Origin of the sequence: Paenibacillus sp. SSG-1, from assembly GCF_002224835.1 — a bacterium.
In the GTDB taxonomy this organism is placed as follows: Bacteria; Bacillota; Bacilli; order Paenibacillales; family Paenibacillaceae; genus Paenibacillus_AQ; species Paenibacillus_AQ favisporus.
The window spans coordinates 7,180,029-7,234,589 of the sequence record NZ_MBRK01000001.1 but is presented as its reverse complement, the minus strand read 5'-3'; the positions used below and the strand labels follow the sequence as shown (position 1 = coordinate 7,234,589).

Genomic DNA, 54,561 nt, shown 5'->3' with positions numbered 1-54,561 from the left:
ATTTCCCCCGCGCTTTTCAACCCTCCGCCAAAGTTTTTAAGTGCAGAAAATACATCCTTGATTTTGTCAGAAGTGGACTTCGGCTCGTCCTTCTTCTCCCCTCCGATTTTCAGCCCTCCGATGGTCTCCGTGAGCTTTTTGACGGCGGCCGAGTTTTCCTGAAGCGCTGTAACGAGAGTGGAAAAATCAATCTTTCCGCCTAGCGCTCCCCCACCTACTGCAACATCTACAGTCGCCGTCGCCCGGATAACCTGCGATTTCACGCGATTGATTTTTTCCAGCAGGCTGTCCAGCCCTTTCGAGGCACTGTCCTTCAGTGCGATTTCGGGAACCATACGGGTTCTCCCGATCTTCAGCACCCGCCCCTGAATCCGTTCAAAATACCGCTCCATCGCCCGCAGTTCCCGGTTCGCCTTGATCACGTTTTTCGGATCAATGACGAGATTCAGCCGGTAATTTAACGTTTCTGCCATGAATTCTTCACCTCCTTAACTTGGATTGATGGCTGCCATCTGTTCGATTTCTTCCTGGGAAAAAGCGAGCAGCAGCAGCCGCTCCCCGCGCGGGAGCCGCCAAAACTCTCCGGGACGAAGGTGATGCCGGGCCCACAGGTGGTACAGCATCGTCGTCATTCCCCCGGAGCCGATCAGTTTTTTAGGTCAGCGATCTCGACCCCGAAACCGGACAACTCCAGCACCTTGTCGCCGACGGCGTCCAGCTCCCCGGCCAGCAGCATGCGGCGCACCGCCTGCTCCCCGCCCGACAGCTTCAATCGGCTTGTAATCCGCGAATCGCCCCAGCCGTTTAGCGTAAGCCCCTTCACTTCCAGCTTGCCGGTAGCTTCGGAGATTAGCAGCGCGTTGAACGTTTCGGTATCGACCTTTTCGTCCACCGCCCCCTTCACCGTCCGGCGGACCGTACACCGCTCACGGATGCTGTCCACCTTGCTCGAGGTCAGGCCGTGCAGTACGATCTGCATATCCAGGCGCTTGATGCGCACAGTCTCCTCCGGCAGCTTCTCCGCCGCCTCAAACAGGCTGTCCAAAATTTGTTCCTCGCTCCAGTTATCCTGCAAGCTCATGCGTCTTCCTCTCCTTCATTTCATGAATGGTTTATGTCCCTAAAGGGATGATGTTGAGAGTTTTACTTCTTGAAAAGAGTACTTACTCAGCCCTTTTGCTTATCCTGTCAGGTCGTACAATAGGTGCGCCAGTTCCGGTTCACGAAAAGAACACCCACAAGCGCAAAAGTGCGGCTATTTTCCGGGAAATCACACCTAAGGCACGATTAAAAGCAAAAGTGCAGCTTCATTTCCGGCCAACCCGCCATTTCGCGAATTCCACCAGAAATCAGTGCACCTTTGCTTCTATCTTCTTCTAAAATGGTGACTTCGGCTGGATGAATTACACTTTTGCAGTTTGGCAGCTATTTCTCCGAGCTCCTTAGTCTGCCGTGATCGGGTCCAGCAGCTCGTACCCTTCAAAGGTAAACGTCGTTTCCTCCTGCACTTCCTCGCCGGCGGTCCAGTTGGCCAGCTGGATTTTGTCCGGCATGCAGCGGATCAGGCGGACGCGCTCGTGTCCGTAGGACTCGGGATCGTCCAGTTTGGAGATGATTTCAAACTTCGTGAAGCCGCGGTTGATCATGTCCGAGGTCACTTTGTAACCGCTCATCGTGCCGGTTCCTTTTTTGCTGCCGCTTTTGTGGACCGTCCAGTCGCTGCCCACCAGCTTGAGCTCGCGTTTCTCGATTTCGACGCTGGCTTCGAGCTTATTAATGTGCGTCTGCCATACACCGTCGATATAGGCCTGTCCGTACGTGCCGAGAATGACTTTTGAAGCATCCAACATAGGGGTTCCTCCTCAGAGTTATTCATAGTTTTTTTCATAGCTTGCATGAGTAAAAAAAGACCGCGGCTCTTCCATCACTGCACGTAGAAGGTGCCGAACAGCTGCTCCATCACGTCCGTCAGCTTCACGTTCCACTGCAGGAACACCTGATCCGGCTCCGGCTGCATCACCGCGGAATCGCCGTAGTAGGCCGGATCGAGGATGACGTCATAGCCATCCGGCTCAATGACGCTGCTCAGCGACAGCTGGCCGAGGTATTCCTTGACCGCGCCGATCAAGGCGAGGCGGCCTTCTTCCGTGTTGTTCACGCGGCCGATGTACGTCTGCTCCGCCGCCCGCTGCAGATCCGCGTTGATCGCGTCCATGACGCGGATGGAGCGGATCTTCTTCCAGGCGCTGCTCTGGCCCTCGGCCGGCGTCGCCAGCGTGTTAATGCCGCGCAGCGCCTTCACCTGACGGCCGTCAAAGAAGAGCAGGAACACGCCGCTCTTCACGGCCTGCTCCTGCTCGGAGCGCGTCCAGCGCCGGGTAACGTCCTCGAACGGCGTGACCGCGTACGTCGCGGACTGGTTCAAGCGCTGGCCCGCGATCAGGCCGGCCACATAGGCGGCCGTCTGCGCGGAGCTGTAGTCCGTCCCCGACAGACGGACGCCGGTGCCCACGTTGATGATGCCCTCGTGGTTCAAGGCCAGGGAGCGGGCCGCAGCCAGATCGGCCGCATCCTTCGACACGTCATCGGCGGCGCTGCCTCCGAAGACGGCCATGACGCCGCGGCCTTCGCCGCGCAGCCGCTTGATCCAGGCGGCAAAGCTCTGCAGCAGCGCCATGTCGGCGGCATAGTCAAGCGCCAGCAGGTCGAAGTCCTGGCCTTCGGCGGCCTCCTGCATGGCGACGTAATCGGCGTTCGTCAGGCCGCCGATGCCGCTCGCGCCGCCGGTCAGCGCCAGTCCGCTGACGTCGGCCGGTACACCGCCGCCATCCACGGCCTCGGCAGTGACCCAGTCATTGCCGCCGTTGATGCTCGCGGCCAAGGAAGCGGCCGTGCCGTCCGCGCCGATGAAGGTGCCGAGCAGCTTGGCGCCTTCATACAGGCGCAGCTCCTTTGCGGCCGGATTGCCGAGCGCAGGCTGCACCGTCACGGTGAAGCCGTTGCCGCGGCTGCCCGGGTGCTTCGCCGTCAGCTTCAAGACGGCGGCCGGCGAAGCATCGCCGCTCTGCAGCGTCACGGCCGCCGCCTGGGCCGTATCGTCCGCCAGGCGGTAGGCCAGCAGCTTCTTCGGACCGCCGAGCAGCGCCAGATAGAGGGCCGGGTAGGCGGTCGCCCCATTTTCGCTATCCGCGGCAAACATCGCAGCAATCGCCTGCTCGCTGCCGATCTCCACGAACTCGCGGACCGGACCCCAATTAGCTTTGACCGGCACGATCACCGTTCCGCGGCTGCCGCCTTGAATGGCCGACGTTGCCGCTGCTTTAAAGTTCATATACAATCCCGGCAGCACCGGTTGATTTGTGCTTTCCCAAGTTCCACCTGCCATAAGTTAGACCACCTTCGCTTTCATGAATTGTTGGATCTTTCCCTGTACCTCGGCGATCGAAAAATGCTGACCGTCCGTGTCATGCATAGCACCTGCCACGACCTCTGCCCGGACCCCGAACAGCTCCTTGGCCTGCGCTTTCAATTCCTTCAGCTCATACCTCGGCATGCCGCTTCCGGCTTCCGGAGTTTTCGAAATTTTCTTTCCGCCCATATCGGGCCACCTCATTTCATGATAGGTTGAACGGCAACGCGGCGGATCAGCGCCGCTTCCTCCGCAGGACGCATCCGCCGCTGCACCAGGGTCAGCTTAAGCTGTCCATCCAGTATGGCGTCGGCCTGCATATTTGCGGAAACTTCCGCTACGGACAGGTAGCGGCGTTCCCCGTCACCAAGCGGCAGCTGGGTTTGCGCCCCCAGCTCCTCCACCAACGCGACCGAGGCATGATGCTCGGTCTCCGGGAACGGCGCCGCCAAATGTCCCACAAATGTTTTGCGGATCTCGTACATCGAAGCCCCCGCCATCTTCGTCTCACAGCCGGCAAGGCGCCACAATATGGCATGCTCGTCCCGGTCCCCGGGCCAGGACGTTTCGTAGACCTGCCACAGGTCAGCCAGCTTACCCCGTGTCCATTCCGCCAGGGCGCTGAGCCATGCATCCGGCGGAGCAGGCGCTTCGGCTCCCGAAGCCTCCGGCAGATACGCACCGAACCTGAGGCACCGGATGATGCCGCCGGAGGCTGGATCAAGCGCGTCCGCTTCCGGAACGCCCAAATAGTGCAGCAGGATCGCTCCCTTATCCGGACCTGCTATTTTTTGGCGCTGCAGCCCCCGAACCAGCTGCTGTGCCCAGGCATCCAGCCGGGATATCCCGGCAGTGCCGCTGTACAGCTTCACGCGCACCACCTGCCTGTAACCCGCCCAAGCCGACTTCCAAATCTCCTCGCCAAGGGTGAGAACAGCGTATGGCCCGTCGTCCCCTCCGGCCGGTGGCTGCACATCGTAGATCCGGCCTTCCAGCTCGGGAATCAAGGCAGCGACTGCCTGTTTAACGGTTTCCCTCATACTACTCGCCGAACCGTTTCTTTTGCGTCACAGCCCCTTCCATTCTTTTGTGTCCGCAGAATTTGTATCAACTCGGCCCCCTCCTTTCTCTCTGATCAAGGCTTACCGGGCAATGAAGCGTCACACGTCCGCAAAAAAACCGGCCCTTCCGGCCGGCTTAACATCCACTGATTGTGTTCGGTATGTCCCTTTGCTTCATTCCCGATGATATAATCTTACACCCCGGATCCGAAAACGCTGACGGCTATTCGGACGGTTATCGGCGGAAAATAGCACGAATATATGTTCGTATTTTTTCATCCTTTTTATTCCAAATAGAAATGGTTAGGATCAGCACTTCTGCGGCCGATTCATCCCCCGAAACTCCCGCTTCCCATTGGATAAAGAAAAAAGCCGAAGACCTCTCCGGTCCCCGGCTTGTCCCGCTTATGAGCAGGCTTTATTTGGAATTGCATGCTTTGGCTTTTTGAAGCTCGGATAACGTCAACAGCCCGCGGTCCGCAAACGCCAGCGCCATTTTATAGAAGGCTCGCGTTCGTATTTTCGTGTACGTGTCCTTACTGACCGGCGGGTCGAGCACGTAATTGTAGACTTTATAGTCGAAAACGTCATCTTCCTTCATATACCGTTCTCGGATCAGCGTCTGTTCCCGTTTGCCCAGCCGTTCCACGATCGACTCGATCATCCGGCAGTATTCCTGGCGGGCCGCAGGCGCGTCCACATTGTAGACGGCGACCTGCGCCGTCTGGTCCGAGGTCACGTTGGTCGGTCCGTGAAACCGTTCTGTATAAGAGGCGGTAACGCTCGCTTCCCTGACTTCAAACGTAATCGTTTTATAGATCCGGTATTTCTCCAAAATCGCTTCAACGGCGGCCTGGGTCTTGCGGCGGTCCAGCTGCGGCAGCATTTGATCCATATTCAAACACGCTCCTTCATGGATGTTCACCTAAAAAAAACTGTGGCTTGTTCGCATTTTTGTTCGTATAATGATGTTAACATACCACTTTTTGGGTATCCCGTAAAACCCGGAAATCCCGCCTTAACCACCATTTCGCTCCGGATTCCTTTTTCTTTCATGCCATTTGGTAATTATAACATCATTTTTCTTTACCTTTTGGCAACCTTGGATTATAGTAACGGATAGAAATAGATCAACGTCATAGAGGGAGTGGCTAAACCGTGGAAAAAGAATTCGGAGCCGTGCTTAAGCGGCTGCGCGAGCAGAAGGGCATGACGATCAACCAGCTTGCCGAAGCATCGGGCATCAGCAATTCGCAAATTTCCCGCATGGAGAACGGGATTCGGGGCGTGCCTAAACCGCCGACCATCCGGAAGCTTGCGGACGCGCTGGAAGTTCCTTACGGCGAACTGATGAGCGCCGCAGGGTTTTGGGATGCAGACGGAGCTGCCAAAGGATTGCGGGAGGAAGCGCCGGCATGGGCGACCTATAAGGACAAGCGGGATTTCAAGAAAATGCTCGAGGAAGACGGAGAGCTGATGTTCGACGGAATTCCGCTGGACGCCGAGGACAAGCAGCGCATCAAGGATGTCCTCACCGGGCTGTTCTGGGAAGCGAAGCAGATGAATAAGCGGAAGAAGAAGGAGCCAGGTTCTCCGGACAGCCCCTCTTCTTCGTGATGGGTGGGACGAACAATCCACAACTTGCAGGTGAATCCTATGGATGAAATGATTCGAAAGCTAATCCGAAAATATAAGACCAGCTGCCCTTTCGAACTTTCCCGGTCCCTTGGCATTCATATCCGCTACCTCGATCTCGGCAAATCCACCAAGGGACTCTATTACCGGAAACTGAGACGGCGGTTCATTGTGATTCACAGCGAGCTGTCCCCCGAGTGGCAGCGGTTTGTCTGCGCGCATGAGCTCGGCCATGACCGGCTCCATAAGGGGATCAACCGTTTTTTTCTGGAGGAGCATTCCTACTTTGCCCCCGGCAAGCTGGAGCGGCAGGCCAACCGGTTTGCCGTCGGCCTTCTGTCCGCTGGGACGGCGATACTGCAGGGCGAAACGGCTGAAACCTACTGCAAGCGTGTCGGCATTCCGCCGGAAATGCACACTTATATTCAACCTTAGGCCAATAAATGATTCATAAGTCTTATTTCACCATTCCGATAGTTTATTAGAATAATAGGGAAGGAAAATTTATCTAATACGATTTAGGAGGTTATGAGATTCATGATCACAAGGAAATGGTTCACCTCCCTTCTGTTCAGCGCGGTGCTGTTGGCTGGTTCGGCCCAGATGGCAGCGGCGGCAGAGGGTACGACCGGGAGCACCCCGGAGCCATCCGCCCCGTCCGGCAAGCATATTACGATTCTGCACACAAATGATATGCACGGCCGTGCGGTAGAAGCATCCCCTGAAATGGGATTTGCCAAGGTCACAGGAATCTTTAACCAATACCGCAGCAAAAATCCGGATACGCTCGTTCTTGATGCAGGCGATGCCGTTCATGGTACGCCATTTGCCACACTCGTTCAAGGCGAGAGCATCGTGAAGGTCATGAATGAAATGGGTTATGACGCCATGGTTCCGGGCAATCACGAATTCAACTACGGCTGGAAGCATCTCGTCGAACTCTCCAAGGAGTTGAAGTTCCCGATGCTGAGCGCGAACGTCATCCAGTCTGACGGCACTACCCTCTTCAAGCCTTACATAATCAAGGAAGTCGACGGCGTCAAGTTCGGCATTATCGGCCTGAGCACGCCGGAGACCGCATATAAGACGAACCCGACCAACGTCACCGGGCTGAAGTTCGCCGATCCATCGGCCGAAGCCAAGAAATGGGTGAACGAAATCCGCGGGCAGGTCGACGTCGTTGTCGTAGTTGGCCATCTCGGTCAGGACAAGTCGAGTGTCGACACCAGCCTTAAGGTCGTTAAGGAAGTGCCCGGCATCGACATTTTCATCGACGGACACAGCCATACGGTTCTGGAAAACGGCCTGATGGCCGACAACAACACGTTGATCGCCAGCGCCGGCGAATACACGAAATATGTCGGCGTCGTCGATCTGTGGGTCGACAACCATAAAGTGGTGAAGAAAGAAGCCACGCTGATCGATGAGAAGGAAGCTGCCGATATCAAGGCCGACCCGAAGGTCGCCGATCTGGTCGCTTCCATCCAGAAGGAGCAGGAACCGATTCTGAAGGAAAAAGTCGGCGAAACGCCTGTGAAGCTGGAGGGTTCCCGTGAGAAAGCGCGCACCGGCGAAACTAACCTCGGTGACCTGCTGGCCGACGCGATGCGCGATGTGAGCCAATCGGATGTGGCCATCACGAACGGCGGAGGCATCCGTGCGTCGATCGAAGCCGGCACCATCACCAAAGGCGACATCGTTACGGTTCTGCCGTTCGGCAACCAAATCGTGCAGTTGAAGGTCAAAGGCTCTGATATTAAAGCGGCTCTCGAGAACGGTGTATCCGATTATCCGCAGTCCAAGGGAGGCTTCTCCCAGGTTTCGGGGGTGACGTTTAAGATTGATACGTCCAAGCCGAAAGGGAGCCGTGTTCACTCCGTGAAGATCGGCGATAAAGCGCTCGATCCGGACGCCACGTATTCGCTCGCGACCAATGACTTTATGGCTGTCGGCGGCGACGAATACACGATGTTCACGAAGTATCCGCAAGCCGGCATGTACGGCGCCCTGGACGAAGCCCTGATCAACTATATCCAGCAGGGCAAGCCGATTCCGGAAGGACCGGCCGGTCGGATTACCGAAGGCCCTGCCCCTGCGGCAACGACAGCGCCGACACCGTCCGAACCTGCGCCAACGCCGGCCAAACCGGAAACGTCGGCGCCTTCGAAGCCGGCAGCGCCAGCCAAGCCGCAGCCTGAGGTCAAACCGGCCCCTGCTCCATCAGCTGCAGAGGTGTATGTCGTGAAGAAAGGCGATACGCTGTACAGCATCTCGCTGAAATACCATACGACCTGGCAGACGCTGCGTGACCTGAATCATATCAAGAACGCCAACCGGATTTATCCCGGTCAGCAAATCAAGCTGCCTGCGTAAACCTTGACGGCAACCTTAAGGAAGCTGCGAAACTCGGGAATGAAGCCCAGCATCCGGCTTCAAAGCATCATCTATCAAAGAACAAAATCCCCTTGCCCAGACAACCGGGCAAGGGGATTTTGTTAATGATCCTATACCATCAGATATTCCAGCTTGAATTACAGCATCTGCTCCTTAATATGCGTCTCCGCAAATTTCGGAGGATTAAACCAGTCGCCGCTCTGTGCCCATGTCGGATCCAGCGGCACCCACTTGTTCTTTTCAGGCAAATACACTTCATTCCAGGCATGCGGTCCATATCCGCCCTGGCCATCATAGCCCTGACCGGTGACCACCTTCACCTGCAAGCCCTGGGACCGGGCCATCACTGCATACAGTCTGGCATAATCGATGCAGACGCCCTTCTTCGTGTTGAACGTATCCTGCGGCGTCTGTTCATGCCAAATGCCCCGCTGCTCGTAATCATCTACCTTGCCGTAATCGTACTGCACCCGGGTGCCGACCCAGTCATACAATTTACGCGCCTTTTCCTCGTCGGTATCCGCGCCCTTGACGATCTCGGCGGCGGCCGCCTCGATATCCGAAGGAATCGCATGGTCGATCACCTCGTATTTGCGCTGCATGATGCCGTTCAGCTCTTTTTCGACAGCTTTCGTGAATACCGGAAGCTTGTCTTTTACCAAGTGACCCGACAACGGCTCGATGACCCGCTGCGCCCCTTCTTTATAGATCGGCGACGCCTCCACATATTGGGTAAACGAGGTGTGCGGATACAGCGATACGTACACGAACAGCAGCGCGACGACGACGATACACCGTCCTGCCCCGATCAAGAGGCCGATGCACGCACCGGCCAGACGGCTCAGCAGCGAAGCGGAGGACTTCCCGCCCGGGTTAAAGAGCGCGCTGCTCCCGCCGAAGATCAGCACCGTTAACCAACGGATCAGGAAACGGATGATGCTGTAGCTCACGATAAAGATGACGGCGAACCGCATCAGCGGAAAATCGGCCATCGCCGTAATGAACGTATAGTAAATCTGCTCCCACATTTTCAAATCCCGGTTCGGAAGCTGGCTGGCATAATCGGCGAGCCATTCTTGAACTCTGGGTGATACCCACAAGGTAAAAGGAACCGCAAGCACCAGCCCCAGCAGAATAAAGACGCTTTCCCTCAGCAGGGACAGCAGCCTTCCCGCAGAGCGGGATGCGCCCCGGCTCCAGCCCTGAAGCAGGGACACCAGCAGGATCAGCAGCAGCAGGATGCTGATGATGTTAAATTCCTTAAGACTTTCTATCCATGATTGCAGCATAAGATGACCCCCTCCACGTTGGTGCATGGATTAAGTCCTTTATTTTCCATTTGAACCGCCCGCCTGGCTCTGGGATTCAGAGATAAACGATTTGACCGTGTCGTTGATCTTCCACTGACCGAGGGGCACGCCGCGGAACGTGACATCCACTTTGTCGCTGCCCGTGGTTCCCTTCATCTCCAGGTTCGGCGTCGTGATCGTAAACGTTCCGTCCCCGTTGTCTGCATATTTGGCATCCTTGGCTTCCTTCATCATGACATCCATAGCTTCGTTCTTCAGCGTATCTACGGTCTCGTCCTTCACCGTCGTTACGACCTGATTGATCTGCTCCAGGGAAATGCCGCTGTATACGACAAGCGCCAGCACGATGATGATGACAAGCGCCCATTTGACCATCGTCTTGACCACATTCAGGACGATAAACAGCACGACAAGGGCAATCACGATCACCAGCCAGTTTTGCTGCAGAAAATCGGACCATACCTGCATATCCATTTCAAAAACACACTCCCATCGACCTGAAGGGCTTAAGCCACCCTATCAAGTGATTTAGAAACTTCCATTCGATTATACATGATCCGGACATCGGCTGTCAGCCAGCCCTTAGACGGGGCTTTCCGTCGTTCCCGGGGCGTAGGTGCCTCCAATATCAAGAAATCCACAATCTGCCCGGCATACAGCAGTCCAGTCTTACGTAACCTGCAAAGCTATCAATTTGCCCGTCCCAAAAAAGAGGGTCTAAGCCGCCAAGTAGAAACGTACATGTAGATTGATGAACGAATGGTTGTCTCATCCGCGGGCCAACCCGTTCCACACCGAACGTACAGATGATGAATCTGCGAAAAAGGAGCTGCTCACGTGAAAACTGCTATTTGGCTGTACATGTTTTTGTTTCTCGCCTTCTTCGATCTTCACGCCCAGTACCCCATACTCACGCCATTCGCGGTCTCCTTGGGAGCAGCGCCGGTCTTTATCGGGTGGATGATGGGCATTTACGCACTCACCCATTTGCCCGGCAATTTGATTGCAGGTACGGTCATCGACAAGCACGGCAGCCGGCGCTATATCATTTTCAGCCTCGTATCGGCCGGCATCGTCCTCCTGCTGCAGGCGCATGTGCAGTACCCTTGGCAGCTGCTGGTCCTGCGGTCGATCAGCGGCTTTGTGCTGGCCTTCTTGTCGCCAGCCTGCCTTGCCCTGCTCGCTTCCCTGTCCAAAAACGAGGTGACCCAGGGCAAATATATGTCCGGTCATGGCGTAGTGCATACCCTGGCCTCGGTCGTGTCGCCGGCTGCGGGTGCCTTTATCGTGGCACATACCGGTTATTCGACAACGTTCCAGGGTCTCGGGTGGCTGCTGATTGCAACCGGCGTCATGGCGGTCTTCAGCGTCCCGAAACCGGTCAAGGCGATGACAGATGCCCATGGCAGTAATGAAGAAGCTGCGCTGTCATCCCCTGCCCCCAGCGTATCCTGGCGCTATTTTATCCTCCCCTTTGTCGTTTCCTGTTCCCAAGGGATCCTGTTCTTCGAGCTGCCATTGCGCGATACCGGGGTGGAAGGCATTAAATCGACCGGCATCCTGTTTTCCGTCCTGAGCATCGGCGCCCTGGTTACGCTGAGCATGCTGTTTATCAACCGCTATTCACCCTACAAAAGGGTCATTGCAGGCGTTCTATTGATGGCTCTTTGCTTCTTTGGCATGGCCGCGTTTCCTCATGTGCCGCTGGTCGTTATCCTGTTTATTCTCGGTTCGGCAAAAGGCATCATCTTCCCTGGACTTGCCTCCATGTTTATTCAGCTCAGCGGCGGCAGCAAGCTGGGGAGGATCTTTTCGCTCCAGTCCATCGCCATGTCCATCGGCTCCTTTATCGGTCCGATCGCCGCCGGCCAGCTGAGAGGATCCGTGTCGCCGTACTACATCGCTTTTGTCCTCCTCATGGCGGGACTTATGATGATCCCCATCAACCGCAAGGGATCTGCGCTTCATCCCCATATGAACGAGAATCCGGTGTAGACATAAGCCTAAAAATCGAGAGATAGGCCCCTGCACAATAATTCCTGCACTCACCCACATAAGATGGATTGTGTTAACCGACCAGGAAGAAAGAGAGGTGATCTCGATGGGTCTGTATTCTCACTGCGGCTGTGGTCCTGTAGTAGCACCGGTGGCCGCACCTGCAACCAAGGTAGCTCCCGTGGCGGCAGCTCCGTGTGTGCCTTACAGTAACGTAGGCGTCGTACTGGTACTGTTTATCCTGCTTGTCATCATTTTGCGTGCATTCTGGTGCTAGAACGGCGATCTTCCCATATTAAACGGTCTGTCTACCCTGCTGGACAGATCGTTTTACTTTTTTTTGCATGGCTTGCCGAAAACAAGCTACACTAGAATTACCCGGACCTAAGCTTCAACATTTCCCGGGGAATTTCGAGACAAACATCCTTCTCTTAGTCCGAGGTGAGCCATCATGCCGATTTATATTATTGTCGAGGGAAAAAACGACCGCAGTAAGGTCCGCCGCCTGCTGGATCCCGAAATTCAAATTGTGTGCACATACGGAACGTTAAACACGACAAGGCTCGAGTCTTTGCGCAAAGAAATTAAGGACAGCGAGGTTTATCTGTTTATGGACAACGACAGCTCCGGCAAGAGGATTCGCGGCGTTCTCCGGGATGCCTTCCCGGATGCAGGCCACATCTACACAAGACGGGGATACCGGGGAGTTGAGGGCACACCGGATGAATATATCATTTCCCAGCTAGAAAAAGCGGGGCTTGAGGAATTTATCGTTTATCCCGATTCCTACACCGTATGGTCCAAAGATTAAAAAAAGGCGCCTACCCATCCGGAGCATGCCGGGGATCTGGCGCCTTCCTGTTTGATTATTCCTTGGCCAACGCCTCAACGTCCTTGGCAAGGGATTCTGCCGTAACCTCATCCGTATTGTTGGCGTTATACAGCTTGCGGACCTGATTGTCCCGGTCGACAAGGGCAATAATGTTCGCATGGGAGAAGTTGTCCTTGTTGTCTCCCATAATGGCGATTTTGAACGACTTTTCGGCCAGATCGCGGATCTGCTGATCTTCGCCTCTCAGGAAGTACCAGCCGTTGTAATCGACATTAAACTTGTCCCCGAACTCTTTGATCTTCTCCCGGGTATCTACCTTCGGATCGAAGGAGATCGAGACGAACTCGGCGTCTTTGCCGAAGGTTCCGTCCTTGACGAGCTGCTTCTGCGTCTGCGACAGCATGAAGGTCGTTACCGGGCATACGTCCGGGCAGCTGGTGTAGAAGAAGTAGAACAATCTGACCTTGCCTTTGGTATCGTCCAGGCTTACCGTTTTGCCATCCACATTTTCAAACGAAAAATCTCCGACCTGGCTGATAACCGGCAGCTTCTCTTTGCCGAATCCCATGGCGTTATATACCAGGTACCCTGCTCCAATCACGATCACCACCAGCAAAATCCATGTCCATTTGTAGCGCTTCAACATCGAATTCGTTCCCCTCTCCCTAATCACGATTCCTGCTGTCCCTTATGCCGGCGGACATCTTGATACCGCCCTGCCTCCCCAGGACTACAGGCAGTAGTTTGTTATGTAACACTGACGCGGCCCATCCGCCCTGACGGCCGGGTGACCCGCTTGAGCCCGGGTGAACAGGCTTTCATTTCTTCCTTTTAAAAGAATCCCATGATTCCATGGGATTCTGGGTAAGAACTTAGTGAGTTGTGTTCAAAATCATTGCGATCAAGCTCAAGGTCAAGTAGTTTATCGAGAAGAAGAACGTTTTCTTAGCCCATGCTTCATCGTCTTTGGCGGTAAATCCCTTCAAGCCATAATACAGCCAGATCAGGGACAGCAAGAGCGAAATGATCATGAAGTAAATGCCCACATAGCCGTATGCATACATTAATACCGGTACCGGAACCAGCAATACCAGGTAAGGAATACATTGAATCTTGGTACGCTTAACGCCTTTGACGACCGGCAGCAGCGGGAATCCCGCCACTCTGTATTCTTCGACACGCCGGATGGCGAGAGCCCAGAAGTGAGGCGGCTGCCACAAGAACAGCATCGCAAACAGCAGAACAGCGCCCATATCGACCGTACCCGTTACGGCAACATAACCGATTACCGGCGGCATAGCCCCCGAAATCGCGCCGACGGAAGTACTCCAGGTGGACGTCCGTTTCAGCCACATCGTATAAACGACTCCATAGACGAACATACCGATAACCCCGAAGATGCCGGCCATAACCCCTGAAAAAATAAAAAGGTCAGCGAGTCCCAGCACACCTAGAATAAAGGCATACCAGAGTACAACTGCTGGCTTTATGCGGCCGGCCGGAAGCGTACGTTTACGCGTCCGTTCCATCTTCATATCCAGTTCACGATCATAATAATTGTTATAGACACAGGCGGAAGCCATAACCAGCATAGTTCCCAGTAGAGTCAGAATCATCTTGCCTATATGAATATCCCATTGGGATGCGACCCAGAAACCTGCAAATGCAGCAATTAAGTTAGACCGGAGAATACCGGGTTTAGTTAATGTGATAAAATCTTTCCAAGTTGCCGATGGATTGGGTGGCGTTTGATTGATGGAAAGCGCTGCGGAATCCGAAGGAGCTTGGTAAGTCAAGTGATTATCCACGCCTTAAGATCCTCCTTAGTTCTGTCATTATGGAGGAACTTGCCCTCCGCTATAAAGTTTATCATATCAAAAGGTAAAAGTGTTTGACAATCCTCTCCAAAATCATTCACCATTTTGACAATTTAGTGACACGTATTAGCGACACGTAATAGTATGGTCAAACACTAATAAATTCATCCAATATTGGGTAGTAACTATAGTGAGGCATTCTGCCGGAAAGGAAATCAGCTTCCGGGTTTGTTACAATAGAATAAAGAACAACAAGAAGGAGACATGGTAAATGGATACTGCCACACATTTTGTGATTGGACTCAGCCTGGCCGGTCTCGCCTACGTCGATCCGGCGGTTGCCGCGAGTCCCACGCTTGCCGCCGCGGTGCTGCTGGGCACTGTCATCGGTTCGCAGGCTCCGGATTTCGACGGCCTGCTGCGGTTCAAAAGCAATGCCCTCTATGTTAAAAATCACCGGGGAATTACTCATTCCCTGCCGTTTCTCGTCATCTGGACCGCTCTGATCAGCGGAATCCTGTCCCTTCTGTTCAGCGGTGTCCCATCCGGGCATATTGTGCTCTGGACCGGCATCGCCGTCTGTCTGCACGTGTTCAGCGATCTGTTCAACACGTACGGAACCCAGGCCTTCAGGCCCGTGACGGAAAAGTGGATTTCGTGGAACATCATTCATATTTTTGATCCGTTTATTTTCACGCTGCACGCCATGGCTGTTCTGCTCTGGAGTACAGGAGCGGTTCATCCTGCACCTCTGTTCACTGTCGTATATATCCTGACGGTGTTTTATTATATTTGGCGGACCGGCGCCCATTCGATGCGCACCCGGGAAGTGATGCGGCTGGATGAGAGCCGTAAGCCGGGAGAACGTTACTTCGTCATTCCGACCATTTCCTATAATAAGTGGCATGTCGTCAAGTCCCATCCGGACGGCAGCTATCAGATCGGCGTACTGAACGGGCATACCCTCGAATGGAGAAAGCATGCCGTCACCGAGTCCCATCCGGCGGTCGAGCATTCGCGGAAGCATCCCGATGTGGAAGCTTTCCTGTACTTCTCTTCCTTCGCGGTGGCCGAAGTCGAGCCGCTTCCCTGGGGCTATGTGGTCCGCTGGGCAGATGTGCGCTACCGGCACCGGAGACAGTATCCGTTCGTCGCTGTGCTCGTCATGGATAAAAATTATCAGCCGATCAATACTTACGTTGGCTGGCTGAGCTCCAAGAAGATGAACAAGCGGCTCTCCATCAATTCAGGCTGAGTGCCGCGGGGATTGCATAATAAAAAGGGGTCTGCGGAAAAATTCCGCAGACCCCTTTTTTACCGTAACGCCTTTTATCCTTCCGTCGTAATGTTTTTCAGCCGCCCCGCGTTCGGGAAACAGCCTGCCTCTTGACGGATGCTGCCGGATAAGAGAGAATCACGGTAGTTGCCAAGACAAAGACCGAAGCACCTGTCGGCGCTCCGGACCCGAAATACTTTCCTGTATGGAACTATCTGCCTTGGCCGGAAAGTTGTTGCTCAGCCAATTGAACCAGACGTTTCGTAATGTATCCCCCGAGAGAACCGGTTTCACGGGAAGTGTAGTTGCCCATGTATCCGTCTTGCGGCATTTGAACGCCGAGCTCCTGAGCCGCTTCCATTTTCAATTGCTGCAGTGCAGCGTTTGCTTGAGGTACCACCAGATTGTTGGAACGAGATCTAGCCATTATAAGAGTCTCCCTTCAATTCTGCGTCTTATTGAAATGCAAGCTTGCAAGCTTAGTATGGCTCGCAGCGACACAGTTATACAAGAAAGTTTCTATATATGAAATGGAGGTTTTTGCCAATGAGTAAAGGCTTGTCTTTATGGTTTGCTGCCTCGTCCATCCTGCTTCTGATGGCATGCGCCGTCTCCATCAGCTATAACGGCTGGGTAGCCGTGCTGCTCGGCATTCTCGCAATTCTCAATATCGGGTGGGGCTTTGTGGTCAAAGCCCGCAAGAACCGGCTGCAGCAGCCCGATCACCGGTAAAGCGGCTAGTCATCGCTGCCGCCGGGGAAATTATTTCTTGGCCGGGAGAAATCCCATTCTTTCTTTGACTTCGGCCACGGTGCGGGAAGCCTTCTCCATGGCTTTGTCTGCGCCCTGCGCCAAAATATCATGAATTTGACCGGACTTGCGGATTTCGTCATATTTTTGCTGAAGCGGCTCGAGCGTCGCTACGATGACTTCTCCCAGGTCCTTTTTAAATCCGCCGTACATTTGACCTTCGTATTTATCTTGAATTTCCTGCAGCGACATGCCGGAGCATTGCGAGTAAATACTCATCAAATTGCTGATTTCCGGTTTTTCATCCGGTGCATAGCGGATTTCTTTTCCCGAATCGGTCGTGGCCCGGCTGATCTTTTTGCGGATGACATCCGGCGGATCCAAGAGGGCGATATAGCTTCCCGGGTTCGGATTGCTTTTGCTCATTTTTTTCGAAGCGTCGTCCAGCGACATAATCCGCGCGCCCACTTCGGGGATGTACGGTTCCGGAATGGTAAAATAGTCGCCGAAGCGGTGATTAAAGCGTCCCGCCAGGTCGCGGGCAAGTTCCAAGTGCTGCTTCTGGTCTTCGCCTACGGGAACCAGATCCGCATTGTACACCAGAATGTCTGCCGCCATCAGCGCGGGATAGACAAACAATCCGGCTCCTACGGAATCCTTGCCGGCCGATTTGTCTTTAAACTGGGTCATACGTTCAAGCTCGCCCATCGAGGTGAGCGTCGTCAGCAGCCATCCCAGCTCGGCATGCGGCGGAACATGCGATTGCATATACACGTTCGCCTTATTTGGATCAATACCCGCTGCGATGAACAAGGCGGCTACCGCCTCGGACTGCTCCCGGAGCGCCTCGGGTTCCTGGGGTACCGTAATCGCGTGGAGATCGACGACCATAAAATTGCACTGATAGTCGTTCTGCAGTTTTACAAAATTTTTCATGGCTCCGATATAGTTGCCGAGCGTCAGTTTGCCGCTGGGTTGAATGCCGGAAAGTACGGTTTTCATCAACAATCCCTCCAACTTTAAAAATGGTAAAAACAAAAAAGGCCCCACGCCCGAAAGGGACGTGAGACCGTGGTGCCACCCTTATTTGCTGCAAGCCGCCCATGTGGAAGCGACAACTGTCAGCCTTTCTGCTTCCGTAACGTGGAATCGCCGGCCGGTCTACGCAGGAAGTCATGGTTGCTTCCGTTCAACGCGGCACTCAAGGGTCCATTCGGCAAAATCGGCTCCACCGGTTCGCATCAACCACCGGCTTTCTGAAGGTTACGCCGTCTTTGCTTACTTGTCCCTGTCATCGTGTTTACATAATCATTGAAAGCCTTTTGCAATGCCTATGATAAAGCTCAGATCGTCGAATTGTCAAACCCCTTTTTTTACGAAACGCCATCAAATCTGTTATGATATGGGTTAGATATTTGAAGGCTAAATGAATTTAGAGGAAAAAGGAGCAACGATATGAAACAAGTGACCAAAGGGCAATGGAACGGATACGATACCTATATCCTGCATAGCCGTGAGCTTGAAGTCACACTGCTGCCATCGCTTGGAAACAATGTCATTTCCATTTTGGACCATACCCTAAATCGGCAGGTCGTTCGGAGACCTGATGACAACGATCTGGAATTCTACCTGCAAAAACCTTACCATTTTGGCATGCCGATGCTGATTCCCCCGGGACGGATCCGCGGCGGCCATTTTGAATACGAAGGCAGATCGTATCAGTTCGACCGGAACACTGCCGGAGACAACCATATTCACGGTCTCCACCGGACACAGTCCTGGAGAGTCAGCGATATCGAAGAAGACGAAGAAGGCTGTGCAGTGACCTCGGAGTTCCTGACCTCAGACGATCCACACTGGATGGAGCAGTTTCCCGCACCGCTGAAGCTGGAAATGACGCTTCGCCTTCAAGGGTCCAAACTGACCCAACACTTAAAGGTTACCCACCTGGGGGACCATCCGATACCTTTCGGCATCGGTTTTCATACATGGTTTTTGCTTGACGGGCAGCCGGGAGAGTGGACGCTTACCCTGCCTGTAAGCGCGGAATATGCGCTGGATAAGGATTTAATTACGACCGGCGAGCTCCTCCCGCTTGGACCGCTCGATCAGCTCAATCAAGGACTCAATCTGGCCGGGACCAACTTCGACACGCCGCTCCGGATCGGGGAAGGACAGCCTGCGGAAGCCCTGCTGATGCGCAGTGACGGGTACGGACTGAAGTATTCGGCGGATCCGAATTACTATAAGCATTGGGTTCTCTATACGAAAGGCGAAGCGGACGAATTTTTGTGCATCGAGCCATATACCTGGCTGCCGGATGCGCCCAATCTTGCCGCGGGACCGGACCTGACGGGACTGATCCGGATCGAGCCGAAGGCATCGGTCGAGATGGATCTGACGCTGGACATGATCTATCCTTCTGAAGACCATTAAGCCGATTCCTTAGAATCAGGCATAGGAAAACGCGGATTTTCAAATTTACAAAATAACAGGGCTGCATGCTGCTTGAAGCATGCGGCCCTTTTTGCGTTATCCTCTATTTACCAATTTATATCTCCCTTCTTGCTGCATGTTTTCAAATCTTTCGCACCATAATAACACCATAAAGTTCAAAGGAGGTGACAAACATGGGTATGGGTCAAGGTCAAAACCAAGGACGCGGAAGCCGCTCGAACAACCTGGTGGTTCCACAAGCTAACGCTGCTCTTCAACAACTGAAACTTGAAGCTGCACAAGAGCTTGGCGTTCAAATGCCACAAGACGGATACATGGGCAACTACACTTCCCGTGAGACTGGTTCTTTGGGAGGTTACATCACAAAACGTCTGGTACAACTGGCAGAGCAGCAATTATCGGGTCGTTCCGGCCAATAATCTGCATTTGTATACGTTGATATCATGATGCCGGGCCCGGCGCGAGCCGTCCCCGCCTACAAAAGGCAGCCTCTGGATTATTCCAAGGGCTGCCTTTTTCCAATTATAGATTTATAAAATTTTCAGCGGTGCTAACCATTCAATAATCGCAATAAAAACTTCCGCTAAGCCTGGTCTGTCTTCTGTGCTAATCAAACTATTCGGATATTCATGGATTAAGTCATACTACAAAAGCAAGAAGGGATGATAAAAATAAGTCCACGCCGAACTACGACAATTCTGTTACTGTTTCAGGATATGTATGTCTCGGATACCGGATCATCAGGTTAGCCATGTTATAGTTGGATTCCAAGATGGCATCCACCGCAATGAGCCCCTGCCGGATCGTAAATTCGTAGCTGATTTCACCGTGAGTCCAGTGGCGCTTGTATTTTAAACTTTCTAAAGCCATGAGACGAAAAGACGAGTACTGTACTGGAGTCAGTCCGGAATCCTGGGAATGAATTTCCCCGTTCCGTCCTTCCAGCGGATGATGCCGGATACCAAATTTACCAATGACATTATTTCGTATTTGCACAAACACCGTGCCGGATGATAGTCCTGACAGCTCTTCTTCCAGTTCCTTAAACACTAAATCCAATTGCCTTGCCAAAGATAACTGCTCGGTTTTGATCATCTTTTTCCCCCTCTCCAAAATTCGCCAAAACTCATAGGGCTTATGACTCATTATAAGACAGCATGTAGTATCATACAACAACATCAAACATAATTGGGTAATAATTCCTATTATTTTCGTTAAAGCAATTTTATTTTCGGCAACAAATCGCTATATTTCTGGTTATTTTGACAAAATGTGATTTCCCCAAGGATATTCCAAGAAGAGCGCGAAAAACCACGAATCAACTCCATTGAACACTACCCCAAATCCATTTCGATAATCCCATCACCCTAAAACCAGTCGGCTTAAAGCGACTATCCCGGGCTAACATAAAACCTGAAAAGAAAAAAAGCCCGGGGGCATTTGAGCTTCCCCGGGCTGGCGCTACTCCCTGTTATCATCGACAGACACCCTTAGTGCTTCGGGTCCGGTCGGAACCCGGCTCCCGCCCTTAGGTTCCAGACTGATCACAATTTGGTCCGGGTCCATGGTCCCGTACCCGTAATAATAACCTTTACCCTCGGGCATACCCGTCATCAGCATTCCCATACTGACCGACCGCTGCTCATGCTGCAGCCATACTTGGTAGGCCTTTTCCTCCGGTGGCTGAAGACCTTCGATCACGATCAGCATCTCACCCGAATCCCGGTCGATCCACACGCCGCCCGATCCGTGAAGCGGTGGAACCGGCGGAATCCGGTACTGATCGTAATTAGCCGACTGCATCACAGCGATTTTGGATGTAAAAGCTTGATCGATAGAATCGGCGGACGGCATCTCCCGATGCTTGAAGGAGAACAGCCCGGCAACGACGCAGCCCGCAACAATCGCTGCTGCTGCGGCAGGTACAAGGTAACGCCGCCGGCGGACAAATCCTTTTTCCAGGGAACGGAGCCGGGCCAGAAGCCGCATTTTGCGGCCCAGACGGGCGGACGGGCCAGGAGCTGCGGAAGAGGCCGCGAGCGGGCCAGCTACGGCGCTGGAGGCCTGCCAATCCGCCTCTGATGCGGTTTTCTCTCCGGCACTCACGGCCCGTGTCGGCTGTTCGGGCAGCGGCGTGCTCAACGCTGCAGCGGTTGGCCGGCTCTCCAAAGCCGAGGCTGGCTCGCGCATTACTGAGCCGACCAGCTCAACGGATTGCATCACTGTCTCCCACTCGGCAAGGCGCTCCCTGCAGTGGGGACAAGCGGCGGCATGCTCCTCGACGCGGAGACGCTCCGGCTCTTCCAGCTGTTTCATCGCGTAATCGACCAGCTTTTCCTCGGGCAGCTCCGCACAGCCTTCAGGATTATTGCTCCCATTTTCCCGAATGGACAACCGCATGCGGTTCACCTCCCTCGCCGGCCTGGGTAACCTGGCCCTGCTCCAATCTGCTGCGCAAATTCCGGATGCCGTAGCGGATCAGCGACTTCACGGTTCCGACCGGCTTCTGCATCTTCTCAGCCAGCTCGCGGTGCGTCAGCTCCATCATATAGCTCCCGTAGAGCGCCATTCGCTGCATGGGCGGGATGCTGCGCAGCGCCGCCCTCACCTGCTCCTGATCCAGATGCCGGAACGCTTCGAGTTCCGCCGATTCTAGCGTCCGCTGCCAGCGCATAACGGCCGACTCTTCCTGCGTCCGCTGCAGGGCGGCCATTCGCTGCTTTTGCCGGAGGCGGTCCATGGCCCTGCTTCGGACACGAACCGCCAGCCACGCTTCCACGCTGCCCCTTTCGGGATCGTAGTGCGCCGCTTTTTCCATCACTTCGATAAAAATTTCCTGACAGACATCTTCCGCTTCCACCCGGTCCTTCATCCAGTATTCCGCAAGCCGGTAAACCATCGGAGCAAACGCATCATAGAACCGGTCGAAAGCCGGAGCCGAGCCCTCTGCAATTTCCTTCAACCACGCTTCAGGACGGTCCTGCATGATGGAGTATCCCCCCTTATTCTCTTCATTCCCTTGATCCGGCCTTGCCCCCTGCATCCAAGGTCTCGAAGAGAGCGCTGGCCGCCATTTTTACAGCAACATTCTAGCAAAAGAATTTCGCGTTCGGACTCCCCTCTTCCGTGATTTTATCCCTTTTTAAGCAAATTTTTATCTTCTTTTAATCTTCCGGTAAATCCGGTGGCGGCTCTTCATTCGTATTCCAGATGATCACCAACACACTTGAGGAGGGTTCTGTTTCATGACACGTTTCTTAAGGATCATCACACATGCCGGCCTGGCGCTGATGCTCTGCATCGGCTTTCTGATCGCCAGCACGGGAAGTCCGGTCCATGCAGCCGGAGGTCTGACGCTGTACACTACCTACACTTCCATTTCCGTGCCTCCCGGAGAATCGCTGAATTACAGCGTGGAGCTGAAAAACAACTCCGGCAGCGTCATTACAGCCCCGATATCCGTTACCGATCTGCCCGAAGGCTGGACGGCTAAAATTTCAGGCGGCGGCTGGGACCTGAACGAAATTTCGGTCATGCCGGATTCATCGCAAACGATCTCCCTGGACGTGACGGTTCCGATGCAAATCGACAAGGGAACCTATCGCTTTACGCTGTCGGCGGGCAGCCTCGCGTCTCTGCCCCTTTCGGTCAACATCACGGAAAAGGGCACGTATCAAACCGAACTGACGACCGATCAGGCCAACCTGGAGGGACACTCCGACGCGACCTTTACCTATTCGGTGAATCTGTCCAACCGCACCGCGGAAAAGCAGACGTATGCGTTAACCGCCCAGGCGGAGAAGGGATGGGACGTAACATTTACGGCCGACAGCAAACAGGTCTCTTCTGTCGAAGTGGACCCGGGGGCTGACAAATCCATTACCGTTGATGTAAAACCGGCTGAAAACGTGACGCAGGGTACCTTTAAAATACCGATCCGCGCTTCCAACCAGACAACGAATTCCGAGCTGGAGCTCGAAGCCGTCATTACCGGCAAATACAGCATGGAACTGACGACGCCAAGCGGATTGTTAAGCACCGACATTAAGGCAGGCGGAGATAAGACCGTGGAGCTGCTGATTAAAAATACCGGTACCGCCGACCTGACCAACATTAACTTCACCTCCACGGCGCCAACCAACTGGGAAGTCAGCTTTAATCCCAAAACGGTCGATAAGCTCGCCGCCGGCAAGTCCACCACGGTGGAAGCCAAATTGACCGCAAGCGACAAAGCCATCGCCGGGGATTATGTAACCGATATTACCGCCCAAGCTGCGGAATCTTCATCCAACGCCTCTTTCCGGGTCGCTGTCAAAGGCTCCGTCCTGTGGGGCTGGATCGGCGTGCTGATCATCCTGGTCATTTTGGGCGGCATCTATGTACTCATTCGTAAATACGGGAGGAGATAACGTTGGCGGAGACAGTCATCGACATTCAGCAGTTGACCAAAAGCTACGGCACCCATAAAGCCGTGGACCATCTGTCCCTTCAAATCCGCCGCGGGGAAATCTTCGGCCTGCTCGGCCCAAACGGCGCAGGCAAATCGACCACCATTCTGATGCTTCTCGGCCTTAGCGAACCGGACGGCGGAAGCATCAACGTGCTGGGGCTGGATCCGACGCGGCGGCCGATTGAAGTCAAACGCCGCGTCGGTTACCTGCCGGACGACGTCGGTTTTTACGAAGACTGGACCGGCCTCGAGAACTTAAAGCTGACCGCCCGCCTTAACGGCATTTCCGACAAAGAGGCGGAGGATCGTTCGCTTGATCTGCTGAAGGAGGTAGGGCTGCAGGATGCCGCCCACAAGAAGGCCGGGAATTACTCCCGCGGTATGCGGCAGCGGCTCGGACTTGCGGACGTTCTGATCAAGCGGCCGGAAATCATCATCCTCGACGAGCCGACGCTCGGCATCGACCCCAAAGGGATCGATGAGCTCCTCGGCCTGATCCATGGCCTCAGCCGGGACCAGGGCTTGACGGTACTGCTCTCCTCGCACCAGCTTCACCAGGTACAGCAAATCTGCGACCGCGTCGGTCTGTTCGTCAGCGGCAGGCTGCTGGCGGAAGGAAACCTGGAGACGCTGTCCCGCGTCCTGCTGACCGACACGCCGCTTTTGATCACCGCCGAGGTGGACCGGGCGGATGATGCGCTGCTGACTGACCTTCAAAGCGTGGAAGGGGTAAGCTCCGTCCGGATCGCGAGCGGGGATCAGGACTCGATGAGACCGGTGGAAGACCGGACGCGCCTGGAGATCGGCGTCAACGCCGACTGCAGTCCGGAGATCGCCCGGACGGTCGTCGCGTCGGGAGCGGCCCTTTACGGGCTGCAGCGCAAGGAATACGGCCTGGATGAAATCTACCGGCGATATTTTGCGGGAGGTGAGGAACTTGGAAGCAAGCGTTCTAAAAGAGCAGCTAAATAAAGCCTGGGACACGGTCAGCACCCCGTTTAAGGACGGCATCGGCCGGCTGAGGGGCACTGCTCCCTCCGACCGGGAGCGGTTCAGCCGGGCAAATGCGAACCCGGCGGCATTCCGCGTCCTGGTTCGCAAGGAAATTTCCGATCATGTCCGGAGCTGGCGCTTCCTGCTGCTCCTGGCGATCATCTTTCTGACCTGCGTCGCCTCGCTGTATACGGCGCTGAACAGCCTGCAGGACGCTATCAAATCCACGGACGGCTACAGCGATTTCGTCATCCTGAAGCTGTTCACCACCTCCGACGGCACCCTGCCGTCGTTTATCGGATTCATCGGCTTCCTGGGCCCGCTGCTTGGCATCGGCCTCGGCTTCGACGCCGTCAACAGCGAGCGGAACAAAGGCACCCTGAGCCGCATCATGGCGCAGCCGATTCACCGTGACGATTTGCTGAACGCCAAATTTATCGCATCGCTCACCATCATCGGCTTCATGTTTCTCTCCCTCGGGCTGCTCGTGATGGCCCTCGGTTTTCTGATCGTCGGACTGCCGCCGTCATTCGAGGAGCTGCTGAGAATCCTCAGCTTCCTGGTCGTCACGATCGTCTATATTGGGTTCTGGCTGAACTTATCCATCCTGTTCTCGGTAAAATTCCGCCAGCCCGCCACATCGGCGCTGTCAGGCATCGCCGTCTGGCTGTTCTTCAGCTTCTTTTACGATATGATCCTGAATTTGATCTCCTCGGGCCTTGTGCCTAACAGCGACACGGCTTCGGTGGACGACATGGTCCACCATGTCAGCTTTATGCTCGGGCTGAGCCGGATTTCACCGTATACGCTGTTCAATGAGGCGACCTCGACGCTGCTGATGCCGACGGTGCGTACACTGGGTCCGCTCACGACGGAGCAGGCCTACGGCGCGATTGACAGCCCGCTCCCCTTCGGGCAGAGCCTGCTGCTGATCTGGCCGCAGGTCACCGGGCTGATCGCCCTGACGCTGGTCTGCTTTGCGATCTCGTACGTCATGTTCCTGCGTCAGGAAATCCGCGGACGTTCCTAACTCTATGCCCCGCTTGATGCACTTTGCGGAGGGCGGACATCTGACAAAGCGATTCCATGTTGCTTTTCCAGGTGCATAAGAGTGCATTTAGCAGTCGTCTTCTTGCGATGCGATATAACAAGTCCGCGTCTCCCAAACTAATGTATCATCAAAAAAGCAGTCCCTTTGGGGCGTAATGAACCCCAGGGGACTGCTTTTTGTGTGGCGTACTCTATTACATTTGTTCGAACCGTCCGGCTGGATTACACCAGATGGTCGGTCATGGCCAAGAACTGCTTGACATCCTCTGCCGTCAGATCCGCCGCGCTCTGCCAGAAATCGCGGCCCGTCAAGTCGGCGTTCAGGTGCTTCTTCGCCAGTTCCTCCACCGTCATGACGCCTGTATCGCGCAGCAGGGCGTCGTATTTATCGGCAAAGCCCGCGCCTTCCTGCAGCGCGCGAGCATAGATGCCGGTGCTGAACATGTAGCCGAAAGTATACGGGAAGTTGTAGAACGGCACGCCCGTAATATAAAAATGCAGCTTCGACGCCCAGAAATGCGGATGGTAAGACGACAGGGCGTCGCAGTACGCTTCCTTCTGCGCTTCTTCCATCAGCGTGTTCAGCTCCTGAACGCTGAGCAGACCGCTCTTCCGTTTCTCATAGAAACGGGTCTCGAACAGGAAGCGGGCATGGATGTTCATGTAGAACGCGACGCTCCGCTGGATTTTGTCTTCAAGCAGAGCCAGCTGCTCCTGCTCATCGGCAGCCGATTTTACCATCGCGTCCGATACGATCATCTCCGCGAAGGTAGATGCCGTCTCTGCAACGTTCATTGCATACCGCTGGTTCAAAATCGGCAGCTCGTTCATCAGGTGTTGGTGATAGCCGTGTCCTAGCTCATGCGCCAGCGTCGAGACGTTCGAAGCGGTTCCGCTGAACGTCATAAAGATCCGCGTCTCCTTGCTGAGTTTCAGCGAGGTGCAGAACCCGCCAGGACGCTTGCCAGGACGGTCTTCCGCCTCGATCCAGGACTTGTCGAAGGCCATCTCGGCAAAATCAGCCATGCGCGGGCTGAACTTGCGGAACTGCTCCACGATCGTTTCCGCCGCCTCCTGGTAAGAAATGGTGCCCGAAGACTTGCTGATCGGCGCTTCCACGTCCACCCAGCTCAGACGGTCCTGGCCGAGCAGCTTGGCCTTGCGCTCCATATACTGCAGCAGCATCTGTTTGTTGTCCTGTATGACATTCCACATAGCGTCCAGCGTCTCACGCGACATGCGGTTGATTTCAAGCGGCTCCTTCAGCACTTCGTCCCAGCCGCGGCGTCCGTACAGCTTCAGGCGGAATCCGCCGAGGTGATTCAGCGTATCCCCGCAGAAGTCAGCTTTGTCCGACCATGCCTGTTCCCACTTTACGAACATCGACTCGCGGGTCTCCTTGTCCGGACTGTCCAGCTTATTGGCCGCCTGCCCGGCCGACAACGACACGGTCTCGCCGTTTTCTTCAAACGGAATTTGGATATGGCTGACGATCGTATCATACATGCTGCTCCAGCCATGATATCCATCAATGGCCAGATCGAGCGCGAGGCTCTCCATGTCCGGACTCATCATTTCGCGGGCTTGGTCGCGGCTTTCGCTAAGGACGAAGGCCAGCTGCCGCACCTGATCCCGGCCGATCCACTGCGCGAACGTCTCGTCATCGGTCGAGCGGAGAATGTGGTCAAAGTCGGTCATGATTCCACTAATGAGCGCCCGAAGGGTCGCCAGGCGGCCGCCCAGCTGAACGGCTTTCTTATCCTGCTGGTTCTGTGCCTGCAGGCAGCTGACGAACGCGCTGGCTTCGGAGAAGCGGGCAATCGTGCCCTGCAGCGCTTCAATAAATCCGTCAAACGACTCGGTCTCTTTTGGGCTCGCCGGCGCCTTGGCTGCCTTGATTTCGCCCTGAAGGCTCTTCAGGTCCTGCTCCAGGGAGTGAAGGAAGGTATCGAACTCGGCGGAAGCGGAGCCGCCCGGAAATACGGATTCAAGATTCCAAGTTAATTTCAGGTCTTTGTTCATGTTCGAATCACCTTTCTCATCATCATTTTTATTTTATTTGATTGGCCTCATGGTAAGGTGTATAACTATAAAGACGAAACCCTTATGTTTCTGCCCGGCAAAACGGGCTTATTCATACAGAGGAGGGATACTCACCATGAGACCATTGCAAATTTCACCGGAGACCGCCGTGAAACTATCCGAGAAGCTGGGGGTTCCCCTGGAACACCTGCTGCATATGCCGCAGCATATCCTGCTGCAGAAGCTGGCGGAGCTCGCCAAGGAAGAGGCCGGCAAGCAGGACGGCGATGAAGGAACCAAATCATGATTCCGTTCTCGAGAACCTGGCCTTACGACAAAGTGATGGGCGATATCTATGTACATGAATGTCCGTTCTGTGGAACGAACAATGTGAGGCTGCCCCTTAAGCCGGCTGAGCTTCGCAGCATTCATGAAGGAAAGAAAAAGCTGCTCGTCTTTCCCTGCTGCAACAACAGACTCCATATCATTGACACGGACAACGATTATTTGCTGTTCGACCAGGATATTCGCTGATCGAACCGGCTGATCTGCTCCGGAAAGAAAACACGCAAAGGCATGCCGTGATGAACACGGTCTCCTTGGCGTGTTTTTACGTTCAGGCGGGATTCATCTCGCCCGGCAGCTCCATTCGCTTGTCCAGCATCTCTTGCCGCAGCACGCCCCACTGCTCGCGTGAAGCGTGAATCATGGCTGAATCCACGATATGTTTATCATTGATGACTCTGGAGAACCACTTGATCGCCTGATGGTAATCGCCTGTCCGGCGATACAGTTCCCCAATCAAATAAAGCAAGCGCGCGTTGTTCGCTCCTACGCCTTCCAGCTCATACACCCGGATATAAGAATCCAGGCAGTATTTCAGAAAGCGCTGCTCCTGCTCCTCGTCGCCCTTATACCGGTAGAGCCAGGCAATATGGTGCAGAAGGCTTGCGATAATCCGATCCTTCTCTCCGATCGTCTGTGCGCACAACAAGGCGAGCTTGTAGGTCTCAAGCGCAATTTCCCAATCCCGGTGTCCGCTGTAGTCCCGCTCGATCCAGCGCTTGCCGATTTTCTCGGCAAACTGCTTCTTCTGCATATCGCTCAGCCGTTCCGTTGAATGCTCCGTAGACGCAAAACCGCACTTCGGGCATACCCTGACCACATAATAGTCGGGATTCTCGTTGTTATAATAAGCACAAAAATCCGCATCCGTACGCACGGCCTTCTTAAAGCTCGGACGCACCCGTGACGTGGAAAATTGATGCTCGCAATTACAGCATACTACATTAATGGAGTAAAGAGGTTCCAATGCCACATCCATACATTCCTTTCATGCCCAGTGTCCTCATCGCTGCTTGTCTCTTTCCGGGCCTTACGCCGCTGCTTACTCGAATAAATCATCAACATGCAAAGTACATATGGTTTCCATTATATCAAAAACCAAAAACAAAATAACCCCACAAAGTGGGATCTGAGCTTTAAATTAGGGTCTCAAATCCTCTGCATGAGCCTCGCGGAAGGACAAGTCCCTATGCACAAAAAAAGGCGCTAAACGTAAGTTTAGCACCTTAGGACATGTTCAGTAACTGCTCCAATCCTCTTCGCCGGGATGGACCAGTGATTCGCGAATGACATACACGAAGGCGCAGACAAGGAGACCGGCGACAATACTCATGTTCTCATCACTCCATCCATATATTTTAAACTTGAAATGAAGTTAGTTGTTGTACTGTATATTTTACCATATCTCCACCAAAAATACAGCACTTATTGTAAACGCTTTCCCAACTTTTTTGTACTGTTTGTCCGATGACATTCATAATATCTAGGAACATAGGTGTGATTCTCATGTCCCATATTCAGAAGGGAGGCTGCGAATTTGTCCGTAAAAAGGCTGGGTTTACCGCTCATGATTGCGTCTATGGCCGGATTGTTAGTGCTGATGCTGTGTTACCCCGGCCCTTATTTGGAATCCGCCCTGCGGGGCTTGGCCATTTGGTGGGACGTCCTGTTTCCGTCGTTATTTCCCTTCTTCATCATTTCCGAAATGATGCTGGGCTTCGGCATCGTTCACTTGTTCGGCACGCTGCTCGATCCGCTGATGAAGCCGCTGTTCCGCATTCCCGGAAGCGGAGGATTCGTAGCCGCGATGGGGTATGTGTCAGGCTATCCCATCGGGGCCAAGCTGACGGCCAAGCTGTGGGAACAGAAAATGCTCAACCGGGAGGAAGGCGAGCGGCTGGTGGCCTTTACAACGTCGTCAGACCCGATTTTTCTGATCGGCGCCGTATCGGTCGGTTTTTTTCATTATCCCAAAATCGCGACCATTCTGGCGCTTTCCCATTACGGCGGCGGTTTTCTGATCGGCCTCCTCATGCGTTTCCACGGCAAACGGGGCTCGGTGACCGAAATTCCGGCTTCCGGAGCCCCGGTTCGCGGCAGCCGGCTGCGGCGGGCGTTCAACGCTATGCATGAAGCCAGAATGAACGACGGCCGAAGCGTGGGCGAGCTGCTCCAGCAGGCGGTCGAATCTTCGCTGAAGCTTATTATTGTCGTGGGCGGACTGGTTGTATTCTTCTCTGTATTTTTAGAGATACTTACCGAAGCGGGGGTTATGGCGTTCTTCTATCGTCTGCTGGAAAATGGCCTCACGGCCCTCCAATTCCCTCCATCCCTCTCGGAAGCGCTCGTTGGAGGCTTATTTGAGGTTACCCTGGGCGCCCGTTCGGCGGGTGAAGCCGCCTCCTCCGTTCCGCTGCCCTTTAAAGCAGCTGCAGCAGCCTTTATCCTGTCCTGGGGAGGGCTCTCCGTGCACGCCCAGATCGCGAGCATTCTGCACGCCACCAATCTGCGCTATTTGCCGTTCATGATGGCGCGCTTGATCCATGGTTTTGTGGCTGCTTTCCTCGTTCTGTTTTTATGGGAACCGGTGATGGGACGTTATACCGATGCGCCTGCTTTCGCAAGCCAAAACTTCGGCTTTCTGGCCTCGGCCCAAGGCATCCGGGACTGCCTCGTCCTGTTGTGCATCCTCCTGGCCGGGATGACGGTGCTCTCCCTTCTGATCAGCTGGATTCAATCCTTGTGGCGCGGCGTTCGCCGGACCTCCTGATCACGGAACATGAAATGGACGTTGTGTTATCCTCCGATATTGTTTATGATTCTTATAAACCCATTACAAAGGAGCTTACACCCTTGAGATACTATGTTCTGGATCGCGGGGATCAGTTATCCGTGGATTTAAGCGAGCAGTTCCATAAGCTTGCGGCGCAACGGGGATTTCAGCTGGATGCCGAATCGCCGGAGATTGTCATTTCCATCGGCGGGGACGGCACCATGCTTCATGCCTTTCATACGTTTATTGACCATATTCCTGACATTGCCTTCGTAGGGGTTCACACCGGACATCTGGGATTCTATGCGGACTGGAAAGCGGACGAGCTGCCGCAGCTGATCGAACTGATGAGCTCTGCGGCCAATTCGGGCTCCATTCGTCCGCGAATCGTCAAATATCCGCTGCTTGAACTTGAAATTCATAGAAAATCGGGCAACGCTTCCTATATCGCCTTGAACGAGTTCACTCTGAAAGGCGTCGACGGAACGGTAGTGGCCCAGGTGGACATCAACGACCAAACCTTTGAAATGTTCCGCGGCGACGGGATCTGCGTCTCCACGCCATCCGGAAGCACGGCATATAATAAAAGTCTTGGCGGCGCCATGGTGCACCCGACTATCGAGGCGCTGCAGATCGCGGAGATCGCCTCGATCAACAACCGCGTCTTCCGGACGATGGGCTCGCCCCTACTGCTGCCCAAGCACCATCACTGCGACATTTTCTCCCGCAAAGAGCAGCGGCTCTTACTCTACATCGATCATGTCAACCTGCAGGTGGACGACCTCATCTCGGTTCGCTGCCAGGTCGCCAAGGAGAAGGTCAGCTTTGCGAGATACCGCCCGTTCCCGTTCTGGAACCGGGTACGGGAAGCTTTTCTGGGATAAATCAGCGTCAAGAACTTTATATTGCAAAACAAAAAGCGGCTCCTATACGGAACCGCTTTTTGTTTTCTCTTTGGGCTGCGACTCCCGGCTCTTCTGCAGTACAAAGTACGCGCAGCCGAAGTTGCAGTATTCGTTAATGTAATCCATCATGCCGGAAATGGCTGTGTCTTTGGTTGCTTTGGGATGCTTATCCCGGTAAAACCCTTTAAGCCGGAGCTGACTGTAGCCCCAATCGCCGACAATATAGTCGTAGCGGTCCAGCACTTCACTGTATCGTTCACGAAAGGCTTCAAGGTTCCAACCGTCTTTATGATCTTTAAGCACCTCATAATTTTTTCCGCCGATCAGAATCAATGAACTACCCCTGCCTTTCTGCCTGAGGTTATCGTATAATGGCGCCTATTTATGCTGTGCAGCGGATTGTACCTGCTCATGGGCATGGTATGAGCTGCGCACAAGCGGTCCGGATTCCACGTGGCTGAATCCCCGCTTCATGCCTTCTTCCTTCAGAGCGGCAAACTCATCCGGATGATAATATTTAACCACATTTAAATGCTGCGGAGAAGGCTGCAAATATTGTCCGATCGTCATAATGTTGCAATCCACGGCGCGAAGGTCGTCCATCGCCTGCAAAATTTCATCCCATTCTTCGCCGACTCCCAACATGATGCTGGACTTCGTCGGAATGTTCGGCTGCATTTCCTTCGCTCTGCGCAGCAGCTCAAGGGAGCGGTCATACTTCGCTTTGGCGCGCACCCGATTCGACATGCGCTCCACCGTTTCAATGTTATGGTTCAAAATATCCGGCTTCGCGTCCATTACGGTCTTCAGGGCGTCCCAATTGCCCATAAAGTCCGGAATCAGCACCTCCACGCTGCACAGCGGCAGACGCTTTCGGACAGCCTTGATCGACTCTGCGAAAATAGACGCACCGCCGTCGGACAGATCGTCCCGGGCCACACTGGTGATGACGCAGTGGCGCAGACCCATGTTCTCCGCCGCTTCAGCGACTCGTTCCGGTTCCTGGAGATCCAGCTCCGTCGGTTTTCCTGTATTGACTGCACAAAAACGGCAGGCCCGCGTACAAATATCGCCGAGAATCATAAACGTGGCGGTACGATTGGCCCAGCATTCATATATGTTAGGGCAACGTGCTTCTTCACATACCGTGTGAAGGGTCTTAGAGCGCATCATGCTCTTGATTTCCTGGTAATTGTCACCGGTTGTCAGTTTGATGCGAATCCAATCCGGCTTTGGCTCCTTGATGGTATTCGTAGGCAATGTTCTGACCTTCTTTCGCTATCATGGTTAGCTGCTGCATGTTCCATATTATATCATGAAATCAGCCAAAATACTTCCATTTCCAAGCACGGATAAATTCGAGGTTCTTGATTCACTCTAAGGCTATGTCGGTCCAGTCCGAATATTGAGCGAGGACTGCATCAAACTGGCAGGAGGTAGAGAACCGATGAAATACATTGTTCCGCACACACGGTGGCTCAAACGTTCGCTGACAGGTGTACTCGCATCGGCGCTGCTGCTGGGCTGCTTTCACCTTACCGGCAAGGTGGACGCGGAGCCGGCGGCTCCGGATCCTAACCAAGCCGCCAAGTCGCTGGACCAGCTGAGCCGGACAGAAATCCTGGAGTCCAGAAAGGCACTTTATGCGAAGATCAGCAAGGCCACCAACATCCCTTGGTACAGAATTGCCGCGATCGACCAGTACGAACGGACCTTGACCAAAGCCCATCCAAAGGATCGCAAGCACCCGGAGCGCCTCACCGGCATCCTCATTACGGAACCGGCCTGGTCGGGAGTGTTCAATCCGGAATTGAACGATCATAACCCGCGGTCCATTTCCATCTTCAACGGGTACGGCCGCGACGGCTCCGGCGACGGGCGGGCAGATCCCGACAACGACCTTGATGTGCTGTACAGCATGGCGAATTATTTGCAACGGTACGGCAAATCACAGGAAGATTTCAACATCGCGATGTGGGAATATTACCATAACAGCCGCTCGGTTCAACGGATCGAACAATTCTCCAAGCTGTATGAAAAATTCGGCACGCTGGATTTATCCGGGCATGCCTTCCCTCTCCCCATCGGCAGCAGCTATTCGTACCGGAGCACCTGGGGAAGCGGGCGGAGCTGGGGAGGTTACCGGATCCATGAAGGCACGGACATCTTTGCGAACTACGGCGTTCCCGTACGAAGCACCTGCTATGGCGTAGTTGAGCTCAAGGGGTGGAACCCGTTCGGTGGTTGGCGCATCGGCATCCGGGATCTGGACAACCATTACCATTACTACGCTCATCTGCAGGGGTTTGAAAAGTCCATCAAACAGGGGGATATCGTCACACCAGGACAAACGATCGGCTGGGTCGGCAGCTCCGGCTACGGGAAACCCGGCACGCAAGGTAAATTCCCTCCGCATCTGCACTACGGCATCTACCGTGACAGCGGCCTGGTCGAATGGTCGTTCGACCCTTATCCATCCCTCCGCCACTGGGAAATGGAAGAGCGCAAAGCGCTGAAACAGAAAAAGGGATCCTCCTGAACCGCGTGTTCGGGAGGTCCCTTTTTCATATCGCTATACCAGGGCCGTTTACTGCTTCCCTGCCTCCCCCGTGACCCCGCTCGTCGAATCCGTTGTTCCGGGGTTTTCCCCTCCCGGATGGATGCTGGGCGGGGTAACGGCCGCCGGGCTTCCGCCTTGCTGGCTTTGCGCTCCGGCTCCGGGCAGCGCGATGCTTGGCGCCGCGGCCCCGTTCTCCCCGACCGGCGTGCCCTTGCTATCGTAATAATACATCGGCACGTTGCCGACGACCATCAGGTAAGAGACCGGGATTTCCGTATCGACGATTTCCGGCTCCATGTCGAACGGCACGACGACTCCCACTTCGACCGTTACATGAATGTAAATCTCCACGAGCACCATATTGATCCCCGCATCTTTTTCTCTCGTTTTCAGATCTACTTTGACCGCACCTTGAGGCTCGACCCGAATCGGAATATTGGGGCCGAAGGATGCAATGATCGGGCTGCCGAGCGCCTGGCCCAGCGGGATGCTCTCGGCCAGCTTATGTTTGTCCTCCAGCGTGGACTGGACCACCTTAAAGGTGCTGGAGGTAATTTTCATATGCTCTGCGTAATTCAGCATAAAGCCGGACACTTTGCCGGACGTATCCATTTTCCAATCGATCAGGTCATCCGCGTTCTCGCCCTCCGCCACCTGCGCAGCCACCGCTTCGTTAATGGCGTCGGTCGCAATCTGCTTCATGCGGATTTTGGCCAGGTACATGATGGGCGGCTTCAGATGATTTTCGACATAGGCGAAGCCCTGGAGCATAAGAATGAGGAAAACCAATGCACCGATCAGCCATACCCTCCGCCGGCTCCGGGGCCTGCTCGCCCCTCTGCTGCGCCATCTGGCCCTTCTTTTCATGCCGGAACCCCTCCTTCGAAGCCGTAGGTTACCTTATCAGCATATGCCCAGGCTTGGCAAAAAAGAAGAGCAAGCCCCACTCCTGCCAGGGAGCAGCCACTTTCGTATTTTGTTATACTGGTATCAACAATAGAGGATGATCGTAATCCCCTTTCAACATGTTATTTTTTATAAAAATGAGCATCCCGTATCCTTTTCCCCCTGTTCAAACGTTATCTCTATAGAGGCCTCTACAGGAGTGTGATTAACATGTTAATCCGTCAATTCCATGACACCGGATATCATCGCGAGGATATTTCGGAGCTGTACCCAAGTTTGAAAAAATTCTGCCTGAGCGTCACCCGCAACCGCTGGGATGCCGAAGATCTGGCACATGACACCATCGATAAAACGCTGCGCTTCTGCCTGAAAGACCCGTCTTCTCCGCGGCAGCCCAGCCTGCCGCTTATGATGACCATTGCACGCAACCATTGGATCGATCTCGTCCGTAAAAGGTCGCGTGAGTCAGCCGAACCGATCGTTGAGCAGCAATCAACCGATCACCCGATCGATACGCTTCTGTCCGGGCTCGACACCTTAATGGAGAAGCTGACGCCAAAACAGCTGCTGGTGTTCGTGCTGAAGGACGTGTTTGAGAGCCGGGTGTCGGATATCGCCAGCATGCTGGAACTGAATGAAACGACAGTCAAATCACTACTGCACAGGGCGCGCCGCAACCTCAGCGGAGACACCGGCGAAGCCATTTCACCGGACCCGCACTGGAAGGACGTCGAGCAGGAGGAGTTTCGCCATATCCTGCTGACCGCCATCCGGCAGGAGAAGCCTGAGCTGCTCCAGCGCCTAATGGAAGCTCTGCAGCCGGCAACGGACCGGGCCCCAGTGGTCGGTTTCGGCCGGACACGGATGTCCTCCGGAACGGGTATGTCCCTGCGCTGTGCGGCGTAGATCCTTGTGCCTTCCCATATAAAGGAGGCCATGAACATGAACACAATTCCTTACGTTGTGGAACAAAGCCGGCTTGGCGAGCGTTCCTATGATATTTATTCGCGCCTTTTGAAGGACCGGATTATTTTTCTCGGTTCCGAAGTGAACGACGTGGTGGCCAACAGCATCATCGCACAGCTGCTGTTCCTGGCCGCCGACGATCCGGAGAAGGATATTTCCCTGTATATCAACAGCCCAGGGGGCTCTACCTCGGCAGGCTATGCCATTTTGGACACGATGGACTACATCAAGCCGAAGGTCACCACGATCTGCATGGGCCTTGCCGCATCCATGGGTGCGGTGCTCTTCCTTGCCGGGGAAAAGGGCATGCGTTATGCCCTCCCCAACAGCGAGTTCATGCTGCATCAGCCGCTCGGCGGAGCCCAAGGCCCCGCTGCCGATATCGATATCACGGCGCGCCGGATATTGAAGCTGCGAAGCAAGATCAACGATTTTATCGCGGAGAGAACCGGACAGCCGCTCGAACGCATTGAGAAGGATACCAATCGCGACTTCTTCCTCACCGCCCAGGAAGCGCTGGAATACGGCATCGTGGACCGGATCATTACGCAGCCGGTAAAATAACCGAACGCTGTAACTCCGGAAAACTGCGGCTAGCCGAACTACCACCATGTACACAGAAGATTCATGCCCGCACGATCGTTGCAGCGCTCTGCCAGATTAAAAAGCCGACGGACTTGTCCGCCGGCTTTTTTCTGTCCTATACCCGCCTCTCAAACCTGTACTATGACGGGTTTTCAGAGCTTGTAGAACCTGCCGAATCCTATGGTCCTGCATTATATTGGCTTTACATTCAAATATCCAGGCCAGTCAGCTGCAAATTTTCATTTCGTCTACCATACTTGTATGGTAGTATGGAAGTGTCAGGAGGTATCCATGAAATGGATGAAATTATGCTCCAATCCGGTTCAGCCGGAAATCTCGTGTACCAACAGCTCAAGCAGCAAATTGTCAGCCTGGAGCTTCCCCCGGGTACGGCCCTGTCCGAGAAAGAAACGTCCCTGACCTTCCACGTCAGCCGGACGCCGGTTCGGGAGAGCTTCGTACGCCTGGCCCAGGAAGGCTTGCTGCTGGTGCTGCCTCAAAGGGGAACCCGTGTCTCGCTGATCGATCCGGACATGGTGGAGGAAGCCCGGTTCATGCGCGAGCAGCTGGAGAAGGCCGTCATCCGTCTCGCCTGCGAGTCCTTTCCCGCAGACAAGCTGCAGGAGATGGAGAACAATCTCGTGATGCAGCAGGAGAGCATGAAGCAGCTTGACGGCAAGCGAATGTTTGAGCTCGACGAGGCTTTTCACCGAATCCTGTTTGAGGGCGTCCGGAAAATGGGCACATGGAACGTCATTCAGCAGATGAACGCGCATCTGAACCGCACCCGCGTGTTATGGCTGTCGTTGGATCCGCACTGGGGGAACCTGTTTGAGCAGCACCGGGAAATGATCCAAGCCATCCGCAGCCGGAATGCGGACCTCGCCGAACGGATCATGAAGGAGCATCTAACCCTCAGCATTTCGAACCTCCCGGTCCTGAAACAGCGCTACCCGGAATATTTCAAGTAAGTCATGCTGGCCTGTGTAGCAAGGCCGCCGGAGCATGCCAATTCCATATCGGTACCGGCAATGGTGCCGATGAAATGGCAGCAGCTTCTTTCTGCAAAACAACATAATGACAAGGCGGTGTATGGGATTGCGTATGGTATTCCGTTGGTTCGGCGAAGGCAATGATACGGTTTCGCTGGATCATATCAAACAAATTCCCGGTGTCGAAGGGATCGTGTGGGCGCTTCATAACGTCCCGGCCGGAGACGAATGGCCGATGGAGAAGATCATCGCTGTTCGGGATCAAGCTGCAGCACATCACCTTCATATTGACGTGGTGGAAAGCGTTAACGTCCATGAGGATATTAAGCTGGGCCTGCCGACCCGGGACAAGTATATCAGCAATTACGTCAAAACGATCGAAAAGCTGGCGCAGGTCGGCGTGAAAGTGATTTGCTACAACTTTATGCCGGTGTTCGACTGGGCCCGGACGGAACTCTACAAGCAGCTGGAGGACGGCTCCACGGCACTCTTTTTTGAAAAATCCAAAATCCACGGCATTGACCCGTTCGACCTTGTGCAGACGATCAACCAGAACAGCTCCCTGACGATGCCCGGCTGGGAACCCGAACGTCTTGCGCATCTGACCTCCCTGTTTGAGGCCTATCGGAATGTGACGTCAGAGGACCTATGGGACCATCTCGCCTATTTCCTGGAGGCGGTCATTCCAACCGCGGAGCGATGCGGCATTACGATGGCCATTCACCCGGACGATCCGCCATGGCCGATTTTCGGGCTGCCGCGTATTATTACCGGCCAGGACAGCCTGCGGCGTCTGCTCTCCCTTGTGGACAGCCCGTCCAATAGCATTACGCTGTGCAGCGGCTCCCTTGGGGCCAATCCGGACAACGACATCATCGCCATGATCCATGAGTTTGCGGACCGGATTCCTTTTGCCCATATCCGCAATGTGCGCGTGTATGAGAACGGCGACTTTATCGAGACTTCGCACCGGACGCAGGATGGCACCGTCGATATCGCGGGCATCGTCAAGGCATATCATGACACCGGATTTACTGGTTACGCCCGCCCGGACCACGGCAGACATTTATGGGGCGAGCAGTGCCGGCCGGGATACGGCCTGTATGACCGCGCCATGGGTATTATGTATCTCTGGGGGCTGTGGGACGCCTACCAGAAGCTTCAACCTACCGCAGAAAAGAGGGATACGCATGAAAGCATTGCCTAACCACCCTGCCCTGCACGGAAAAACAGCTGTTGTTACCGGCGGATCCGGGGTTCTCTGCAGCGCGATGGCGCTGGAGCTCGGACGCCAAGGGGTAAAGGTCGCGATTTTGAACCGGACGGCGGAAAAGGGCGAAGCCGTTGCCCGGCAAATCCGCGAGGCGGGCGGCCAGGCGCTTGCCGTGGCCTGCGACGTGATGGAGCCCGGCAGCGTGCAGGCGGCGGAGCGCCAGGTCCGCGAGGCCTTCGGCCCGTGCGACATCCTGATTAACGGAGCGGGCGGAAATCATCCCAGTGCCAACACGACGGAAGAGATCTATAAGCCGGAACACCTTGGACAGCCAGGGATCACGACGTTTTTTGATCTCAGCATCCAGGGATTCCAGAACGTGCTCGGCCTCAATATGATCGGCACCCTCATTCCTACCCAGGTCTTTGCGGGGCAGATGATCGGCCGTCCCGGCGCGGTTGTGCTGAACATATCCTCCATGAGCGCACCGAGTCCTATGACCAAGGTGCCCGCGTACAGCGCAGCCAAAGCCGCGATTAACAACTTTACTCAGTGGCTGGCGGTCCATCTGGCCGAATCGGGCATCCGGGTCAACGCCATTGCCCCCGGCTTTTTCCTGACAGAACAGAACCGGAAACTGCTGACGAACGAGGACGGGTCCCTGACCGAACGTTCCCATAAAATCATCAGCCACACGCCGATGCGCCGGTTCGGCGTTCCGGAAGATCTGCTGGGCACCCTGCTCTGGCTGGTGGACGACACCACCTCGGGCTTTGTCACCGGCACGGTGGTGCCCGTTGACGGCGGATTTATGGCCTATTCGGGCGTGTAACGAAACGCAAAAAAGGCAGCTCCGCATCGCATACCGATCGGAATTGCCTTTTATTTTGATATTCACGAGCAGGCAGGTTCAAGCAAAATGCCGCTGCCGCATCGCCTCGAACAGCATCAGCGTCGAAGCCATCGCCACGTTGAGCGACTCTGCCTGCCCCCGCATCGGAATGATGAGCGCGTCATCCACCAGCTGCTGCGCCTGCTCCGACACCCCTTTGGCTTCGTTGCCGACGAGCAGCCAGCAGGAGCCCTGCCGGAAATCGTAGCTGTAGCACGTGTCCTGCGCCTGCAGGCTGGTGCTGATCACCCGCGCGCCGCTCCGCTTTGCCTCCGGCAGGATCTCCATCAAATCACCCTCCACCACGGGTAAATGGAACAGCGACCCCATGGTCGAGCGGATCGTCTTCGGATTGTACAGGTCAGCCGACCCGCGCCCCAGAATGACCCCGTCCGCTCCCGCCGCATCGGCACTGCGGATGATCGTCCCAACATTGCCGGGGTCCTGCACACCGTCCAGGACGATGACCAGGCTGCTTTCCCGGCTCATCAAAGCGTCAAGCCCTGCTGCGGTCTTGGCCTTCCGGGCAACGGCGAAAACCGGCTGCGGCGTCTTGGTATCCGTACACTTCGCGATTACCGCAGGCGATACGCCGATCCACTCCGCAGATTCCCCGCCGGCCAGGTGGGCAAGCTCGGACGGAATCCCCTGCTCCAGGTCAAACGCGACGCATTCCAGGTCTGCCCCGGCCGTCAGCGCCTCCTGCACGAGATGAATGCCCTCGATGATATATTTATGCTGCTTGTCCCGGTGCTTCTTCTCGAGCAGCTGTGCCCATTCCTTGACCCGGGGATTTTGCGGTGAAATGATGTCCATCCTTAACCGTCCTTCTCATGATTCATCTGTCAAACTGCTCCTCTGCCCCAGCACGAGGTTTTCGCGCTAAGGATTGGATCATTTCGGATAAGCCAGCTCCAGCTTGGTCAAATCGCTTTTCTCGCCGACGATAACGAGAACGTCGTCTTCGCTCAGCGGGGCATCGGCATACGGCGAGATATCCATCTTCGTACCGTGCTTGATCGCCATGACGTTGCAGCCGAAGCGGGCGCGAATGTCGAGCTCCCTCAAGTTTTTGCCGACCATGTCCTGCGAAGCCTTTAATTCCAAAATGCTGTAGTCTTCGGAAATCTCGATGTAATCCAAAATATTCGGCGAAGTGAGATGGTGGGCGACGCGCATGCCCATATCCCGCTCCGGAAAAATCACTTTATCGGCGCCGATTTTTTGCAAAACCTTGCCGTGCAGTTCATTTTGCGCCTTGACGATAATCGTTCCGACCCCAAGATCCTTCAGGATGAGCGTCGTCAAAATACTGGATTGGATGTCTTCGCCAATGGCGACAACCACCACGTCAAAATTGCGGATGCCCAGTGCACGAAGCGCCTCTTCATCCGTTGAATCCGCTGATACGGCATGCGTAACCATATTCGATACCGCCTGGGTGCGCTGTTCATCCGAATCGATGGCAAGCACGTCAAACCCCATCTCGCTCAGAGTGTTCGCAACACTGGAGCCAAAGCGCCCCATACCGATGACGGCGTACTGCTTTTTCGCCATATGTTAACCTCCACGACTATAAGAAGTCTATCCTGATTATTATATCACAGCAGGTGAAAAACTTGAATTTTGCCACCTGCCTCGGGGCACATTACTAAAGAATATCATTACAATTCAGACTGAGCCCTGGGAAGCGGGACGTCGTTCGCACCGATATATGGAGCGGGCGGCTCTGACGTGAAGGGTTCATACTTTTTAGCCTGGAGGGAAAACGATCATGTCAATTCTTCTCGACCTGCGCCAAGCCATTGTCCATAAGGTCCATGATTCCAATGAAGCCGAGCTTCGTGAAATGATTGAAGGATCCGTCGACGGTCCGGAGCAGGCGCTCCCTGGCCTCGGAGCGATCTTTGAGATGATGTGGAAAAATATCGACACGAAGCAGCAGAACGAGCTCGTCCACGTGGCTCATGAGCACCTCAAGACGATTAAGCCGGGTCCACTGACTTAACAAAGACGCCGGTGCGTTTACCGCAACGACAAATACCCCTCCGCTGGGAAACAGCTGAGGGGTATTTCCTATTATAGAAGCTTCAGCAGACTTAAGGAGCCGTCTCCAAAAACTTCGCGGTCGGATTTTTTTCCATCGCGGTCCGCATCGCATATTCGTTTTCGAACAGCACGACATAGTTGCCCTTCTTATCCTTCACCAGCGTCGAGTTGATGCGGAATTTGCTCGGATCGATCTGGTCATCCACGATCCAGCGGGCGAACTGGTACGGCATCCGCTGCAGCTGCACATCCACGCCGTACTCGCCTTTCATCCGGTATTCGAATACTTCGAACTGCAGCTGGCCGACAACGCCGAGAATCGTATCGTCGAAGCTGACCGTATGGAACACCTGAATGGTCCCTTCCTCCGTCAGCTGGTCGATGCCCTTCTGATACTGCTTATGCTTCAGGGCGTTCTTGACCGTTACCTTGGAGAAAATCTCCGGCGAGAACGTCGGCAGCTCGTCAAAGACGATTTCGCTGCCTTGGCTCAGCGAGTCGCCGATCCGGAAAATGCCCGGGTCAAACAGCCCTACGATATCGCCAGGATACGCCTCATCGACGATGTCGCGGTCCTGTGCCAGGAACTGCTGCGGCTGCGACAGCTTGATGTCCTTGCCGACCCGCACATGCTTGACGGTCATGCCGCGCTGGAACTTGCCGGACACGATCCGCATGAAAGCGATGCGGTCCCGGTGGGCCGGGTTCATGTTCGCCTGGATTTTGAAAATGTATCCCGAGAACTTCTCGTTCGTCGGCTCGATCAACCCAGCCGTGCTGCGGCGCGGCTCCGGCGGCGGGGCCAGCTGCAGGAAGTTCTCCAGGAACGTCTGCACCCCGAAGTTGTTGATCGCACTGCCGAAGAACAGCGGCGTCAGTTCGCCCTTTTGTACCTTTTCCAGGTCAAATTGGTCCCCCGCTACGTCCAGCAGCTCCAGGTCCTGGCACAGCTGATCGTGCAGGTAATCCCCCGCCATCTCACGGATAACCGGATCGTTATAGTCCTCCACCTTCTGTACCTGAATGGTCGAGTGGTCGTTCCCCTGGAACAGCTCGACCTGATTCTTCATGCGGTCGTAGACACCGCACAGCTCGCGTCCGGTCCCGATCGGCCAGTTCATCGGCACGGAGCGGATGCCAAGCACCTGCTCCAGCTCCTCCATCAGGTCGAACGGACTCCGGCCTTCACGGTCGAGCTTGTTAATAAACGTAAAAATCGGAATGCCCCGCTTCGCGCAAACCTGGAACAGCTTGATCGTCTGGGCCTCGACCCCTTTGGCCACGTCGATCAGCATGACGGCGCTGTCGGCAGCGGTCAGCGTACGGTACGTATCTTCACTGAAGTCCTGGTGACCCGGGGTGTCCAGAATGTTGACCCGATGTCCGTTATAGTCGAACTGCATCACCGACGAAGTAACCGAAATCCCCCGCTGCTTCTCGATTTCCATCCAGTCACTGGTCGCGTGCTTGCTCGCTTTGCGCGCTTTGACCGTACCAGCCAGCCGGATCGCGCCGCCGAACAGGAGCAGCTTCTCCGTTAATGTTGTTTTACCTGCGTCCGGGTGGGAGATAATCGCGAACGTCCGACGCTTCTCCACTTCCTGCTGCAGCGTATCATCTATCGCTTTGCTCATTTCACTATTCCCTTCATCACTAAAGTCATGTCTATTATTGTATCACATTCTCTACGCAAATCACCCCCATGCAGAGGCTGCATGAGGATGATTTCATTTCAGGCTATGTCTTTAGTGAAACATAAGGCAAGCACCGGCACAACGGTTTTATTTGCCAATTTGCCACACGACGTTGTCCTCTTCCTGGCCGTTCACCGGCCACCAGTGGAAGCCGTCCGCTTTCAGCAGTTCGTCCGTTTCCTTCGGTCCCCAGGACCCGGCAGGATAATAAGAGATATCGCCCTGATTTTGCGCCCAGGCTTCGGCGATTTTATCGACGAAGGACCATGCCGACGCCACTTCATCCCAGCGGGTGAAATACGTCGATTCGCCGCGGGCTGCATCATGCAGCAGGCGCTCATACGCTTCAGGCGAGTTGATGCCGACCATGCAGCTCTGGCAGAAGTCCATCGCGAGCGGCTCGATTTCGTTTTCGGAGCCCGGCTTCTTCGCGTTGATCTTTACGTAGATGCCTTCCATCGGGTTCACCCGGATGACCAGCAGGTTCGGTTCGAGCTTGTATTTTTTTCCCAAATACACGTTGTTCGGCATGCTCTTGAATTCCACGACGATTTCCGTCGTTTTGACCGGGAGGCGTTTGCCTGTCCGGATATAGAACGGTACGCCCGCCCACCGGAAATTATCCACGAACAGCCGCGCTGCAAAATACGTTTCCGTATTGGAATTCGGGTCGACCTTGTCCTCCTCACGATAGGCTGGCAGGTCCTTACCACGGGCAGAGCCCTTGATGTACTGGCCGCGGATGACGTTCTTCTTCACTTCTTCCGCTGTCTCGTAAGGCCGGAGCGAACGGAGCACCTTCACCTTCTCGTCACGAATGTCCTCCGGCAGCAGGCGGCTAGGCGGCTCCATCGCGATCATCGTCAGCATCTGCAGCATATGGTTTTGTCCCATATCCCGGAGTGCGCCGGCATGGTCGTAGTACCCTCCGCGCTCTTCAACACCGACGGTTTCGCTCAGCGTAATCTGCACGTTGGCAATATGCTTGTTGTTCCACAGCGGCTCAAAAAACGCGTTGGCAAAGCGGATGACTTCGATATTCTGCACCATTTCCTTGCCCAGGTAGTGGTCGATGCGGTATATTTCTTCTTCTTTAAAGACCTGGCGAATCTGTTCGTTCAGCTCTTCAGCCGATTTCAGATCGTAGCCGAACGGCTTCTCGATGACGAGACGGTTCCAGCCTTCGGCATCCAGCATGCCGCCCTTTTGCAGGTTAAACGATACGCTGCCGAACAGCTCCGGCGCCAGGGCCAGATAGAACAGGCGGTTGCCCGGAATGCCGAACTGCTTCTCCAGCTTCACTGTCTGTTCGTTTAATTCACGGAATCCGTCGACGTTGTTGATATCGAGGGACTTATATTCAAAATGCTGCGCAAACGTCTTCCAATTGTCGTTGTCCTCCGCCTTGTAACGGCAAAATTCCTGAATCGACTGGAAGATGTCCTCACGGAACTCCTCCTGGGTACGCGGACGCCGCGCGACGCCGATGACCGCAAAATCCTCGGCTAATTTACCTTCACGGTACAAACTATAAATGGCAGGAAACAGTTTGCGTTTGGCCAAATCCCCGGTTGCCCCGAAAATAAAAAATACAGCACCAGGTGTTTTGAGTGCTTCAAGATTTTGATTTTCAGTCATGGCTCCTCATTCTTTCTATGTCGTATTTTGGTCTCTTCAAAATCCCGATTTTACACCATAATTTGGTGGCATAAAATGATTGATGTCATTTTAGCACATTCATCAGCATGATGCTATCCGTTTAACTTCGTGGTAAATCAAAAATTTCTTTCTGCGTGCTGGGCAGGTCTAATACTCAATCGTAATGACCGGAAGCCCGATCGTCACCCGGCTGCTGCCGGTCGATTGATCCTCATGAACCGCCACCTGCATGTTCAGAACCTTCCCTCCGCTTTGGATGCCTGACCGCAATGAAGGCACCTCGTAAGCGTTGCTGACCGTAGTCGCATCCTCGTAGGATTCCGCTTTTGTCGCCGCCATATTTCTGAAAATGCCATCCTCTACCGCTTTCATGGTCGAACCGGCAGTATGCTCCCCTTTAACCGTTCCCTGCAAAGAAGCATTCCATTCAGCATCGATGCCGTTTTCGTGCAATGCCTGTCCGTATTCCGACTGGAGTTCAGTCAAGGCGCTCAGCTGCTCATCACCAGCCGCCTCCAGTTGAATAATAATATAACTGCGATCCTCTGAAATCTCCTGCCAGTTAAACCGCACGTTAACGCCATTTTTCGTATCCACGACCCGGTACGTCAAGTGACCGCCTTCCGTCAGCCGCTGTACTCCCGGAAGATTCAGTGATTGGGACAGCCCCTCGGCCGCCTCGTACGCATCCTGATTTCCGTTGGCTTCCCAGTCTCCCTGCCACTTCACAACCAGACGCTGCGGCACGTCTACCACTTCATTTCCCAGCTTCAAGAGGGTGCGCAATTCTTCCGGATCCTGATGGGACGGCGCCGACGTCTGATTCGCGCTGTACCACAAATACCCCATCCATACCAAAGCCGCTATGCATACCGCCAAACCTAAACCTGCCCATCTCCGGACTGCCATCATCCCTCATACATCCCTTCACCAGGAAATCTATCAATCTACTAAAAGGATGTCCGTTTCCGGGGCGATTATACCTAAAGCCGAACGATAGGCGAAATTGGGTGAATGACCATAGCCGCGTCCATGGGCCATGAATACACTGGTTAATAAAAATGATAAGGGAGGTTCGCACACTTCCATGATCCCTATTTACCCATTAACAGAAGAAAATATTCGGCAGCACTGCGGCAAAATGGTCGCCGCCTGTATGTATGACGGCAGAGTATATACCGGAAAGCTGACGGAGTGCAAAGACGGCCATATTATTCTGAACGGGCCGGAAGGCACCCAGCTGCACGGCGCCAAAGTAAAGGGCGGCTATAAAAAACGCGCAAAGGGGCCTGTAGCCAAAGCTCCGGAAAAAGCCACCGTCCGCGCCTTCTATCCTTATTATCCGTATGGCTATGGATTCGGCTTTGGAGCTGGCCTGGCGCTAAGTCTGGCCACTCTCGGGCTGCTGTTTTTGATTTAGCGGTCTTCAAAACTTACACATTATGATCTAAAAAAGCCCCTGGAAGCTATCCGCTCCTCAGGGGCTTTTCATCTGCTATGGACTAATTTGCTTTGGATTCAACCTAACTATTCCGCCAGACCGTTCTTGTAAGCGTAGATCGCCGCCTGCGTGCGGTCGTCTACGCCCAGTTTCGCCAGGATGTTCGTCACATGGAACTTGACCGTTTTGATTCCAATGATGAGGTCATCGGCGATTTCCTGGTTGGACTTGCCCTGCGCCAATAGGCGGAGCACATCCATTTCGCGGTCGGTCAGCTCCTTGTGCGCCGGGGCCTCCACCTCCGGATGGCGGAACCGGTTCATCATTTTGGAGGCGACCTGCGATTCCAAGACCGATTGGCCGCGCGCCGCGGCGCGGATGGCGTCGGCGATTTCGCTTGCGCGCGACGTCTTTAGCAGGTAGCTGAATGCGCCGGCCTCGATAACCGGGTACATTTTCTCGTCGTCCAAATAGCTTGTCAGCACGATCACCTTGCAGTCCGGGTACAGCTTCAGCAGCTGACGCGTCGCCTCAATCCCGTCCATGCCCTCCATCACCAGGTCCATCAGGACGACGTCGGGTTTGTATTCCCGGGCAAGGCGGATGCCTTCCTCCCCGCTGCCTGCTTCGCCGACGACTTCGATGCCGTCCTCGGTCCCCAGCACGGCTGCCAGACCGATCCGTACCATCTCGTGGTCATCGACGAGCAGCACTTTAATCATGGGTGTTTCCATTTCCAAGATCCTCACTCCCTGCTTTGTCTTCAGATACAATCGGCACGGTAATTTCGATTCGCGTTCCCTTACCGGGCGCCGTAATAATTTGGATCGATCCGCCGATTTCATTGACGCGTTCCTGCATATTGGAAAGGCCGTAAGAGGCCTGTTTTGTCTCGTTTAGTTCAAAGCCCTGGCCGTCGTCACGCAGCATGACCCAGACCATGTCTTTCTTTTGGTGAATCCGGATTTCCATCTTATCCGCTTTGGCATGCCGGAGCGTGTTAGACATCGCCTCCTGGATGATGCGGAACAGATGGTTTTCGATTCCTTTTACCAGGTGGATGCCTTTGTCCATTTCAAACACGATTTCCATCGGAACCTTCACTTTGAGCTCTTTGATCAGCTCACCGAGGCCTTGCTCCAGCGGCTTGCCCTCCAGATAGACCGGCCGGAGATGCAGCAGCAGCGCTCTCATTTCCGATTGGGCCACGGCGGCCATTTCTTCGATGAGCGCCACCTGGCGCTGGGCCTTGTCAAAATCCTTCTCAAGCGTCCTCCCCACGGCCGTCGCCGTCATCGATATCGCAAACAGCTGCTGGGATACCGCATCATGCAGCTCCCGCGCCAGCCGCTGGCGCTCTTCTACGATCGCCGATATCCGCGCCTGCTCGGCCAGCTGGGCATTATTCGTGGATAAGCGCTGAAGGGAGTTGACCTGCTCCTCCCACTTTTTGCTGATGCGTCCAAGCTGCTCGCCAAGGCGCCCGACCTCGTCGCTGCCAAGCTCCGGTACGGAGCGGGCGACGTTCCCTTTTTCCCAGGAGAGCAGCGTTTCCCGCAGCCGTTCCAGCTTCAATTTTACCCGGTAGCTCTGATAGAACCCGAAGATAGCTCCCAGACCGATCGGAACCAGGATCAGCGTAGCACCGGCCTGCAGCGTTTTTTGCCAAGAATCAAACGGGGCCAAATAACCATATGTATAAAGTACGTAAAAAATGATCAGGAGCATAACAAAAGAAAGAAGGGCCCCCTCGCCCATGCTCCGGGAGACCATATTAGCCGGTTTTCTGGTTTTCATCAGGGAACCCTCCTCCTATGACAGATCAATATCAACATCTCCTACCAGGTAGGAAATATGGAATTTAACTTTGTATTCGCTGGTCTCATAATTAGGGGATTTCCAGTTCAAACGGTTCATCAAACCGTTATCCCGGTGCCCTCTGAAATCGATCGCACCGAACAGGACGAACACTTCAAGCTCCACCCCGTAATACTCCGGAATTTTGATGTCCGTATCCCCCATGATGCCTTGAAACATCATCACCGTACGGTGTTCCTCGGGGATCGCAAGCGACAAATCCAGATCGGCTTCGTTGATGACATGCCAGACGCTCTGGCTTCTCATAGCCCAAGGGACCTGGTCCCAATTGTAATGACCCGAAAATCCCTGCTTCTGCAGGTACCCGTCCCGGTTTTGTACTTTCCTTGCCTTTACAAAAAACCATCCCAGGGAGATTAGCGCAATCCCCAGCACGATCAGCAAATGATCAATCAGCAGCAGGATGGCGCCCACCGCAACGAGACGGTAGCCCCTCTTCACTTTTCCGCCGCGAATCGTATAAATTCCCATAAGAATGAATAAGAGGGCGACGATGGTAAAAAAGCCGACCCACCTGCCGAAGAGCATGAGGAGGCCGATCCCGATGAGAATCAGCGCAATGAAGCGATTTCTTTTTTCCATGCCGCACCTCCTTATGATGTCTTGGTTTATCGGAAAAGTAAGACCGGAAAAGCCATAGGATTGTGACGGGCACACTCCTTATGGCTTCACCGGGATCCAGGAAGATGTGAATGAGGTCTCGCGCCCTTATTCCATTCTTCCTAGCATATCATATTGTCCGCAAAATTGAATACTTATTCTTTATTCGATTTGGAAGGAGCGGCAGCCGGCGGGTTCAGCTTGCTTTTCAGCGCGCTGAGCTGTTCTTCCACCTTCAGCTGCTTCTCCGCATCGACCGGGCTGGTGAAAGCGGATGTTGTTTCCGGACGGTAAGGGGCACGCATCACATCGGCTTCAGCTTCCATTTGCATGATCTTTTCTTCCATGCGGTGGAATCCAAGGGACGCGCTGCCGCTTTCGATCGTATGCAGGCTGCTGATTTGAGACATTTGCTTTTTGGCTTTCGCCATTTGCGCACGGGCTACGAGCTCATTGCGCTTGTTGCGCATTTTGTAGAACTCGTCTTTCATGTCATGGAGCTGCTGTACCAGTTCTTTAGCTTGTGCCTCGGATTGAGCGTGCAGTTCTTGGTACTCGGACAGTTTTTGGTCAAAATAAATCTTTTCCTCGAGCAGCTTGCGCGCTACTTCTTCCTGGCCGTTACGAAGTGCCAGTTCAGCTTGTGCCTCACGTTGGCCGGCCATCTTCACGGCTTCTTCCACGCGCTGCTTCATGCGGCGTTCATTGGCCATTTGCTTCGCTACTGTAACTTCCGCGTCATGGATTTCTGCCTCCATATCGCGCAGATACTGGTTCAGCATAATTACCGGATCTTCAACTTTATCCAATACCTCGTTCACCGATGCTTTCGTCATATCCTTAATTCTTTTAAATACTCCCATGTTTTACACTTCTCCCTTCTCGTACTTAGATAATTTTTTTTTCAATTCCTCAAGCTCTTTCTTCATGGCTTTCTTCTCGATATCTTCCATCATGGCGTCCAGGTCGGATGCGGACGAGCTGTATCCGCCCGGTCTGCCTCCGCCGTAAGGCGAACCGTTGTATTTGGCTCTAGGGTCAAAAGATTGGGCACCATAAGCGCCGTTGCCTTGCTGACCGTTGCCGTAGTAGCTGCCGGACCCCATACTATTGCCGTAGTATCCGCCCCCAGCTGCCCCCGGTCCCGGTCCATATGGATTAAAAGGTGTCGTAGGTTCTTTAGGGATGACCAAAGCCGCGATAAAGTAGATGAACAGCGTGGTCCCGCCGGTAAATGGGATACTGATCAAAAACAGGATCCGCAGCAGCGTGGAATCGATGCCAAAGGTATCGGACAGACCGCCGCACAAACCGGTGACCATTTTATCGCGGGTCGATCGGTATAGCTTGCTCATGACGTTACTCCTTTCCGCTGTTGTTCAGCTTTTCCTTCAGGCGGGCCAGCTCCCTTTCCAGCACGCTGGATACCGTTCCGCTGGCTTGCTCGAACAGTTCCTGACCGCCGCGGCGCAGGTCGCGCAGACTGCGTGCTTCAAATTCCCAATCGGAAATGCGGTCTTCCAGACGGTTGAACATCTTGGGAACATCCTGTCCGCCAAAACCTTCCATGCGCTGATTCATCCGCTGCTGAAGTCTGAGGGTTTCCATCCGTGCCGCGTAGTATTGACGTTTGCTGTACACGGTTTGGTACTCCAATTTCAGGTCGTTCAGTTGATTTTCCAGCTCGGTGAGCGACTGGCGGGTTGTATCCAGCAGTCCTCCGTATTGCTCGAGCTTTTCTTCATAGATTATTTTTTCCTGCAGTGCGAGCTTGGCTAGATGATCCTCGCCGGCCTTCAGAGCCAGCAGCGCCTGCTCCTCACGCTTTTCCTTCATGTTGGATGCCTGATCCACTTGCTGCTTCAGCTGTCTCACGTGAGCGGAGTACTGCTGAACGAGCTTCTCGGCTTCCATAATATCGTCACGCGTTGATGCCAAAAACTGATCGATCAACCGTACCGGGTCCTGACTTTGTTCCAAACGTTCATTTAATGTCGCTACGGTGATATCCCGTACCCTGCGAAATACGCTCATCTGTTTTTGCTCCCTCCTTATAAGCTGTGATCGCCTATTCGTTTGATTGTATTTATTAAAGGTAATTCTTTGTTACCGTTACATCCACTTCGACGACTTCTTACCTTTCAGCAGCATAATCCCGAACACTACCAGGGCAATTCCCAGCAGCGGTCCGATGATCCAGGACAGCTTCGCCAGAAGTCCCATGACACCGAATGCGAGGATAATCGTACCGATGACCACCTTACCTCTGCGAATTCCATAATAGCCGAGCACGATCATCAGGATCGGGAAGATCAATCCGATCAGCCTGCCGAATAATGGAGCGAATACTCCCAGGAGCATCAGTGCCCCGATTGCGATCAATACGATCGCCCAACCAGAAGTTTTATTTGTTCTCATGCATTGTCACCGCCTTTCGTTTGTATCAACCTTATGACTCTATTTTAGGTTCAATCCGGGTTTTCCAAAACGGACCCAAGACGGTTTTTAATCCTAGACCTAAGTCGGGGGAAGGCTCGGACCTTAGACGAAGCAAGCTTTTCTGCATGTAACGCGGCAGCCACATCCTCCACTGGCAGCTCCAATTGCCCGTTTATAGGGCATGATCAACACGCTATGGAACTTCAATGAGCAGTTTACTTATACAATGCTTGGGATAGGGAGTCGTTGGAGGCTCTGAGCAAGGGATTTAGCACTTAGCTAAAGAAACATTGAGCCTGCTTAGCCCAGGTAAAGCCGGCTGGAATGGTTTATCAACTTTAATCAAGGATGGGGAAAACGTTCAAAGGGAGTAATGGTATAACGAACGGATTGATCAGAGGATCTTTAAATACCATACAGTCATACAAATAAACGCAATACGAATTAATATGGCTGCCTTTCTGCGGGATATCATCAGGTGGCTGATTAGAAGGAGAAGTGCAAGTGTACAGCAGGATGAGGGATTAACGAACGACGAACGATGGCTCGGTGTACAATGTTAGTCTATACAAGAAAAAGCCTTGGATATTTTCCAAGGCTTTTCTCTATGATGCCGGTGAAGGGACTCGAACCCCCACGGTTTCCCTCACGATTTTGAGTCGCGCGCGTCTGCCAATTCCGCCACACCGGCATATTCAGTTAAAAAAATGGCGCGCCCTAAGAGATTCGAACTCCTGACCTTTTGATTCGTAGTCAAACGCTCTATCCAGCTGAGCTAAGGGCGCATATGAAGTTAATGGAGGCGCCACCCAGATTCGAACTGGGGATAAAGCTTTTGCAGAGCTGTGCCTTACCACTTGGCTATGGCGCCGAAATCAAATGGAGCGGACGACGGGAATCGAACCCGCGACCCTCGCCTTGGCAAGGCGATGCTCTACCGCTGAGCCACGTCCGCTTAAACTGGCTGGGGATATAGGATTCGAACCTATGCATGACGGAGTCAAAGTCCGTTGCCTTACCGCTTGGCTAATCCCCAACAAGATTGTCATTATAAGTTATGGGGCGATCGATGGGACTTGAACCCACGAATGCCGGAGCCACAATCCGGTGCGTTAACCCCTTCGCCACGACCGCCATAATAAAAGATATGAAGCTGTATTTCGAATGGCAGGGGCAGCAGGAATTGAACCCACACTAACGGTTTTGGAGACCGCTGTTCTACCTTTAAACTATGCCCCTATAATAAAACTGGTGGAGGCTGATGGATTCGAACCACCGAACTCGTACGAGAACAGATTTACAGTCTGCTGCGTTTGGCCACTTCGCTAAGCCTCCATATGGTGCCGGCGAGAGGACTTGAACCCCCAACCTACTGATTACAAGTCAGTTGCTCTACCAATTGAGCTACACCGGCTTTTATGCTTATTATTAAATTCATGGTGGCTCGGGACGGAATCGAACCGCCGACACGAGGATTTTCAGTCCTCTGCTCTACCGACTGAGCTACCGAGCCTAATTTTGTTTCTATCAAGAGTATTATTGCAACAAACTAAACTCTCAAGAAAATAAATGGCGGAACCGACGGGATTCGAACCCGCGATCTCCTGCGTGACAGGCAGGCATGTTAGGCCTCTACACCACGGTTCCACGGCCAATTATGTATCTCCATAAATAAGGAGATAAATTGCGGGGGCAGGATTTGAACCTGCGACCTTCGGGTTATGAGCCCGACGAGCTACCGGACTGCTCCACCCCGCGTCATTAAAAAATATTTATTTTCTTTAAAGTATACATGGTGGAGGCTGAGGGGATCGAACCCCCGACCCTCTGCTTGTAAGGCAGATGCTCTCCCAGCTGAGCTAAGCCTCCATAAGAAACACTTTTAATATCTTAGCAGATAAACCACTAAAAAGGCAAGCATTTTTTCTTTGGATTCTCATCCCTGAAGCTAATAATTAAAGTGGTGACCTGTATGGGATACTCTCACTTCGTTCGAGACTGCGATGCATATGCTATCGAAGTAACGCTCCGACGAACCCTTTTTGGATTCTCATCCCTGATGCAAGCAATAAAAGTGGTGACCCGTATGGGATTCGAACCCATGTTACCTCCGTGAAAGGGAGGTGTCTTAACCCCTTGACCAACGGGCCAAACTATAATGGCGGAGAGAGAGGGATTCGAACCCTCGAGACGCTTTTGGCGCCTACACGATTTCCAATCGTGCTCCTTCGGCCAACTCGGACACCTCTCCATAATGGCTCCCCGAACAGGACTCGAACCTGTGACAACTCGATTAACAGTCGAGTGCTCTACCAACTGAGCTATCAGGGAACAATATTTAATTCAAGTGTTTGATCACTTGAAAACTAGATACGAAACGAATCTGCGAATTAATAAGCATATGCTTCCGTAGCAAGCTTTCTTTCAGAAAGCTTTTAGGATAAGCCCTCGACCGATTAGTATTGGTCAGCTCCATGCATTGCTGCACTTCCACCTCCAACCTATCTACCTCGTCGTCTACAAGGGGTCTTACATACTGGGAAATCTCATCTTGAGGGGGGCTTCACGCTTAGATGCTTTCAGCGCTTATCCCGTCCGTACGTAGCTACCCAGCCATGCTCCTGGCGGAACAACTGGTGCACCAGCGGTACGTCCATCCCGGTCCTCTCGTACTAAGGACAGCTCCTCTCAAATTTCCTACGCCCACGACAGATAGGGACCGAACTGTCTCACGACGTTCTGAACCCAGCTCGCGTACCGCTTTAATGGGCGAACAGCCCAACCCTTGGGACCTACTTCAGCCCCAGGATGCGATGAGCCGACATCGAGGTGCCAAACCTCCCCGTCGATGTGGACTCTTGGGGGAGATAAGCCTGTTATCCCCAGGGTAGCTTTTATCCGTTGAGCGATGGCCCTTCCATGCGGTACCACCGGATCACTAAGCCCGACTTTCGTCCCTGCTCGACTTGTAGGTCTCGCAGTCAAGCTCCCTTCTGCCTTTGCACTCTTCGAATGATTTCCAACCATTCTGAGGGAACCTTGGGGCGCCTCCGTTACTCTTTAGGAGGCGACCGCCCCAGTCAAACTGCCCACCTGACACTGTCCCCATACCGGATTACGGTACCAGGTTAGAACCTAGATACGATCAGGGTGGTATCCCAACGGCGCCTCCACCCAAGCTGGCGCTCAGGTTTCAAAGGCTCCCACCTATCC

59 protein-coding genes, 16 tRNA genes, 1 rRNA gene and 1 pseudogene (2 of these 77 running past the window's edge) are annotated in these 54,561 nt (G+C 54.1%); 26 read left to right on the top strand and 51 right to left on the bottom strand.

Translation table 11 applies throughout. The features are described from left to right. The 8 genes from BCV73_RS33100 to BCV73_RS33070 all read right to left on the bottom strand — a co-directional run. On the bottom strand, positions 1-473 hold the 5' portion of the coding sequence (locus BCV73_RS33100; protein WP_089549902.1) for a hypothetical protein. The gene continues 1,180 nt to the left of window position 1, outside the view; 473 of the gene's 1,653 nt are visible here — the first part of the coding sequence; it begins with the start codon at positions 471-473; its stop codon lies off the left edge, out of view. Between the two features lie 15 nt (positions 474-488). After that, complete coding sequence (locus tag BCV73_RS35525) at positions 489-632, bottom strand: hypothetical protein (RefSeq protein ID WP_218828240.1); 144 nt, start codon at positions 630-632, stop codon at positions 489-491. Positions 633-646: 14 nt separating this feature from the next. Then, positions 647-1,081: a phage tail assembly chaperone gene (locus tag BCV73_RS33095; protein ID WP_089549901.1), complete on the bottom strand. Its 435-nt coding sequence runs from the start codon at positions 1,079-1,081 to the stop codon at positions 647-649. A gap of 361 nt (positions 1,082-1,442) precedes the next feature. Further along, positions 1,443-1,850, bottom strand: coding sequence for a phage tail tube protein (locus BCV73_RS33090; protein WP_076175086.1), 408 nt, complete (start codon positions 1,848-1,850; stop codon positions 1,443-1,445). A 74-nt stretch (positions 1,851-1,924) separates the two neighbouring features. After that, on the bottom strand, positions 1,925-3,385 hold the full coding sequence (locus BCV73_RS33085) for a phage tail sheath family protein (RefSeq protein ID WP_089549900.1): 1,461 nt from the start codon (positions 3,383-3,385) through the stop codon (positions 1,925-1,927). A gap of 3 nt (positions 3,386-3,388) precedes the next feature. After that, a complete protein-coding gene (locus BCV73_RS33080; RefSeq protein ID WP_089549899.1) occupies positions 3,389-3,598 on the bottom strand; it encodes a YqzN/YkzM domain-containing protein in 210 nt (69 codons plus the stop codon). A gap of 11 nt (positions 3,599-3,609) precedes the next feature. Then, entirely contained in the window at positions 3,610-4,449 is an 840-nt protein-coding gene (locus tag BCV73_RS33075) for a hypothetical protein (protein ID WP_089549898.1), read from the bottom strand. Positions 4,450-4,888: 439 nt separating this feature from the next. Continuing rightward, a complete protein-coding gene (locus BCV73_RS33070; protein ID WP_089549897.1) occupies positions 4,889-5,365 on the bottom strand; it encodes an ArpU family phage packaging/lysis transcriptional regulator in 477 nt (158 codons plus the stop codon). Between the two features lie 263 nt (positions 5,366-5,628). On the opposite strand from BCV73_RS33070, the gene BCV73_RS33065 reads away from it, so the two are divergent. The 3 genes from BCV73_RS33065 to BCV73_RS33055 all read left to right on the top strand — a co-directional run bounded on the left by BCV73_RS33065 (position 5,629) and on the right by BCV73_RS33055 (position 8,478). Continuing rightward, positions 5,629-6,087 (top strand): helix-turn-helix domain-containing protein, encoded by a 459-nt coding sequence (locus BCV73_RS33065; protein WP_076175099.1) that lies wholly within the window; start codon positions 5,629-5,631, stop codon positions 6,085-6,087. A gap of 39 nt (positions 6,088-6,126) precedes the next feature. Then, positions 6,127-6,540, top strand: a complete 414-nt coding sequence (locus BCV73_RS33060) for an ImmA/IrrE family metallo-endopeptidase (RefSeq protein WP_089549896.1) — start codon at positions 6,127-6,129, stop codon at positions 6,538-6,540. 102 nt (positions 6,541-6,642) lie between these two features. Then, a complete protein-coding gene (locus BCV73_RS33055) occupies positions 6,643-8,478 on the top strand; it encodes a 5'-nucleotidase C-terminal domain-containing protein (RefSeq protein WP_089549895.1) in 1,836 nt (611 codons plus the stop codon). A 158-nt stretch (positions 8,479-8,636) separates the two neighbouring features. Here BCV73_RS33055 and BCV73_RS33050 read toward each other — a convergent pair whose 3' ends face one another. Then, positions 8,637-9,788, bottom strand: coding sequence for a transglutaminase domain-containing protein (locus BCV73_RS33050; RefSeq protein ID WP_089549894.1), 1,152 nt, complete (start codon positions 9,786-9,788; stop codon positions 8,637-8,639). Between the two features lie 39 nt (positions 9,789-9,827). After that, positions 9,828-10,283, bottom strand: a complete 456-nt coding sequence (locus BCV73_RS33045) for a hypothetical protein (protein WP_089549893.1) — start codon at positions 10,281-10,283, stop codon at positions 9,828-9,830. 363 nt (positions 10,284-10,646) lie between these two features. On the opposite strand from BCV73_RS33045, the gene BCV73_RS33040 reads away from it, so the two are divergent. The 3 genes from BCV73_RS33040 to BCV73_RS33035 all read left to right on the top strand — a co-directional run bounded on the left by BCV73_RS33040 (position 10,647) and on the right by BCV73_RS33035 (position 12,615). After that, a complete protein-coding gene (locus tag BCV73_RS33040) occupies positions 10,647-11,804 on the top strand; it encodes an MFS transporter (protein WP_089549892.1) in 1,158 nt (385 codons plus the stop codon). 106 nt (positions 11,805-11,910) lie between these two features. After that, on the top strand, positions 11,911-12,081 hold the full coding sequence (locus BCV73_RS36030) for a hypothetical protein (protein ID WP_163882325.1): 171 nt from the start codon (positions 11,911-11,913) through the stop codon (positions 12,079-12,081). 174 nt (positions 12,082-12,255) lie between these two features. Next, positions 12,256-12,615, top strand: coding sequence for a toprim domain-containing protein (locus BCV73_RS33035; RefSeq protein ID WP_076175114.1), 360 nt, complete (start codon positions 12,256-12,258; stop codon positions 12,613-12,615). 55 nt (positions 12,616-12,670) lie between these two features. Here the strand turns inward: BCV73_RS33035 and BCV73_RS33030 are convergent, their stop codons facing one another. Together BCV73_RS33030 and cyoE are read right to left on the bottom strand one after the other, a co-directional pair. Next, on the bottom strand, positions 12,671-13,282 hold the full coding sequence (locus tag BCV73_RS33030) for an SCO family protein (protein WP_076175116.1): 612 nt from the start codon (positions 13,280-13,282) through the stop codon (positions 12,671-12,673). Positions 13,283-13,508: 226 nt separating this feature from the next. Continuing rightward, positions 13,509-14,444 carry a heme o synthase gene (gene cyoE / locus BCV73_RS33025; RefSeq protein WP_076175118.1) on the bottom strand — a complete coding sequence of 312 codons (936 nt, stop codon included), beginning with the start codon at positions 14,442-14,444 and terminating at the stop codon, positions 13,509-13,511. A gap of 280 nt (positions 14,445-14,724) precedes the next feature. Here cyoE and BCV73_RS33020 point away from each other — a divergent pair, with 280 nt between their 5' ends. After that, positions 14,725-15,708, top strand: a complete 984-nt coding sequence (locus BCV73_RS33020; RefSeq protein WP_089549891.1) for a metal-dependent hydrolase — start codon at positions 14,725-14,727, stop codon at positions 15,706-15,708. Positions 15,709-15,940: 232 nt separating this feature from the next. On the opposite strand, the gene BCV73_RS33015 is transcribed toward BCV73_RS33020, so the two are convergent. After that, positions 15,941-16,156, bottom strand: coding sequence for an alpha/beta-type small acid-soluble spore protein (locus BCV73_RS33015; protein ID WP_076175122.1), 216 nt, complete (start codon positions 16,154-16,156; stop codon positions 15,941-15,943). A gap of 119 nt (positions 16,157-16,275) precedes the next feature. On the opposite strand from BCV73_RS33015, the gene BCV73_RS33010 reads away from it, so the two are divergent. After that, entirely contained in the window at positions 16,276-16,461 is a 186-nt protein-coding gene (locus tag BCV73_RS33010; protein ID WP_089549890.1) for a hypothetical protein, read from the top strand. A gap of 30 nt (positions 16,462-16,491) precedes the next feature. Here BCV73_RS33010 and trpS read toward each other — a convergent pair whose 3' ends face one another. Continuing rightward, positions 16,492-17,481, bottom strand: coding sequence for a tryptophan--tRNA ligase (trpS, locus tag BCV73_RS33005; RefSeq protein ID WP_076175126.1), 990 nt, complete (start codon positions 17,479-17,481; stop codon positions 16,492-16,494). Positions 17,482-17,934: 453 nt separating this feature from the next. Here trpS and BCV73_RS33000 point away from each other — a divergent pair, with 453 nt between their 5' ends. Then, on the top strand, positions 17,935-18,915 hold the full coding sequence (locus BCV73_RS33000; protein WP_076175128.1) for an aldose 1-epimerase: 981 nt from the start codon (positions 17,935-17,937) through the stop codon (positions 18,913-18,915). A 200-nt stretch (positions 18,916-19,115) separates the two neighbouring features. Continuing rightward, complete coding sequence (locus BCV73_RS32995) at positions 19,116-19,355, top strand: alpha/beta-type small acid-soluble spore protein (RefSeq protein ID WP_076175232.1); 240 nt, start codon at positions 19,116-19,118, stop codon at positions 19,353-19,355. A 268-nt stretch (positions 19,356-19,623) separates the two neighbouring features. Here the strand turns inward: BCV73_RS32995 and BCV73_RS32990 are convergent, their stop codons facing one another. The 3 genes from BCV73_RS32990 to BCV73_RS32980 all read right to left on the bottom strand — a co-directional run bounded on the left by BCV73_RS32990 (position 19,624) and on the right by BCV73_RS32980 (position 21,979). Then, entirely contained in the window at positions 19,624-20,031 is a 408-nt protein-coding gene (locus tag BCV73_RS32990; RefSeq protein ID WP_076175130.1) for an O-methyltransferase, read from the bottom strand. A gap of 366 nt (positions 20,032-20,397) precedes the next feature. Then, positions 20,398-21,336, bottom strand: coding sequence for an anti-sigma factor (locus BCV73_RS32985; RefSeq protein WP_089549889.1), 939 nt, complete (start codon positions 21,334-21,336; stop codon positions 20,398-20,400). Continuing rightward, complete coding sequence (locus tag BCV73_RS32980) at positions 21,302-21,979, bottom strand: RNA polymerase sigma factor (protein WP_256993081.1); 678 nt, start codon at positions 21,977-21,979, stop codon at positions 21,302-21,304. Before BCV73_RS32980 ends, BCV73_RS32985 begins: the two co-directional genes overlap by 35 nt. Before the next feature lie 202 nt (positions 21,980-22,181). Between BCV73_RS32980 and BCV73_RS32975 the strand changes: the two genes are divergently transcribed. The 4 genes and pseudogenes from BCV73_RS32975 to BCV73_RS32965 all read left to right on the top strand — a co-directional run bounded on the left by BCV73_RS32975 (position 22,182) and on the right by BCV73_RS32965 (position 25,409). Continuing rightward, positions 22,182-23,345: a COG1470 family protein gene (locus tag BCV73_RS32975; protein WP_089549887.1), complete on the top strand. Its 1,164-nt coding sequence runs from the start codon at positions 22,182-22,184 to the stop codon at positions 23,343-23,345. Between the two features lie 59 nt (positions 23,346-23,404). Continuing rightward, a pseudogene (locus tag BCV73_RS36230) lies at positions 23,405-23,779 on the top strand (ABC transporter ATP-binding protein); the annotation flags it as partial. Continuing rightward, positions 23,768-24,358: an ATP-binding cassette domain-containing protein gene (locus BCV73_RS36225; protein ID WP_481855847.1), complete on the top strand. Its 591-nt coding sequence runs from the start codon at positions 23,768-23,770 to the stop codon at positions 24,356-24,358. The pseudogene BCV73_RS36230 and the gene BCV73_RS36225, both read left to right, overlap by 12 nt. Further along, entirely contained in the window at positions 24,324-25,409 is a 1,086-nt protein-coding gene (locus BCV73_RS32965) for an ABC transporter permease (protein WP_373319046.1), read from the top strand. The genes BCV73_RS36225 and BCV73_RS32965 overlap by 35 nt, the downstream gene beginning before the upstream one ends. 242 nt (positions 25,410-25,651) lie before the next feature. On the opposite strand, the gene BCV73_RS32960 is transcribed toward BCV73_RS32965, so the two are convergent. Continuing rightward, a complete protein-coding gene (locus BCV73_RS32960; RefSeq protein WP_089549884.1) occupies positions 25,652-27,451 on the bottom strand; it encodes a M3 family oligoendopeptidase in 1,800 nt (599 codons plus the stop codon). Positions 27,452-27,587: 136 nt separating this feature from the next. Between BCV73_RS32960 and BCV73_RS32955 the strand changes: the two genes are divergently transcribed. After that, the gene (locus BCV73_RS32955; RefSeq protein WP_089549883.1) at positions 27,588-27,758 is read left to right on the top strand and encodes a YycC family protein; all 171 of its coding nucleotides are present in this window, start codon (positions 27,588-27,590) and stop codon (positions 27,756-27,758) included. Next, positions 27,755-27,985, top strand: a complete 231-nt coding sequence (locus tag BCV73_RS32950; RefSeq protein ID WP_076175144.1) for a hypothetical protein — start codon at positions 27,755-27,757, stop codon at positions 27,983-27,985. The genes BCV73_RS32955 and BCV73_RS32950 overlap by 4 nt, the downstream gene beginning before the upstream one ends. 82 nt (positions 27,986-28,067) lie before the next feature. Here BCV73_RS32950 and BCV73_RS32945 read toward each other — a convergent pair whose 3' ends face one another. Then, positions 28,068-28,769 carry a DUF2225 domain-containing protein gene (locus BCV73_RS32945; RefSeq protein WP_179232109.1) on the bottom strand — a complete coding sequence of 234 codons (702 nt, stop codon included), beginning with the start codon at positions 28,767-28,769 and terminating at the stop codon, positions 28,068-28,070. 606 nt (positions 28,770-29,375) lie between these two features. Between BCV73_RS32945 and ylbJ the strand changes: the two genes are divergently transcribed. Next, positions 29,376-30,566 (top strand): sporulation integral membrane protein YlbJ, encoded by a 1,191-nt coding sequence (gene ylbJ, locus BCV73_RS32940; RefSeq protein ID WP_481855824.1) that lies wholly within the window; start codon positions 29,376-29,378, stop codon positions 30,564-30,566. 83 nt (positions 30,567-30,649) lie between these two features. Further along, positions 30,650-31,453 (top strand): NAD kinase, encoded by an 804-nt coding sequence (locus BCV73_RS32935; protein ID WP_076175238.1) that lies wholly within the window; start codon positions 30,650-30,652, stop codon positions 31,451-31,453. A 42-nt stretch (positions 31,454-31,495) separates the two neighbouring features. Here the strand turns inward: BCV73_RS32935 and BCV73_RS32930 are convergent, their stop codons facing one another. Then, complete coding sequence (locus BCV73_RS32930; protein WP_076175150.1) at positions 31,496-31,807, bottom strand: YutD family protein; 312 nt, start codon at positions 31,805-31,807, stop codon at positions 31,496-31,498. A gap of 45 nt (positions 31,808-31,852) precedes the next feature. Continuing rightward, entirely contained in the window at positions 31,853-32,734 is an 882-nt protein-coding gene (gene lipA / locus BCV73_RS32925; protein ID WP_234489770.1) for a lipoyl synthase, read from the bottom strand. A 187-nt stretch (positions 32,735-32,921) separates the two neighbouring features. Here lipA and BCV73_RS32920 point away from each other — a divergent pair, with 187 nt between their 5' ends. Further along, positions 32,922-34,013, top strand: a complete 1,092-nt coding sequence (locus tag BCV73_RS32920) for a M23 family metallopeptidase (RefSeq protein ID WP_089549881.1) — start codon at positions 32,922-32,924, stop codon at positions 34,011-34,013. A gap of 48 nt (positions 34,014-34,061) precedes the next feature. Here the strand turns inward: BCV73_RS32920 and yunB are convergent, their stop codons facing one another. Continuing rightward, positions 34,062-34,901: a sporulation protein YunB gene (gene yunB, locus BCV73_RS32915; RefSeq protein WP_089549880.1), complete on the bottom strand. Its 840-nt coding sequence runs from the start codon at positions 34,899-34,901 to the stop codon at positions 34,062-34,064. A 249-nt stretch (positions 34,902-35,150) separates the two neighbouring features. Between yunB and BCV73_RS32910 the strand changes: the two genes are divergently transcribed. The 5 genes from BCV73_RS32910 to BCV73_RS32890 all read left to right on the top strand — a co-directional run bounded on the left by BCV73_RS32910 (position 35,151) and on the right by BCV73_RS32890 (position 39,528). Further along, positions 35,151-35,846 (top strand): sigma-70 family RNA polymerase sigma factor, encoded by a 696-nt coding sequence (locus BCV73_RS32910; protein ID WP_089549879.1) that lies wholly within the window; start codon positions 35,151-35,153, stop codon positions 35,844-35,846. Between the two features lie 30 nt (positions 35,847-35,876). Continuing rightward, positions 35,877-36,470, top strand: a complete 594-nt coding sequence (clpP, locus tag BCV73_RS32905; RefSeq protein ID WP_256993080.1) for an ATP-dependent Clp endopeptidase proteolytic subunit ClpP — start codon at positions 35,877-35,879, stop codon at positions 36,468-36,470. A gap of 317 nt (positions 36,471-36,787) precedes the next feature. Next, positions 36,788-37,462 (top strand): GntR family transcriptional regulator, encoded by a 675-nt coding sequence (locus tag BCV73_RS32900; RefSeq protein ID WP_089549878.1) that lies wholly within the window; start codon positions 36,788-36,790, stop codon positions 37,460-37,462. Positions 37,463-37,589: 127 nt separating this feature from the next. Next, positions 37,590-38,690: a mannonate dehydratase gene (uxuA, locus tag BCV73_RS32895; RefSeq protein WP_089549877.1), complete on the top strand. Its 1,101-nt coding sequence runs from the start codon at positions 37,590-37,592 to the stop codon at positions 38,688-38,690. Continuing rightward, positions 38,674-39,528, top strand: a complete 855-nt coding sequence (locus BCV73_RS32890) for an SDR family oxidoreductase (RefSeq protein WP_089549876.1) — start codon at positions 38,674-38,676, stop codon at positions 39,526-39,528. Before uxuA ends, BCV73_RS32890 begins: the two co-directional genes overlap by 17 nt. A 78-nt stretch (positions 39,529-39,606) precedes the next feature. Here BCV73_RS32890 and BCV73_RS32885 read toward each other — a convergent pair whose 3' ends face one another. Then, the gene (locus BCV73_RS32885; RefSeq protein ID WP_089549875.1) at positions 39,607-40,404 is read right to left on the bottom strand and encodes a TrmH family RNA methyltransferase; all 798 of its coding nucleotides are present in this window, start codon (positions 40,402-40,404) and stop codon (positions 39,607-39,609) included. Between the two features lie 78 nt (positions 40,405-40,482). Further along, positions 40,483-41,145, bottom strand: coding sequence for a potassium channel family protein (locus BCV73_RS32880; RefSeq protein WP_076175169.1), 663 nt, complete (start codon positions 41,143-41,145; stop codon positions 40,483-40,485). 217 nt (positions 41,146-41,362) lie between these two features. Here BCV73_RS32880 and BCV73_RS32875 point away from each other — a divergent pair, with 217 nt between their 5' ends. Then, a complete protein-coding gene (locus BCV73_RS32875; RefSeq protein ID WP_076175171.1) occupies positions 41,363-41,596 on the top strand; it encodes a small acid-soluble spore protein SspI in 234 nt (77 codons plus the stop codon). A 91-nt stretch (positions 41,597-41,687) separates the two neighbouring features. On the opposite strand, the gene BCV73_RS32870 is transcribed toward BCV73_RS32875, so the two are convergent. The 3 genes from BCV73_RS32870 to BCV73_RS32860 form a co-directional block, all read right to left on the bottom strand. Then, entirely contained in the window at positions 41,688-43,271 is a 1,584-nt protein-coding gene (locus tag BCV73_RS32870; protein ID WP_076175173.1) for a peptide chain release factor 3, read from the bottom strand. Between the two features lie 147 nt (positions 43,272-43,418). Next, the gene (gene zwf, locus BCV73_RS32865; RefSeq protein ID WP_076175175.1) at positions 43,419-44,969 is read right to left on the bottom strand and encodes a glucose-6-phosphate dehydrogenase; all 1,551 of its coding nucleotides are present in this window, start codon (positions 44,967-44,969) and stop codon (positions 43,419-43,421) included. Positions 44,970-45,137: 168 nt separating this feature from the next. Then, the gene (locus BCV73_RS32860) at positions 45,138-45,899 is read right to left on the bottom strand and encodes a YwmB family TATA-box binding protein (protein ID WP_218828212.1); all 762 of its coding nucleotides are present in this window, start codon (positions 45,897-45,899) and stop codon (positions 45,138-45,140) included. A 178-nt stretch (positions 45,900-46,077) separates the two neighbouring features. Between BCV73_RS32860 and BCV73_RS32855 the strand changes: the two genes are divergently transcribed. Next, entirely contained in the window at positions 46,078-46,410 is a 333-nt protein-coding gene (locus BCV73_RS32855) for a hypothetical protein (protein WP_089549873.1), read from the top strand. 107 nt (positions 46,411-46,517) lie between these two features. On the opposite strand, the gene BCV73_RS32850 is transcribed toward BCV73_RS32855, so the two are convergent. The 24 genes from BCV73_RS32850 to BCV73_RS32735 all read right to left on the bottom strand — a co-directional run. After that, positions 46,518-47,165: a response regulator transcription factor gene (locus BCV73_RS32850; protein WP_076175243.1), complete on the bottom strand. Its 648-nt coding sequence runs from the start codon at positions 47,163-47,165 to the stop codon at positions 46,518-46,520. Beyond that, positions 47,146-48,228 (bottom strand): sensor histidine kinase, encoded by a 1,083-nt coding sequence (locus BCV73_RS32845; protein WP_076175181.1) that lies wholly within the window; start codon positions 48,226-48,228, stop codon positions 47,146-47,148. Before BCV73_RS32845 ends, BCV73_RS32850 begins: the two co-directional genes overlap by 20 nt. A 15-nt stretch (positions 48,229-48,243) precedes the next feature. Further along, positions 48,244-48,891: a cell wall-active antibiotics response protein LiaF gene (liaF, locus tag BCV73_RS32840; protein ID WP_076175183.1), complete on the bottom strand. Its 648-nt coding sequence runs from the start codon at positions 48,889-48,891 to the stop codon at positions 48,244-48,246. A gap of 173 nt (positions 48,892-49,064) precedes the next feature. After that, positions 49,065-49,772, bottom strand: a complete 708-nt coding sequence (locus BCV73_RS32835) for a PspA/IM30 family protein (RefSeq protein WP_076175185.1) — start codon at positions 49,770-49,772, stop codon at positions 49,065-49,067. Positions 49,773-49,775: 3 nt separating this feature from the next. Continuing rightward, the gene (locus tag BCV73_RS32830; RefSeq protein ID WP_089549872.1) at positions 49,776-50,264 is read right to left on the bottom strand and encodes a PspC domain-containing protein; all 489 of its coding nucleotides are present in this window, start codon (positions 50,262-50,264) and stop codon (positions 49,776-49,778) included. Between the two features lie 4 nt (positions 50,265-50,268). Continuing rightward, positions 50,269-50,943 (bottom strand): PspA/IM30 family protein, encoded by a 675-nt coding sequence (locus BCV73_RS32825; RefSeq protein WP_076175189.1) that lies wholly within the window; start codon positions 50,941-50,943, stop codon positions 50,269-50,271. A 78-nt stretch (positions 50,944-51,021) separates the two neighbouring features. Next, positions 51,022-51,327, bottom strand: coding sequence for a LiaF transmembrane domain-containing protein (locus BCV73_RS32820; RefSeq protein WP_076175192.1), 306 nt, complete (start codon positions 51,325-51,327; stop codon positions 51,022-51,024). Positions 51,328-51,959: 632 nt separating this feature from the next. Next, positions 51,960-52,039, bottom strand: a tRNA-Leu gene (locus BCV73_RS32815). Between the two features lie 17 nt (positions 52,040-52,056). After that, positions 52,057-52,133: transfer RNA gene (locus BCV73_RS32810), tRNA-Arg, on the bottom strand. A gap of 12 nt (positions 52,134-52,145) precedes the next feature. After that, a tRNA-Cys gene (locus BCV73_RS32805) sits at positions 52,146-52,219 on the bottom strand. A gap of 9 nt (positions 52,220-52,228) precedes the next feature. Continuing rightward, positions 52,229-52,303: transfer RNA gene (locus BCV73_RS32800), tRNA-Gly, on the bottom strand. 6 nt (positions 52,304-52,309) lie between these two features. Beyond that, positions 52,310-52,384, bottom strand: a tRNA-Gln gene (locus tag BCV73_RS32795). 22 nt (positions 52,385-52,406) lie between these two features. After that, positions 52,407-52,482 (bottom strand) — tRNA-His (locus tag BCV73_RS32790). Positions 52,483-52,513: 31 nt separating this feature from the next. Continuing rightward, a tRNA-Trp gene (locus BCV73_RS32785) sits at positions 52,514-52,587 on the bottom strand. Between the two features lie 10 nt (positions 52,588-52,597). Continuing rightward, positions 52,598-52,683, bottom strand: a tRNA-Tyr gene (locus BCV73_RS32780). Between the two features lie 3 nt (positions 52,684-52,686). Next, positions 52,687-52,762: transfer RNA gene (locus BCV73_RS32775), tRNA-Thr, on the bottom strand. Positions 52,763-52,785: 23 nt separating this feature from the next. Further along, positions 52,786-52,861, bottom strand: a tRNA-Phe gene (locus BCV73_RS32770). Between the two features lie 57 nt (positions 52,862-52,918). Next, positions 52,919-52,995: transfer RNA gene (locus BCV73_RS32765), tRNA-Asp, on the bottom strand. A 37-nt stretch (positions 52,996-53,032) separates the two neighbouring features. Continuing rightward, positions 53,033-53,106, bottom strand: a tRNA-Met gene (locus BCV73_RS32760). A gap of 35 nt (positions 53,107-53,141) precedes the next feature. Next, positions 53,142-53,217, bottom strand: a tRNA-Val gene (locus BCV73_RS32755). A 206-nt stretch (positions 53,218-53,423) separates the two neighbouring features. Further along, positions 53,424-53,498, bottom strand: a tRNA-Glu gene (locus BCV73_RS32750). A 9-nt stretch (positions 53,499-53,507) separates the two neighbouring features. Next, a tRNA-Ser gene (locus BCV73_RS32745) sits at positions 53,508-53,599 on the bottom strand. Positions 53,600-53,603: 4 nt separating this feature from the next. Next, positions 53,604-53,679 (bottom strand) — tRNA-Asn (locus tag BCV73_RS32740). Positions 53,680-53,784: 105 nt separating this feature from the next. Continuing rightward, positions 53,785-54,561: ribosomal RNA gene (locus tag BCV73_RS32735) — 23S ribosomal RNA — on the bottom strand; it runs 2,152 nt beyond the window's last position.

Bases quoted from the DNA above. Each gene is read 5' to 3' on its own strand.
- BCV73_RS35525 (WP_218828240.1), bottom strand. From the start codon at position 632: ATGACGACGATGCTGTACCACCTGTGGGCCCGGCATCACCTTCGTCCC.
- BCV73_RS33095 (WP_089549901.1), bottom strand. From the start codon at position 1,081: ATGAGCTTGCAGGATAACTGGAGCGAGGAACAAATTTTGGACAGCCTG.
- BCV73_RS33090 (WP_076175086.1), bottom strand. From the start codon at position 1,850: ATGTTGGATGCTTCAAAAGTCATTCTCGGCACGTACGGACAGGCCTAT.
- BCV73_RS33085 (WP_089549900.1), bottom strand. From the start codon at position 3,385: ATGGCAGGTGGAACTTGGGAAAGCACAAATCAACCGGTGCTGCCGGGA.
- BCV73_RS33080 (WP_089549899.1), bottom strand. From the start codon at position 3,598: ATGGGCGGAAAGAAAATTTCGAAAACTCCGGAAGCCGGAAGCGGCATG.
- BCV73_RS33075 (WP_089549898.1), bottom strand. From the start codon at position 4,449: ATGAGGGAAACCGTTAAACAGGCAGTCGCTGCCTTGATTCCCGAGCTG.
- BCV73_RS33070 (WP_089549897.1), bottom strand. From the start codon at position 5,365: ATGGATCAAATGCTGCCGCAGCTGGACCGCCGCAAGACCCAGGCCGCC.
- BCV73_RS33060 (WP_089549896.1), top strand. From the start codon at position 6,127: ATGGATGAAATGATTCGAAAGCTAATCCGAAAATATAAGACCAGCTGC.
- BCV73_RS33055 (WP_089549895.1), top strand. From the start codon at position 6,643: ATGATCACAAGGAAATGGTTCACCTCCCTTCTGTTCAGCGCGGTGCTG.
- BCV73_RS33050 (WP_089549894.1), bottom strand. From the start codon at position 9,788: ATGCTGCAATCATGGATAGAAAGTCTTAAGGAATTTAACATCATCAGC.
- BCV73_RS33045 (WP_089549893.1), bottom strand. From the start codon at position 10,283: ATGGATATGCAGGTATGGTCCGATTTTCTGCAGCAAAACTGGCTGGTG.
- BCV73_RS36030 (WP_163882325.1), top strand. From the start codon at position 11,911: ATGGGTCTGTATTCTCACTGCGGCTGTGGTCCTGTAGTAGCACCGGTG.
- BCV73_RS33035 (WP_076175114.1), top strand. From the start codon at position 12,256: ATGCCGATTTATATTATTGTCGAGGGAAAAAACGACCGCAGTAAGGTC.
- BCV73_RS33030 (WP_076175116.1), bottom strand. From the start codon at position 13,282: ATGTTGAAGCGCTACAAATGGACATGGATTTTGCTGGTGGTGATCGTG.
- BCV73_RS33020 (WP_089549891.1), top strand. From the start codon at position 14,725: ATGGATACTGCCACACATTTTGTGATTGGACTCAGCCTGGCCGGTCTC.
- BCV73_RS33015 (WP_076175122.1), bottom strand. From the start codon at position 16,156: ATGGCTAGATCTCGTTCCAACAATCTGGTGGTACCTCAAGCAAACGCT.
- BCV73_RS33010 (WP_089549890.1), top strand. From the start codon at position 16,276: ATGAGTAAAGGCTTGTCTTTATGGTTTGCTGCCTCGTCCATCCTGCTT.
- trpS (WP_076175126.1), bottom strand. From the start codon at position 17,481: ATGAAAACCGTACTTTCCGGCATTCAACCCAGCGGCAAACTGACGCTC.
- BCV73_RS33000 (WP_076175128.1), top strand. From the start codon at position 17,935: ATGAAACAAGTGACCAAAGGGCAATGGAACGGATACGATACCTATATC.
- BCV73_RS32995 (WP_076175232.1), top strand. From the start codon at position 19,116: ATGGGTCAAGGTCAAAACCAAGGACGCGGAAGCCGCTCGAACAACCTG.
- BCV73_RS32990 (WP_076175130.1), bottom strand. From the start codon at position 20,031: ATGATCAAAACCGAGCAGTTATCTTTGGCAAGGCAATTGGATTTAGTG.
- BCV73_RS32985 (WP_089549889.1), bottom strand. From the start codon at position 21,336: ATGCGGTTGTCCATTCGGGAAAATGGGAGCAATAATCCTGAAGGCTGT.
- BCV73_RS32980 (WP_256993081.1), bottom strand. From the start codon at position 21,979: ATGCAGGGGGCAAGGCCGGATCAAGGGAATGAAGAGAATAAGGGGGGA.
- BCV73_RS32975 (WP_089549887.1), top strand. From the start codon at position 22,182: ATGACACGTTTCTTAAGGATCATCACACATGCCGGCCTGGCGCTGATG.
- BCV73_RS36225 (WP_481855847.1), top strand. From the start codon at position 23,768: ATGCGGCAGCGGCTCGGACTTGCGGACGTTCTGATCAAGCGGCCGGAA.
- BCV73_RS32960 (WP_089549884.1), bottom strand. From the start codon at position 27,451: ATGAACAAAGACCTGAAATTAACTTGGAATCTTGAATCCGTATTTCCG.
- BCV73_RS32955 (WP_089549883.1), top strand. From the start codon at position 27,588: ATGAGACCATTGCAAATTTCACCGGAGACCGCCGTGAAACTATCCGAG.
- BCV73_RS32950 (WP_076175144.1), top strand. From the start codon at position 27,755: ATGATTCCGTTCTCGAGAACCTGGCCTTACGACAAAGTGATGGGCGAT.
- ylbJ (WP_481855824.1), top strand. From the start codon at position 29,376: ATGGCCGGATTGTTAGTGCTGATGCTGTGTTACCCCGGCCCTTATTTG.
- BCV73_RS32920 (WP_089549881.1), top strand. From the start codon at position 32,922: ATGAAATACATTGTTCCGCACACACGGTGGCTCAAACGTTCGCTGACA.
- yunB (WP_089549880.1), bottom strand. From the start codon at position 34,901: ATGAAAAGAAGGGCCAGATGGCGCAGCAGAGGGGCGAGCAGGCCCCGG.
- BCV73_RS32910 (WP_089549879.1), top strand. From the start codon at position 35,151: ATGTTAATCCGTCAATTCCATGACACCGGATATCATCGCGAGGATATT.
- clpP (WP_256993080.1), top strand. From the start codon at position 35,877: ATGAACATGAACACAATTCCTTACGTTGTGGAACAAAGCCGGCTTGGC.
- BCV73_RS32900 (WP_089549878.1), top strand. From the start codon at position 36,788: ATGGATGAAATTATGCTCCAATCCGGTTCAGCCGGAAATCTCGTGTAC.
- BCV73_RS32890 (WP_089549876.1), top strand. From the start codon at position 38,674: ATGAAAGCATTGCCTAACCACCCTGCCCTGCACGGAAAAACAGCTGTT.
- BCV73_RS32885 (WP_089549875.1), bottom strand. From the start codon at position 40,404: ATGGACATCATTTCACCGCAAAATCCCCGGGTCAAGGAATGGGCACAG.
- BCV73_RS32880 (WP_076175169.1), bottom strand. From the start codon at position 41,145: ATGGCGAAAAAGCAGTACGCCGTCATCGGTATGGGGCGCTTTGGCTCC.
- BCV73_RS32875 (WP_076175171.1), top strand. From the start codon at position 41,363: ATGTCAATTCTTCTCGACCTGCGCCAAGCCATTGTCCATAAGGTCCAT.
- BCV73_RS32870 (WP_076175173.1), bottom strand. From the start codon at position 43,271: ATGAGCAAAGCGATAGATGATACGCTGCAGCAGGAAGTGGAGAAGCGT.
- zwf (WP_076175175.1), bottom strand. From the start codon at position 44,969: ATGACTGAAAATCAAAATCTTGAAGCACTCAAAACACCTGGTGCTGTA.
- BCV73_RS32860 (WP_218828212.1), bottom strand. From the start codon at position 45,899: ATGGCAGTCCGGAGATGGGCAGGTTTAGGTTTGGCGGTATGCATAGCG.
- BCV73_RS32855 (WP_089549873.1), top strand. From the start codon at position 46,078: ATGATCCCTATTTACCCATTAACAGAAGAAAATATTCGGCAGCACTGC.
- BCV73_RS32850 (WP_076175243.1), bottom strand. From the start codon at position 47,165: ATGGAAACACCCATGATTAAAGTGCTGCTCGTCGATGACCACGAGATG.
- BCV73_RS32845 (WP_076175181.1), bottom strand. From the start codon at position 48,228: ATGAAAACCAGAAAACCGGCTAATATGGTCTCCCGGAGCATGGGCGAG.
- liaF (WP_076175183.1), bottom strand. From the start codon at position 48,891: ATGGAAAAAAGAAATCGCTTCATTGCGCTGATTCTCATCGGGATCGGC.
- BCV73_RS32835 (WP_076175185.1), bottom strand. From the start codon at position 49,772: ATGGGAGTATTTAAAAGAATTAAGGATATGACGAAAGCATCGGTGAAC.
- BCV73_RS32830 (WP_089549872.1), bottom strand. From the start codon at position 50,264: ATGAGCAAGCTATACCGATCGACCCGCGATAAAATGGTCACCGGTTTG.
- BCV73_RS32825 (WP_076175189.1), bottom strand. From the start codon at position 50,943: ATGAGCGTATTTCGCAGGGTACGGGATATCACCGTAGCGACATTAAAT.
- BCV73_RS32820 (WP_076175192.1), bottom strand. From the start codon at position 51,327: ATGAGAACAAATAAAACTTCTGGTTGGGCGATCGTATTGATCGCAATC.